This is a genomic window from Streptomyces thermocarboxydovorans (assembly GCF_039524635.1).
Classification (GTDB): Bacteria; Actinomycetota; Actinomycetes; order Streptomycetales; family Streptomycetaceae; genus Streptomyces; species Streptomyces thermocarboxydovorans.
Window position 1 is genome coordinate 57,247 of record NZ_BAAAGU010000011.1, and the last position, 56,724, is coordinate 113,970.

Genomic DNA, 56,724 nt, shown 5'->3' on the forward strand with positions numbered 1-56,724 from the left:
CGATGCCGCGCATAGCACCGATGCGCATGCGACTGCTGGTGCCCCCCATGCCGCCGCATCACAACCCCCGCCGCCACAACCGCCCCCGCCGCAACCCCGGCGATCAGCACCGGCTTGGACGCCTGCGACGCACTGCTCCGCAGCTGCACCCCCATCGCCCCCGCCTTGTCCCGCCAGTCCTCAGCCCGGGCCTTGGCCCGCCCCTTGACGTCCAGCTTCCCGGCCAGCTCCTCCACCGTGTCACCGAGGTCGTGCCGCGTCTGCTCGATCTCCCGCCGCAGCTCGTCCGGCCCCTTGGCCCCCGGCCCGGCCCCAGCGTCCCGAGTCGTCATCGGTGTGCCCTTCCCTTGATCTCCTCGACATCGGCCTTCACGCTGTCCATCGCCCGCTGCGGCTTCGGCGGCGTGGCCCGCCGCAACTGCCCGCGTCCGGCCATGGCCAGCACGCCCGCGATCACGAACAGCAGCGCGGTGACGATCAGCGCCGCCGCCCACACCGGCACGACCAGCGACAGCGCCGCCGCCCCCGTACCGGCCGCCGCGAGCAGCCCCGCGTAAGCGAACGCACCCGCCGCTCCCAGCATCCCGCCACCCATACCGGCACGGCGGCCCTTGTCGGCCAGTTCCGCCTTGGCGAGGGCGACTTCCTGCCGTACCAGCTTCGAGAGCTGCTCGGCAGCCTGCGTCACGAGCTCACCCACGTTGTGCTCGTCGCGCACCGCCCGTTGGTCGATGGTCCCGGTCACGGTGGCCTCCTCTCGGTCGGGAGCACCCCGAGTACCCCCACCGGCCCACCACTACTCCCGGCTACGCCCGCCCCACCCGCAGGCACCACCCAGGGACCACACCCAACCCATCAAAAAGATTCACTTATCAATATCCTCAACGAAACGTAAGTAGACCTTCACAATGCCGCCGCCCGACACTACCCCCATGACCGCGATCCCACCTCGCCCGCACCCCGCGTCCTCTGCGCCATGGTCACCCCTTTCACCCCACCGGAGCCCTCGACCTCCCCGGCGCCCAGCGCCTGGCCGACCACCTCATCACCCGGGGCTGCGACGGCCTCGTCCTCTCCGGTACGACGGGCGAATCCTCCACCACCACGGACGAGGAGAAGGCCGCCCTGATCACGGCGGTCCGCGAGGCGATCGGCACCCGGGGCGTCGTCGTCGCCGGCGTCGGCACCTCCGACACCCGCCACACCATCGAACTGGCCCGCTCCGCCGAGAAGGCCGGCGCCGACGCCCTCCTGGTCGTCGCCCCGTACTACAGCAGGCCCCCGCAGGACGCGATCGAGGCCCACTTCCTAGACATCGCGGACGCCACCGACCTGCCCCTCACCCTCTACGACATCCCGGCCCGTACCGGCACCCGCATCGAGCCCGACACCCTGCTCCGCCTCGCCGAACACCCCCGGATCACAGCGGTCAAGGACTGCTCCTACGACTTCCTCGCGACCCAGAAGGTCCTCGCCCGCACCGACCTCGCCTACTACGCCGGCTGCGACGAACACAACCTGGCCCTCTACGCCGTCGGCGCCACCGGCTGCATCAGCACGCTCGCCAACGTCGTCCCGGCCCACGTGCGCGCCGTCCTCGACGCCTTCGACGCCGGCGACACCACCCGAGCGGCCCGCCTCCAGCAGCAGGCCACCCCGCTCATCGAAGCCATGCTGGCCAAGGGCCTACCCGGCACCGTCACCGCCAAGGCCCTCCTCACCGAACTCTCCCTCCCCGCGGGCCCCGTCCGCCCCCACTCCGCCCGGCCACCCCCGCTACAACCACCGACCTGCTCACCACCTACACCCAGACCCTCACCCCACCCCTCTGAACCCACGGGCGCCGGCCCCCACCCCCCCATGACAAAGGCCCGGGCGGAAGGCATCCACACCTCCCGACCCGGACCTCACTGAGTCCCCTCGACGGCTCAGTCCCAGACGAACCCGTCCCCGATCAGCAGCACATGCTCCAGCACGTCCTCCATCGGGTCATCGACCTGCCCGGTGTTGACCAGCCCGATCCGAGGCCCGTTGTGCGCCTGCCGGTTGGTCTCGTCGGCGTGCGCCGCACCGGCCGGCAGCCAGCACACCAGCACCGTCATGACCGCACCGGCCACCCAGCGCGCCCCACCCCTCGCCCACTCGTACCTCATACCAGGACCCTCGATTCATCGGTTCGACGTCTGATCGGACTCGGCGTCCACCTGTTCATCGCACCGCCCCACCCCGAGGTCACGCGGGACTACCCGTACGTGGATCAACGCTCACGACCGACGAACCACGAACTCACGCAAGTCGCTTGTGCATGACGATGCAGGGGCGCCCCTGCGCCCGGTCGACACGACGGTCGATCTCCTGCCAGCCCAGTGACGTCCAGAAGGCCAGGGCTGGCCAAGGCCGCCACCTCCGACCCGTCCCGGAGGAGGTCGGCTATCTGCTCCTGCTCCATGTCGACACTCCGGGATGAGACTGATGGCCGGCGCTCATACACGAGCGCCCTCCCGGGCCGTCCGCGGACCTGGAAGGGCGCTCGAAGCTCCCGTCGGGAAAACCCGGCGGTGAACGTCAGTTGTGGCTGTGCAGGACCTCGTTCAGGCCGCCCCAGACCGCGTTGTTCGGACGGGCCTCCACCGTGCCGGTGACCGAGTTGCGGCGGAAGAGGATGTTGGAGGCGCCGGAGAGTTCGCGGGCCTTGACGATCTGGCCGTCGGGCAGGGTGACCCGGGTGCCGGCGGTGACGTAGAGGCCCGCCTCGACGACGCACTCGTCGCCCAGGGCGATACCGACGCCCGCCTCGGCACCGACCAGGCAGCGCTCGCCGATGGAGATGATGACGTTGCCGCCGCCGGACAGCGTGCCCATGGTGGAGGCGCCGCCGCCGATGTCGGAGCCGTCGCCCACGACGACACCGGCCGAGATGCGGCCCTCGACCATCGACGTGCCGAGCGTGCCCGCGTTGAAGTTGACGAAGCCCTCGTGCATCACGGTGGTGCCCTCGCCGAGGTGCGCGCCGAGGCGGACACGGTCGGCGTCGGCGATGCGCACGCCCTTGGGGACCACGTAGTCCGTCATGCGCGGGAACTTGTCGATCGAGGTCACCTGGAGGTGCAGGCCCTCGGCGCGGGCGTTCAGGCGCACCTTCTCGATGTCGTCCACCGGGACCGGGCCCAGCGAGGTCCACGCGACGTTGGCGAGGTGGGCGAAGATGCCGTCCAGGTTCTGGCCGTGCGGCTTGACCAGGCGGTGGGACAGCAGGTGCAGGCGCAGGTAGACGTCGTGCGCGTCGACCGGCTTCTCGTCGAGCGAGGAGATGACCGTGCGGACCGCCACGACCTCGACGCCACGCCGGGCGTCCGGGCCGATCGCCGCCGTGGCACCGCCGCCGAGCAGTTCCGCGGCACGCTCGGCGGAGAGCCGCTCGGTGCCGGAGGGGCCGGGCTCGGCGACCAGCTCGGGCGCGGGGAACCAGGTGTCGAGAACGGTGCCGTCGGCGGCGATGGTGGCGAGGCCGGCGGCCACTGCGCCGGTGGTGCTCTGAGCAGTCGTGTCGGTCATGAGGGCAACCTAACGTGACCCCGCCCGCAGGGGCGAACCCGTACGCCTATGTCTCACGTGCCGGGCGGTTCGTCTCGACGGCCGGATGCAGCCTTCGGGGACCTGGCGTCGGCACAGCCCTCTCCCCCGCGCCCCGCTTCCACCGCCCGGCCCACAGCACCGCACCCCCGGCCGCCGCGCCCAGCCCCGCGCACACCGGCCACAGCAGCCAGAGGCGGACGTCCGCGCCGGCACTTCCCCGCCTTCCGCCGACCGTGTCCGTGGCACCACCGCCACGGCCGCGGAGGCGTCGGCGGAGGCGCGCCGGGTGCACAACCTGCTCGGCACCCGCGTTCCCGAGCTGCACCTGACGGACGACGAGGGCGCGTTGCGCGACCCGGTCGGCGCGGACACGCCCTACACGGTCCTGTACTGCTTCCCCGGCGCCTACGCCCGCCCCGAGGCGTACCCGCCCGGCTGGTCGGAGATCCCCGGCGCGCGCGGCTGCACCCTGGAGTCCTGCACCTTCCGCGACCGCCGCGCCGAGTTCGCCGGCGCCGGTGCCACCGTGCACGGGGTGTCCACGCAACGGCCCGACGAGCAGCGGGCGTTCGCCGCGAAGGAGGGGCTGGGCTTCCCGCTGCTGTCCGACGCCGGGCTTGCGTTGATCACCGCGCTGCGGCTGCCGACGTTCCGTGCGGGCGGCGTGACCCGGATCAAGCGGCTGACGCTGGTGGTGGACCGCGAGCGGGTGGTGCGGCATGTGCAGTACCCGGTCACGGACATCGCGGGGAGCGTCGCGACGGCGCTGGAGGAGGTGCGGCGGCTCAGCTCGCCCGCTCGGCGGGCGGAATGAGGCGCCGGAGCATCTCGCGGGCCCAGGACTCGTCGTAGGGGGTGTCCGTGAGCAGGACCTGGAGGCAGATGCCGTCCATCAGGGCGACCAGGGCGCGGGCGGTCACCGGGTCGGTACGGTGGGAGAGGAGGTCGGTGACGCCCTGGCACCACTCGGCGGCGACCGGGCGCAGGGCGGGGCGGCGCAGGGCGGCCAGGTACAGCTCGTATTCGAGTTCCACCCCGGTCCGTTCGCCCGCGAGCCATTCGCCCATCACGGCGGCGAGTCCGGCCGCCAGGTCGGTGCGCGGGTCGCGCAGACCGGCGTGTGCGGCGACCACCTTGGCGAAGCCCTCGTTGGCCTGGCGGAGTGCGGCGACCAGCAGTTCGTCGAGGGTGGCGAAGTGGTACGTGGTGGAGCCCAGCGGGACGTCGGCCTCGGCGGCGACGCTGCGGTGGCTCAGGCCCGCGATGCCCTTCTTCCCGACGACCCGGATCGCCGCGTCGATGATCCGCTGGCGTCGCTCGGGGTCGTAGCGCCGTGCGCGGGGTGCGGCCATCAGTGCGCGCCTCCGAGATTGAGCACCACCACGCCGACGATGATCAGTGCGATGCCGAGGGCCTTGGCGGCGGTGAGTCCCTCGCCCAGGAACACGATGCCGATGGTGGCGATGGCGGCGGTGCCGACGCCCGCCCAGATCGCGTAGGCCGTGCCGACGGCGACCGTCCGCAGGGTCTGGGCGAGCAGGGCGAAGGAGATGACATACCCGAGGAGGGTCAGCAGTGAGGGACCGAGCCTGCTGAAACCGTCGCTGTACTTCAAGGCGGTGGTCGCACCGACCTCGGCGGCGATGGCTCCGGCCAGGAGCAGATATCCCATGTGTACAAGCGTACATAACGGCGCCCGGGAAGGCGGCGGAAACGGCTCAGCAACGCAGGAGCGGCGGTACCCGTCCCCGGGGTACCGCCGCTCCTGAAGAGAACTGACCTGAAGAGAACTGAAAAGAAGCCGAGGCGGCTCAGACGTTGAAGCCGAGCGCCCGCAGCTGCTCGCGGCCGTCGTCGGTGATCTTGTCGGGGCCCCACGGCGGCATCCAGACCCAGTTGATGCGCAGCTCCTTGACCAGGCCCTCCGTGGCGGACTTCGCCTGGTCCTCGATGACATCGGTCAGCGGACAGGCCGCCGAGGTCAGGGTCATGTCGACGGTCGCCACATTGGAGTCGTCGATGTGGATGCCGTAGATGAGGCCGAGGTTGACGACGTCGATGCCCAGCTCGGGGTCGACGACGTCCATCAGGGCCTCACGGAGTTCCTCCTCCGAGGCCGGCTTCATCTCCACGGTCTCGCTCATGCCGTAGTCCTTTCGGCGTCGGCGCCCAGCGCCTGGGCCGTCGCGTCCTTCCACGCCATCCAGCTCAGGAGGGCGCACTTGACCCGGGCGGGGTACTTGGAGACACCGGCGAACGCCACGGCGTCCTCCAGGATGTCCTCCATCGCGTCGTCGGGCTCGATCTTTCCCTTGGACTGCATCAGCTCCAGGAAGGTCTCCTGGATGCGCTGTGCCTCGGCCAGGTCCTTGCCGACCAGGAGCTCGTTCAGCACGGAGGCCGAAGCCTGGCTGATGGAGCAGCCCTGGCCCTCGTACGAGACGTCGCTGATCGTGGTGCCGTCGTACTTCACCCGCAGCGTGATCTCGTCGCCGCACGTCGGGTTGACGTGGTGCACCTCGGCGTCGCCATCCCGAAGACCCCGGCCGTGCGGGTTCTTGTAGTGGTCCAGGATGACGTCCTGGTACATGGAGTCCAGCTTCACGCCTCAGCCCCTCATCCGAAGAAGTTCCGTACGTGCTCCAGGCCGTCGACCAGGGCATCGACCTCGGCCGGCGAGGAGTACAGATAGAACGACGCTCGCGTGGTCGCAGGAATTCCGTAGCGGAGGCAGACCGGGCGGGCGCAGTGGTGGCCGACGCGGACCGCGATGCCCTGCTCGTCGAGGACCTGGCCCACGTCGTGCGGGTGGATGTCGCCGAGGGTGAAGGAGATCGCGGCGCCCCGGTCCTCGGCCGTGGCGGGGCCGATGATGCGCAGGCCGGGAACCTCCGCGAGGCGCTTCACCGCGTACTCGGTGAGGGCCTGCTCATGGGCGAGGATCTTGTCCATGCCGATCGACGTCAGGTAGTCGATCGCGGCGCCGAGACCGACCGCCTGGGCGATCGGGGGCGTGCCCGCCTCGAACTTGTGCGGGGCGGGGGCGTAGGTCGAGGACTGCATGGAGACGGTCTCGATCATCTCGCCGCCGCCGAGGAACGGCGGCAGGTCCTCCAGCAGCTCCTGGCGGCCCCAGAGCACGCCGATGCCGGTCGGGCCGCACATCTTGTGGCCGGTGAAGGCCACGAAGTCGGCCTGCAGCGCCTGCACGTCCAGCGGCATGTGCGGGGCGGCCTGGGAGGCGTCGATGCAGACCAGCGCGCCGACCTCCTGGGCGCGGCGCACGATCGCCTCGACCGGGTTGACCGTGCCCAGGATGTTGGAGACCAGCACGAAGGAGACGATCTTCGTCTTCTCGGTGATGATCTCGTCGATGTCGGTCAGGTCGAGGCGGCCGTCGTCGGTGAGGCCGAACCACTTCAGCTTCGCGCCGGTGCGCTGCGCCAGCAGCTGCCACGGCACGATGTTGGAGTGGTGCTCCATCTCCGTGATGACGATCTCGGTCTCGGAGTCCACCCGGTAGGGTTCGTCGGCCCAGCCGAGCATGTTGGCCACGAGGTTGAGCGACTCGGAGGCGTTCTTGGTGAAGATCACCTCGTCGCGGCTGGGCGCGTTGATGAACGCGGCCACCTTGTCGCGCGCGCCCTCGTACAGCGCCGTGGCCTCCTCGGCGAGGACGTGCACGCCACGATGGACGTTGGCGTTGTGCTGCTCGTAGTACTCGGAGAGCACGTCGAGCACCTGGCGCGGCGTCTGCGAGGTCGCCGCGTTGTCCAGGTACACGAGCTTCTTGCCGTCGTGGACCTGGCGGTCCAGCACGGGGAAGTCCTTACGGATCGCCTCGGTGTCGAGGAGGCCCGGCAGCTGTGTCACGCGGATGCGCCACCCTTCGTGTATGCCTCGTAGCCCTCGGCCTCCAGCTTGTCGGCGAGCTCCGGGCCACCGGACTCGGCGATGCGGCCGTCGGCGAACACGTGGACGTGGTCAGGCTTGATGTAGCGCAGGATGCGCGTGTAGTGCGTGATCAGCAGGGTGCCGACCTCGCCGGTCTCGCGGACGCGGTTGACGCCCTCGGAGACGACCCTCAGCGCGTCGACGTCGAGGCCGGAGTCGGTCTCGTCGAGGATCGCGATCTTCGGCTTGAGCAGCTCGAGCTGGAGGATCTCGTGCCGCTTCTTCTCACCGCCGGAGAAGCCCTCGTTGACGTTGCGCTCGGCGAAGGAGGGGTCCATGTTGAGGCGCTCCATGGTCTCCTTGACCTCCTTCACCCAGGTGCGCAGCTTGGGGGCCTCGCCGCGGATGGCGGTGGCGGAGGTGCGCAGGAAGTTGGAGACGGAGACGCCGGGGACCTCGACCGGGTACTGCATGGCGAGGAACAGGCCGGCGCGGGCCCGCTCGTCGACGGACATCTCCAGGACGTCCTCGCCGTCGAGGGTGACGGTGCCCTGGGTGATCGTGTACTTGGGGTGACCCGCGAGGGAGTAGGCGAGGGTCGACTTGCCCGAGCCGTTGGGGCCCATGATGGCGTGCGTCTCGCCCTGCTTCACGGTGAGGTCGACGCCCTTGAGGATCTCCTTCGTGGCGTTGTCGGCCTCGACGGTGACGTGCAGGTCTCGGATTTCAAGCGTTGCCATGGGTGCCTCAGGACTCCTGGGTGAGGGAGACGAGCACGTCGTCCCCTTCGATCTTTACGGGGTATACGGGGACGGGGCGCGTCGCCGGAAGGGCGTCGGGCTTGCCGGAACGGAGGTCGAATCGCGAGCCGTGCAGCCAGCACTCGATGTGGCAGTCGTCCACCTCGCCCTCCGAGAGGGAGACGTTCGCGTGCGAGCAGATGTCGTAGATCGCGAACACCTCGCCCTCGGTGCGCACGAGGGAGACCGGCGTGCCGTCGAGTTCCACCCGCTTCGGGGTGTCCTCCTCCAGCTCGCTCAGTCCGCAGACTCGTTGGAAGGTCATGCGACCGACGCCTCCAGCTCCTCCTCGATCTTGGCGATCAGGCGCTCCTCGATGTCGGGGACGCCGATCTGCTGCACGAGCTCCGCGAAGAAGCCGCGGACCACCAGACGGCGCGCCTCGTGCTCGGGGATGCCGCGGGCCATCAGGTAGAAGAGCTGTTCGTCGTCGAAGCGGCCGGTGGCGCTGGCGTGCCCGGCGCCGACGATCTCGCCGGTCTCGATCTCCAGGTTGGGGACCGAGTCGACGCGCGCGCCGTCGGTGAGGACGAGGTTGCGGTTCATCTCGTAGGTGTCGGTGCCCTCGGCCTTGGCCTCGATGAGCACGTCACCGATCCACACCGCGTGCGCGCCGTCGCCCTGGAGCGCGCCCTTGTAGGCGACGTTCGACCGGCAGTGCGGGGTGTTGTGGTCGACCAGCAGGCGGTGCTCCTGGTGCTGGCCGGCGTCGGTGAAGTACAGGCCGAACAGCTCGGCCTCGCCGCCGGTGCCCGCGTAGCGCACCCGCGGGTGGAGGCGGACCAGGTCGCCGCCGAAGGTGACGACCACGGACTTGAAGCTGGCGTCGCGGCCGACCAGGGCGTTGTGCTGGGCGGCGTGCACGGCCTTCTCGTCCCAGTCCTGGACGGAGACGACGGTCAGCTTGGCGCCGTCGCCGAGCAGGAAGTCGACGTTGGCGGCGAGCACCGCGTCACCGGTGTGGTCGATGACGACCACGGCCTCGGCGAAGGCGCCCAGCTCGATGACCTGGTGGCCGTAGGCGACGCCGCCCTCGCCGTGCACCGCGATGCGGATCGGCTCGGTGAGCACGGTCTCCTTGGGCACGGTCACGACCGAGGCCTGCTCGAAGGAGCAGTACGCCTGGGCGGCGACGCGGTCCACGGGGGTGCCGGCCCTGCCGATCCGGGGGTCGTCGCGGCCGACGGTCTCGACGGCGACGCCCTCGGGGGCGTCCACGGCGACCTTGACGCCCTCGCCGGTGGCGGTGGCGGTGCCGTCGTGCAGCCCGCGCAGGCGCTCCAGCGGGGTGAACCGCCACTCCTCCTCCCGGCCGTGCGGCACGGGGAAGTCGGCCACGTCGAAGGACGGGGTCGCGCTCATGCGCGTGGCGACGGTCGACTCCGCGGCGACCGCGATCTGGCCCGCGGTGGTGGAGCCCACCGGTGGGGGTCCCCCCGCCGTAGCGGAGCCGGAGGTGGGGGCGTTCTGAGCCTCAGCCATGGCTGTCGTAGTGCTCGCTTTCCGTTGCGTTGCGATCCTCGGCCCGCCCCGGGAGGCGGGCCGCCTGCTGCTCGGATGACTGACGGGTCAGCCGACCGCGCCTTCCATCTGCAGCTCGATCAGCCGGTTGAGCTCCAGGGCGTACTCCATGGGCAGCTCCTTGGCGATCGGCTCGACGAAGCCGCGCACGATCATCGCCATGGCCTCGTCCTCGCTCAGGCCGCGGCTCATCAGGTAGAAGAGCTGGTCCTCGGAGACCTTGGAGACGGTCGCCTCGTGGCCCATGGACACGTCGTCCTCGCGGACGTCCACGTAGGGGTAGGTGTCCGAGCGGGAGATGGTGTCCACGAGCAGCGCGTCGCACAGCACGTTGGACTTGGAGCCCGGGGCTCCCTCGCTGATCTCGATCAGACCGCGGTACGAGGTACGGCCACCGCCGCGCGCCACCGACTTGGAGACGATGTTGGAGGAGGTGTTGGGCGCCATGTGGACCATCTTGGCGCCGGCGTCCTGGTGCTGGCCCTCGCCGGCGAAGGCGATGGACAGCGTCTCGCCCTTGGCGTGCTCGCCCATCAGGTAGACGGCCGGGTACTTCATGGTCACCTTGGAGCCGATGTTGCCGTCGACCCACTCCATGGTCGCGCCCTCGTAGGCGACGGCGCGCTTGGTGACCAGGTTGTAGACGTTGTTCGACCAGTTCTGGATGGTCGTGTACCGGCAGCGGGCGTTCTTCTTGACGATGATCTCGACGACCGCGGAGTGCAGCGAGTCCGACTTGTAGATCGGCGCGGTGCAGCCCTCGACGTAGTGCACATAGGCACCCTCGTCGACGATGATCAGGGTCCGCTCGAACTGGCCCATGTTCTCGGTGTTGATCCGGAAGTAGGCCTGGAGCGGGATCTCCACGTGCACGCCCGGGGGCACGTAGATGAAGGAGCCGCCGGACCACACGGCCGTGTTGAGCGCGGCGAACTTGTTGTCACCGGCCGGGATGACCGTGCCGAAGTACTCCTTGAAGAGCTCCGGGTGCTCCTTCAGCGCGGTGTCCGTGTCCAGGAAGATGACGCCCTGCTCCTCCAGGTCCTCGCGGATCTGGTGGTAGACGACCTCCGACTCGTACTGGGCGGCGACGCCGGCCACCAGGCGCTTCTTCTCGGCCTCGGGGATGCCCAGCTTGTCGTAGGTGTTCTTGATGTCCTCGGGCAGGTCCTCCCAGGACTCCGCCTGCTTCTCCGTGGAGCGCACGAAGTACTTGATGTTGTCGAAGTCGATGCCCGACAGGTCCGAGCCCCAGTTCGGCATCGGCTTCTTCTCGAACAGCCGCAGGCCCTTGAGACGGAGCTTGGTCATCCACTCCGGCTCGTCCTTCTTCGCGGAGATGTCCCGGACGACCTCCTCGTCCAGGCCGCGGCGTGCCGACGCACCGGCGACGTCCCGGTCGGCCCAGCCGTATTCGTACGTGCCCAGGCCCTCCAGCTCAGGGTGGGCAGTCTCCGTGGGGAGAGTCATGCGGGGTTCCTCCCGGCCGTGCTTGCAGATGCGTTCTCAGGGGCGTGTGAAATCTTGGAAGCTTTCGGGACGAACGTCGTGCAGACGCCGTCGCCGTGGGCGATGGTCGCCAGTCGCTGTACGTGCGTACCGAGAAGCTCGGCGAAAAATTCCGTCTCGGCCTCGCAGAGTTGCGGGAACTGCTCGGCCACATGGGCGACCGGGCAGTGGTGCTGGCACAGCTGCTCGCCGACCGGTGCGCTGCGCGCGGTGGCAGCGTACCCGTCCGCGCTGAGCGCCTTGGCCAGGGCTTCGGTGCGCTGCTCGGGCGGCACGGACTCCACCGCCTTGCGGTAGGCGTCCGCCTGGGCGGCGATCCGGGCGCGGGCGAAGGCGGAGATCGCCTCGCTGCCGCCCTCCTTCTCGCCGATCCAGCGCAGGGCGTCGACGGCCAGCTTGTCGTACGACTGGTCGAAGGCGTCCCGGCCGCAGTCGGTGAGGGCGAAGACCTTCGCAGGGCGCCCGCGCGAGCGGGTGCCGTACACGCGCCTCTCGCGCGCCTCCACGACATTGTCGGCGGCCAGCGCGTCCAGGTGCCGGCGGACGGCTGCCTGGGTCAGCCCGAGGCGCCCGGCCAGCTCGGCGACGGTCGACGGCCCGTGGTCCAGGATGGAACGCGCGACCCGGTTGCGGGTGGACCGCTCTCCGGTCGCCAGTTCCTCGTGGGGAGCCTCGCCGACGTTTTTCACAACGCCATTGTTGCGTAATTCCCCGGAGCCCGGCAAGCGCCGCCCGGAGCACCCAGTGGTGCGCTGCATCACTTAGGCATGCCTAATCCGAACTGCGGAAACGATCTTTGATCGATCATGCGCGTCTCCCGGCAGGGGGTCCGGGACGCCATCGGGGTACGACGGCTGCACCTGCTTCCACCTCGCCGAGTACCGCATCCCCTCCCCGTGGTGAGCCTGGGCCGCCCCGGGCCCGCAGGCTGGGAGACCGAAAAGCCACCGGCCCCGGGCGAGGAGTTCCGAACCCCCCGGTCCTGAGCGGGCTCGCGGATCCCTAGACTCCTGAGTCATGCGAAACGAGCCCGTGGTCCAGGTCCAGGCCCTGGTGAAGCGGTACGGCCCCAAGACCGCGGTGGACGGCCTCGACCTGGTGGCCGGAGAGGGTGTGACCGCCGTGCTCGGCCCCAACGGGGCCGGCAAGACGACCACGGTCGAGACCTGCGAGGGGTACCGGCGGCCGGACTCCGGCACGGTGCGCGTCCTGGGCCTCGACCCGGTCCGGCAGTCCGCCGAGCTGCGCCCGCGCATCGGCGTGATGCTCCAGTCCGGCGGCGTCTACTCCGGCGCCCGGGCCGACGAGATGCTGCGGCACGTCGCCCGGCTGCACGCGCATCCGCTGGACGTGGACGCGCTGATCGAGCGGCTCGGGCTCGGCTCGTGCGGACGGACCAGCTACCGGCGGCTCTCCGGCGGGCAGCAGCAGCGGCTCGCGCTGGCGATGGCCGTGGTGGGCCGCCCGGAACTGGTGTTCCTGGACGAGCCGACCGCCGGTCTGGACCCGCAGGCCCGCCGCGCCACCTGGGATCTCGTGCGGGACCTGCGCGCCGACGGCGTCTCCGTGATCCTCACCACCCACTACATGGACGAGGCCGAGCAGCTCGCCGACGACGTCGCCATCATCGACGGCGGACGGGTCATAGCCCAGGGCTCCCCGGAGGAGCTGTGCAAGGGCGGAGCGGAGAACACCCTGCGCTTCACCGGCCGCCCCGGACTCGACGTCGCCTCGCTGCTCAAGGCCCTCCCCCCGGACTCCTCGGCCGCCGAGCTGACCCCTGGCTCCTACCGGGTCGTCGGCAAGGTCGACCCGCAGCTGCTGGCCACGGTGACGTCCTGGTGCGCCCAGCACGGGGTGATGCCGGACAGCATCTCGGTGGAGCGGCACACTCTCGAGGACGTCTTTCTGGAGCTCACCGGCAAGGAGCTGCGTTCGTGACCACGACCACCCCCGGCACCTACGCGCCGAAGCCGGGCGCGGCACCCCTGGGCCGCATGATCGCGGCGCAGGCGGCACTCGAGACGAAGATGCTGCTGCGCAACGGCGAGCAGCTGCTGCTGACCGTGGTCATCCCCACCCTGCTGCTGGTGCTGTTCAGCACCGTCGACATCGTGGACACCGGCGAGGGCGAGGCGGTCGACTTCCTCGCCCCCGGTGTGCTGGCGCTCGCCGTGATGTCGACCGCGTTCACCGGCCAGGCCATCGCCACCGGCTTCGAGCGGCGGTACGGCGTGCTGAAGCGGCTCGCCTCCTCGCCGCTGCCGCGCTGGGGGCTGATGACCGCCAAGACGGCGTCCGTGCTGGTCACCGAGGTGCTGCAGATCGTGCTGCTGACGGTGATCGCACTGATGCTGGGCTGGTCGCCCGAGGGCAGTCCGCTCGCGGTGCTGATGCTGCTGGTGCTGGGCACCGCCGCCTTCTCCGGGCTCGGGCTGCTGATGGCGGGCACGCTGAAGGCGGAGGCGACGCTGGCCGCCGCCAACCTGGTCTTTCTGCTGCTGCTGGTCGGCGGCGGGGTCGTGGTGCCGCTGGACAAGTTCCCGGACGCCGCGGCGGACGTCCTCGGCCTGCTGCCGATCTCGGCGCTGTCGGAGGGCCTGCGGGACGTGCTCCAGCACGGGGCCGGGGTGCCCTGGGCGGACCTCGGCATCCTCGCCGCCTGGGCGGTCGCCGGACTCGCCGCGGCCGGGAAGTTCTTCCGCTGGGAGTAGGGGGCGAGTGCCGGTGACCGCCCCTCGTGAAAGCGTGCACAAGCCGCGCCCTACGATGGGACGCGTGCCAAACGTGACCCGCGCCGACGCCCTCGCGGCCCTGCGCAACCCGCTCGCCTTCATCGCCGCCCGCTGGACCCCGCAGCCCCGGACCGTCCGGCGGGCCGCTCTCGCCGCGCTCGTCATGTCGGTGGTCATCGTGGTCACCGGCGGCGCCGTGCGGCTGACCGGCTCCGGCCTGGGCTGCCCGACCTGGCCCAAGTGCACCGAGGACTCGATCCACAACACGGCCGAGATGGGCATCCACGGCTACATCGAGTTCGGCAACCGGCTGCTGACCTATGTGCTGTGCGCCGCCGTCGGCTGGGCGATCGTCGCCGCGCGGGCCGGGAAGCCGCGCCGGCGGAGCCTGACCCGGCTGGGCTGGGCGCAGTTCTGGATCGTGATGGGCAACGCGGTGCTCGGCGGCATCGTGGTGCTGGTCGGTCTGAACCCGTACACGGTCGCGGCGCACTTCCTGCTCTCCTCGGCGCTGATCGCGGTGGCGACCGTGATGTGGCAGCGCACCCGGGAGGGCGACGAGCCGCCCCGGCCGCTGGTGGGCAAGGCCGTGCAGCAGCTGGTGTGGTGCATGGTCGCCGCCTCCGGGGTGCTGATCGCGGTCGGCACGGTGGTCACGGGCGCCGGCCCGCACGCGGGTGATTCCAGCGAGGTCGAGCGGATGCCGCTGGACTGGGAGACGGTCAGCAAGCTGCACGCCGTGCTGGCGTGGATCGTGGTGACACTGACCTTCGCGCTGTGGTTCGTGCTGAAGGCGGTGGACGCGCCGAAGGGGCCGTCGGCCAGGACGCGGGAGCTGTTCGTGATCCTGCTCGCGCAGGGCGCCATCGGCTATGTGCAGTACTTCACCGAGCTGCCCGAGGTGCTGGTGGGTGCGCACATGTTCGGCTCGTGCGTCATGTGGATCTGGGTGCTGCGGGTGCTGCTGTCGCTGCGGGAGCGGCCCGCGGCGAGGGCCGAGGCGCCCGGCGCCCCGAGCGCCCAGGCGTCGCTCACCAACGCCTGAGCCCCAGCCCCTGAGCCCGGTCGTCGACAGCGCCCGGGCCCGGTCGTCGACAGCGCCCGAGCCCCCTCATGATCAGCACCTGAGCCCCTCACACAGGGGCGGTCACGCCAGCCCGTACACCCGTCGCGCGTTGTGCTCCGCCAGCATCTGGGCCACCCGCTGCGCGTCGGACAGGGACCAGGCGCCCTCCGCGACCCAGCCGCCCAGGACGCGGCCGAGCGCCTCGCGGAACAGCCGGGCGCCCACCACATGCAGCTCGGGCAGCCCCTGCGCGCCGGTCGAGAAAAGGATCTTGCCGAAGGGGGCCAGCTCCAGGCTCTCCGCCAGAACGCTCGCCGCGCGGGCGCCGGTGCGCACCAGGGCGGCGCCGGTGTCGGCGTAGACGTGCGGGAAGACGCCGGCCAGGTGGGCGGCGTGCCGGTGGTACGGGTAGCCGTGCAGCAGCACCAGGTCGGTGCCGAGGCCCGCGGTGGCCCGTACGAAGTCGGTGAGCAGTGCGGGGTCGGCGCGGTCGGTCCGGGCCCCGGGGGCGCCGAGTCCGGCGTGCAGTTGCAGGGGCAGCCCGGTGGCGACGGCGATCCACAGCAGGTGCCGCAGCAGCACCGGGTCGGTCAGCTCGTCGCCGGCGCGGCGTGCGCCCAGCCAGCGTCCGGCCGCGCCGCGCACCTCCCCCGGCCCCGGCGGCTCGGGGGCGAGCGCCAGTCCGTGCCGGACACCGGCGACGGAGGTGAAGGCGACGGCGTGCGCGGCGGCGCCGTGCACCGACTCGGCGAGGTTGGCGAGGAAGGACTCGACGGTGCCGGAGGTGTCGGCGACCTGCTCCGCGAGCTGCTCAAGACGGACGATCTCGTGCGCCTCGGCGTCACCGGCGGCGGCCAGTTCGGCCGGGTCGGTGAGGTCGCCGGGCGGTGAGGTGTCGACGAGGTAGGTGGTGATGCCGCTGCCCCGCAGCAGGCGGCGGCCGGCCTCCAGGACGCCCAGCTCGCGGCGCCGGGCCAGGTAGAGGGCGGGCGGGCAGTGCGGCTCCAGGCCCAGCAGGGGCGGGCACCAGCGGCGCACGGCGAAGCCGGTCTGGGTGTCGAAGAGGGTGGTGCCGGGAGCGGGCGGCCCCTCGGTGCGGCTCAGCTGGGCCTCGAAGGTGCCCAGGCCCAGCTCCGTCTTCAGGACGCCGTGACAGTACTGGTCCACCAAGGACGGCGTTTCGATCATCCCGGCTCCCGGCACGGCGCTGCGGTTGCCGTGTTCAACGAGCGAGGCCGGGTGTGAGTAGCGCGGGAGTTGCGGCGGATGCGCGCCGGGCGCGGTGCGCGCGCACGGCTCGGCCGGTCGCGCGCGCCCGCGCCCGCCGCCGGGGACTTCTGCCGGTCAGCCGCCGATCTGCAGGCCGGCCATGCGCTTCCACTCGTAGCGGCCGGTCTCCACCCGGGCGGCGAACTCGCCGTCGAAGGACTCGTGGACGGTGATGCCGGCCTTCTGCGCCGCCTTCTCGGCGACGTCGTGGGACGGGGCCACCAGGTCGCCCCAGCGGCCGTCCTCGCCGACCAGGACGAGGCGGGCGCCGCGTTCGCCGATGTAGGCGATCTGGCCCTCGGCACCGCCGTGGGCCTTGGCGAAGGTGCTGATCTGCTTGGCGAGCCGGGTCGCCTTCTGCTCGGCCCTGCGGTCCGCCTGCTGCGTGTCTGCCATGGTCAGGATGCTACCGATCAGTAGATCAATAGGCGACGGGCGAGGTCCGTGGCCTTGGCCACTCGCCTCGCCCGGGTGCCTCGCGGCGGTGGGTCAGCGCAGGAAGGGGTCCACCGCCACCGCCACGAAGAGCAGCGAGACGTAGGTGATCGACCAGTGGAACAGGCGCATCTCCTTGAGCTTCGCGCCGGTCACCTCGGCCTTCGCCCGGTTGAGCAGCGCGTGGGCCTCCCACAGCCACCAGCCGCCCGCGGCCAGCGCCACCGCCGTGTAGAACCAGCCGGTGTAGCCGAGCGGCGTCAGCAGCAGGGAGACGGCGACCATGACCCAGCTGTAGAGCACGATCTGCTTGGCGACCGCCTTGTTGGTGGCGATGACCGGCAGCATCGGCACGCCGACCCGGGCGTAGTCGTCCTTCACTTTCATGGACAGCGGCCAGTAGTGCGGCGGCGTCCAGAAGAACATCACCAGGAAGAGGATGACCGGCGCCCAGGACAGGGAGTTGGTGACCGAGGACCAGCCGATCAGCACCGGCATGCAGCCGGCGATGCCGCCCCAGACGATGTTCTGCGCGGTGCGCCGCTTGAGGATCATCGTGTAGACGACGACGTAGAACAGCAGTGCGCCGAGGGCGAGCCAGGCGGACAGCCAGTTGACGGTCAGTCCGAACAGCAGGGTGGAGACGACCGCCAGGGTGATGCCGAAGACCAGGCACTCGCGCGGGCTGACCATGCCGGTGACGAGCGGGCGCTGGGAGGTGCGGTCCATCAGCGCGTCGATGTCACGGTCGATGTACATGTTCAGCGCGTTGGCGCCGCCCGCGGACAGATAGCCGCCGATGCAGGTCAGCAGCACCAGGTCCAGGTCGGGCACGCCCTGCTGCGCCAGGAACATCACCGGGACGGTGGTGATGAGCAGCAGCTCGATGATCCGCGGCTTGGTCAGTGCCACGAAGCCCATGACACGGGCCCCGAACGGCCGCCGTGCAGGGCTCTGGCTCGTCCCCAGCAGTCCCGCTGGACGGGATTCAACGGCCGTCACGCACACCCCTACAGAGACATCCCAGCGAGCCCTGCCGTGTGAACAGGCGGTAAAGGCTCGCGCGTACCACGCCACTCTAGACGTTGCCCGGACCCCGGCATTCGCGGGGGTCCGGTCGTGTTGGCGGACACCCTCCGAGGTGCTTGTTCGAGCTCGATTGAGCGCGCGGGTGAGCGCGCTCGTATTCATCTGCCGAATGCAGGTCCGACCAAGTCAGGAGGCGGATCGCCGGGACGCCCGGCAGTCTGGAATGACCGGAAGAACGCGTGTCCTACGGGGGTAGGCTCGACACCGCCGGTGGGCCGTCATCGGCATACGTACATGTGGAGAGGAGCCCTGACTCAGGGTGAGCACCAAGCCGACCACCACAGACCTCGAGTGGACCGAGTTGGACCAGCGGGCCGTGGACACCGCCCGCGTCCTGGCCGCCGATGCCGTACAGAAGGTCGGTAACGGCCATCCGGGTACGGCGATGAGCCTGGCGCCTGCCGCGTACACCCTCTTCCAGAAGGTGATGCGGCACGACCCGGCGGACGCCGACTGGGTCGGGCGGGACCGTTTCGTGCTGTCCGCCGGTCACTCGTCCCTGACCCTGTACACCCAGCTGTACCTGGCCGGTTTCGGTCTCGAGCTGGACGATCTGAAGTCCTTCCGCACCTGGGGCTCGAAGACGCCGGGTCACCCGGAGTACGGGCACACGGTCGGTGTGGAGACCACGACCGGCCCCCTGGGCCAGGGTGTGGCGAACGCGGTGGGCATGGCGATGGCCGCCCGTTACGAGCGGGGCCTGTTCGACCCGGACGCGCCGGCCGGCGAGTCGCCGTTCGACCACTTCGTGTACTGCATCGCCGGTGACGGCTGCCTGCAGGAGGGCATCAGCGCCGAGGCGTCCTCGCTGGCCGGCCACCAGAAGCTGGGCAACCTGATCCTGTTGTGGGACGACAACCACATCTCGATCGAGGGCGACACCGAGACTGCGGTCTCGGAGGACACCGTCAAGCGCTACGAGGCCTACGGCTGGCATGTGCAGCGCGTGCAGCCGAAGGCCAACGGCGACCTGGACCCGGCGGCGATCTACGCGGCGATCCAGGAGGCGAAGAAGGTCACCGACCGGCCGTCGTTCATCGCCATGCGCTCGATCATCGCCTGGCCGGCCCCGCACGCGCAGAACACCGAGGCCGCGCACGGCTCGGCGCTGGGCGAGGAGGAGGTCGCGGCGACCAAGCGGGTGCTGGGCTTCGCCCCGGAGAAGACCTTCGAGGTGGCCGACGAGGTCATCGAGCACACCCGCAAGGCGCTGGAGCGCGGGCGGCAGGCCAAGGCCGAGTGGGAGAAGTCGTTCCAGGAGTGGCGCAGCAACAACCCGGAGCGGGCGGCGCTGTTCGACCGGATGGCCGCCGGTGAGCTGCCCAAGGGCTGGGAGGACAGCATCCCGGTGTTCGAGCCGGGCAAGGCGGTCGCCACCCGTGCCGCATCCGGCAAGGTGCTGCAGGCGCTGGGCGCGGTGATCCCGGAGCTGTGGGGCGGCTCGGCCGACCTGGCGGGCTCCAACAACACCACGATCGACAAGACCTCGTCGTTCCTGCCGGCGGACAACCCGCTGCCGGAGGCCGACCCGTACGGCCGCACCATCCACTTCGGTATCCGCGAGCACGCCATGGCCGCGGAGATGAACGGCATCGCGCTGCACGGCAACACCCGCATCTACGGCGGCACCTTCCTGGTGTTCTCCGACTACATGCGCAACGCGGTGCGGCTGTCGGCGCTGATGCACCTGCCCGTGACCTACGTGTGGACCCACGACTCGATCGGTCTGGGCGAGGACGGCCCGACCCACCAGCCGGTGGAGCACCTGGCGTCGCTGCGCGCCATCCCGGGCCTGAACATCGTGCGCCCGGCGGACGCCAACGAGACGGCGATCGCCTGGCGGGAGATCCTCAAGCGCTGGACCAAGGAGTTCGGCAAGGGCACCCCGCACGGTCTGGCGCTGACCCGGCAGGGTGTGCCGGTCTACGAGCCGAACGAGGGCGCGGCGCGCGGCGGCTATGTGATGTTCGAGGCCGAGGGCGGCGAGCCGCAGGTGATCCTGATCGCCACCGGCTCCGAGGTGCATGTGGCGGTCGAGGCGCGCGAGCAGCTCCAGGCGGCCGGTGTGCCCACCCGGGTGGTGTCGATGCCGTCGGTGGAGTGGTTCGAGGAGCAGGACCAGGGGTACCGGGACAGCGTTCTGCCGCCGTCCGTGAAGGCGCGGGTCGCGATCGAGGCCGGTGTCGGACTGACCTGGCACAAGTACGTCGGCGACGCGGGGCGCATCGTCTCCCTGGAGCACTTCGGTGCCTCCGCCGACGGAAAGGTGCTGTTCAAGGAGTACGGCTTCACGGCCGAGAACGTGGCCGCGGTGGCCCGGGAATCGATCGCCGCGGCTCAGCGCTGACGCTCATATACGACACGTAGGAGATGCAATTTCCATGACAGACGCACTCAAGCGCCTCTCCGAGGAAGGCGTCGCGATCTGGCTGGACGACCTGTCGCGCAAGCGGATCACGTCCGGCAACCTGGCCGAGCTGATCGACCAGCAGCACGTAGTGGGCGTCACCACCAACCCGACCATCTTCCAGAAGGCGATCTCCGAGGGCGACGGCTACGACCAGCAGCTCGCCGACCTCGCCGCGCGGAAGGTCACCGTCGAGGAAGCCATCCGCATGATCACCACGGCGGACGTCCGGGACGCCGCCGACATCCTGCGCCCGGTGTTCGACGCCACCGGCGGCAAGGACGGCCGGGTCTCCATCGAGGTCGACCCCCGCCTGGCGCACAACACCCGGGCGACGGTCGCCGAGGCCAAGCAGCTGGCCTGGCTGGTGGACCGGCCCAACACCCTCATCAAGATCCCGGCCACCCGCGCCGGCCTGCCGGCCATCACCGAGGTCATCGGCCTCGGCATCAGCGTCAATGTCACGCTGATCTTCTCCCTCGAGCGGTACCGCGAGGTCATGGACGCCTACCTCGCCGGCCTGGAGAAGGCCAAGGCCAAGGGCCTGGACCTGTCGAAGATCCACTCCGTGGCGTCGTTCTTCGTCTCCCGCGTGGACACCGAGATCGACAAGCGCATCGACGCCCTGGGCACCGACGAGGCCAAGGCGCTGCGCGGCAAGGCCGCCGTCGCCAACGCCCGCCTGGCCTACCAGGCGTACGAGGAGGTCTTCTCCTCCGAGCGCTGGACCGCCCTGGAGCGCGCGGGCGCCAACGCCCAGCGCCCGCTGTGGGCCTCCACCGGTGTGAAGGACAAGGCGTACCGGCCGACCATGTACGTGGACGAGCTGGTCGCGCCCAACACGGTGAACACCATGCCGGAGGCGACCCTGTTCGCCACCGAGGAGCGGGGCCACATCACCGGCAACACCATCGCCGGCACCTACGAGCAGGCCCGCGCCGCCCTCGACGCGATCGAGCGGCTCGGCATCTCCTACGACGAGGTGGTGCAGGTGCTCGAGGACGAGGGTGTCGACAAGTTCGAGGCCTCCTGGAACGACCTGCTGAAGTCGACCGAGGCGGAGCTGGAGCGCCTCGCCCCCTCGGAGGGCTGAGACCTTGTCACCGCTTTCAGGTCCCGGAGCGAACCCGCTGCGTGACCCGGCGGACCGACGGCTCCCGCGTATCGCGGGGCCGTCGGGCCTGGTCATCTTCGGCGTCACGGGCGACCTGTCCCGCAAGAAGCTGATGCCGGCCGTGTACGACCTGGCCAACCGGGGGCTGCTGCCGCCGGGCTTCTCGCTGGTGGGCTTCGCCCGCCGCGAGTGGCAGCACGAGGACTTCGCCCAGGAGGTCCACGACGCGGTCAAGGAGCACGCCCGCACCCCCTTCCGTGAGGAGGTCTGGCAGCAGCTCATCCAGGGCATGCGCTTCGTGCAGGGCACCTTCGACGACGACGAGGCCTTCGAGCGGCTGCGCGAGACCATCGAGGAGCTGGACAAGGCCCAGGGCACGGGCGGCAACTTCGCCTTCTACCTGTCGGTGCCGCCGCGTTCCTTCCCCGTCGTCATCCAGCAGCTGAAGAAGCACGGCCTCGCCGACCAGACGAACGGCTCCTGGCGGCGCGCGGTCATCGAGAAGCCCTTCGGCCACGATCTGAAGTCGGCCGAGGAGCTCAACGCGATCGTGCACGAGGTGTTCGAACCGGAGCAGGTCTTCCGCATCGACCACTACCTGGGCAAGGAGACCGTCCAGAACATCCTGGCGCTGCGCTTCGCCAACCAGATGTTCGAACCGATCTGGAACCGGTCCTATGTGGATCATGTCCAGATCACCATGGCCGAGGACATCGGCATCGGCGGCCGGGCCGGCTACTACGACGGCATCGGCGCCGCCCGCGACGTCATCCAGAACCACCTGCTCCAGCTGCTGGCGCTGACCGCGATGGAGGAGCCCGCCTCCTTCGACGCGGACGCGCTCGCCGCGGAGAAGACCAAGGTGCTGGGTGCCGTGCGGCTGCCGAAGGACCTGGGCCGGGACACCGTGCGCGGTCAGTACTCGGCGGGCTGGCAGGGCGGCACCAAGGTGCGCGGCTATCTGGAGGAGGACGGCATCGACCCGGGCTCCAAGACCGACACCTACGCCGCGATCAAGCTGGGCATCGACAACCGCCGCTGGGCGGGCGTCCCCTTCTATCTGCGCACCGGCAAGCGGCTGGGCCGCCGGGTCACCGAGATCGCGGTGGTCTTCCAGCGGGCGCCGCACTCGCCCTTCGACACCACGGCCACCGAGGAGCTCGGGCAGAACGCCATCGTGATCCGCGTCCAGCCGGACGAGGGGGTCACCGTGCGGTTCGGTTCGAAGGTGCCGGGCACGTCGATGGAGATCCGGGACGTGTCGATGGACTTCGCCTACGGCGAGTCGTTCACCGAGTCGAGCCCGGAGGCGTACGAGCGGCTGATCCTGGACGTCCTGCTCGGCGACTCGAACCTCTTCCCGCGCACCGAGGAGGTCGAGCTGTCCTGGAAGATCCTCGACCCGATCGAGGAGTACTGGGACCGCCATGGCAAGCCCGCCCAGTACCCGGCCGGTACGTGGGGGCCCGCCGAGGCGGACGAAATGCTCGAGCGAGACGGACGGAGCTGGCGCCGGCCATGAAGATAGACCTCACGGACACCACGGCCAGCAAGATCAACAAGGCGCTGGTGCAGGGCCGCCGCGCCATCGGCACCCCGGCCGTCGGCATGGTGCTGACGCTGGTCATCGTGACGGACGAGGAGAACGCCTACGACGCGCTGAAGGCGGCGAGCGACGCCTCGCACGAGCATCCCTCGCGCACCCTGGTGGTGATCAAGCGCGTCTCCCGCTCGCCGCGCGACCGCACCCAGTCCCGGCTGGACGCCGAGGTGCGGGTGGGCGCGGACGCGGGCACCGGCGAGACGGTGGTGCTGCGGCTGTACGGCGAGGTGATCGACCACGCCCAGTCGGTGGTGCTGCCGCTGCTGCTGCCGGACGCGCCGGTGGTGGTGTGGTGGCCGGTGAACGCGCCGCTGAACCCGGCCGCCGATCCGCTGGGTGCGCTGGCCCAGCGCCGGGTGACCGACACCTACGCCTGCGAGCAGCCGATGCGGGAGCTCGCGGCCCGCGCGGACGCCTACACCCCCGGTGACACGGACCTGGCATGGACCCGGATCACTCCCTGGCGTTCGATGCTGGCCGCCGCCCTGGACCAGGTGAACTGCAAGGTGCTGGGCGTCGAGGTGGAGGGCGAGGAGTTCAACCCGAGCTGCGAGCTGCTGGCGATGTGGCTGGCGGACCGGCTGGACGTGCCGGTGAAGCGGTCCCTGTCCGGCGGGCCCGGGCTGACCGCGGTCCGGATGGACACCGACTGCGGGCCGATCGTGCTCGACCGGGCGGACGGCGCGCTGGCGACGCTGTCCATCCAGGGTCAGCCCAAGCGGGCGGTGGCGCTCAAGCGCCGGGACACCGCGGAGCTGATCGCGGAGGAGCTGCGGCGGCTCGACCCGGACGACACGTATGCCTCGGCGCTGCGCTACGGCGTGGAGCGCCTGAAGACGGCCGGGGACGACTCGCCCTCTCTCTCGGGCGCCGAGCCGCCCAAAGGAGAAGGGGCAGGAGAAGCGGCAGGAGAAAGGGCAGGAGAAGGGACCGGTCAAGGCGGACGGGAAGCGGACGCCGCACCCGTCGAGACGGCTGCGAAAGCTCCCGCGGCCGAGGCGACGGACGAGGCGCCGGTGAAGAAGGCGGCGGCGAAATGAGTCAGGCACCGCAGCTGGTCGTGCACCGCGACAAGGAGCTGATGGCGCAGGCCGCGGCGGCACGGCTGATCACCCGGATCGTCGACGCGCAGAGCTCACGGGGTTCGGCGTCGGTGGTGCTGACCGGCGGGCGCAACGGCAACGGCCTGCTGGCCGAGCTGGCGGCGGCGCCCGCCCGGGACGCGATCGACTGGGGCCGGCTCGATCTGTGGTGGGGCGACGAGCGGTTCCTGCCGGAGGGCGACCCGGAGCGCAACGTCACACAGGCGCGTGAGGCGTTGCTCGACTCGGTGCCGCTGGATCCGAAGCGGGTACATGCGATGCCGGCGTCGGACGGGCCGTACGGCAACGATGTGGACGCGGCGGCGGCCGCGTACGCGGAGGAGCTGGCGCGGGCGGCGGGCCCGGAGAACCACGGTCCCGTCCCCACCTTCGACGTCCTGATGCTGGGCGTCGGCCCGGACACGCACGTGGCCTCCCTCTTCCCCGAGCTCCCCGCGGTCCGCGAGACCGAGCGCACGGTGGTCGGCGTCCACGGCGCCCCGAAACCACCCCCCACCCGCATCTCCCTCACCCTCCCGGCGATCCGGTCCGCCCGCGAGGTCTGGCTCCTCGCCGCAGGCGAGGACAAGGCCCAGGCCGCGGCCATCGCCCTCTCCGGCGCGGGTGAGATCCAGGCCCCGGCAGCAGGCGCCCGCGGCAAGACCCGCACCCTGTGGCTCCTGGACGCGGCGGCGGCATCCCAGTTGCCGAGATCCCTGTACCCCCCGGCGTCACCGTAAGGGTTCTCGCCCCCTCCGCCCCTACCCGTTCCCGTCCCCCGGGGGCTCCGCCCCCGGACCCCCGCTTCGGCCTTCAACGGGCCTCGTCCTCAAGCGCCGGACAGGCTGTCAAAGCCCGTCCGGCGTTTGTGCGTTGGGGCCGAACGGGTCTGGAGAGGTCAGCCCGCCCGGTGTCAGAGATACCGCGGTTGGCCTCGCGCGCTGGGGAAACTCAGGGGTGGGCAGAGCCTGCGGATCTGGACTGAACGGGCAGGAGCCCGGTCCTCCGGCGTTGGGGTGGCCGAGAGGACCGGGCGGTGCCCCCGGGGACCGGAGGGGTGGACGGGGAAGTTGGTCCCTCCGGTGGTGGAGAGGCCAGGGGGGCGGGGCGGGGAGTTGGTCCCTCCGGCCCGTTGAAGGGTGGGAGTCCGGGGGCGGAGCCCCCGGGGGACGGGGATGGGTAGGGGCGGAGGGGGCGAAGAAGCCCAGCGCGAGCCCTACTTGACGGAGCCTGCCATCACCCCCTGGACGAAGTGGCGTTGGAAGGCGAAGAAGACGACGACCGGGATCACCAGGGAGAGGAACGCGCCCGGGGCCAGGACGTCGATGTTGCTGCCGAACTGGCGGATCTGGGACTGGAGCGCCACGGTCAGCGGCTGCGACGAGCTGTCGGCGAACAGCAGCGCCACCAGCATGTCGTTCCACACCCACAGGAACTGGAAGATGGCGAGGCTGGCGATCGCCGGCCGGCCCACCGGAAGCACCAGCCGGGTGAAGATGCGCCACTCGCTGCCGCCGTCCATCCGCGCGGCCTCCAGCATCTCCTTGGGGATCTCCGCGAAGTAGTTCCGCAGCAGGAACACCGCGAAGGGCAGGCCGTACGCCACGTGGAACAGCACCACGCCGGGGATCGTCCCGAACAGGCCGAGCTGCCCGAACAGCTTGGCGACCGGCAGCAGACCGATCTGCACCGGGACCACCAGCAGCGCGACCACCACCAGGAAGACGGAGTCGCGGCCGGGGAAGTCCAGCCAGGCGAAGGCGTATCCGGCGAGCGCCGCGATGACCACCACCAGCACGGTGGCCGGCACCGAGATCAGCACGGTGTTCCAGAACGCCTGGGTCATGCCGGAGTTGTCCAGCAGCGCCGAGTAGTTGTCGAAGGACAGCTGCCCCGGGGCGGTGAACACCGTCCACCAGCCACCCTTCGCGGTGTCCTCCGCGGAGCGCAGCGAGGAGAGGAACAGCCCGGCCAGCGGGGTCATCCAGACCAGGCCGATCACGACCAGGAACGCCTGCACCACCGCGCTGCTCAGTCCGCGCCGGATCGTCTTCATCGCTGACTCCTTCGGAAACGGCGGACGTTGAAGACCATGGCCGGGATCACCAGGAGCAGCAGCAGCACGCCGAGGGCGCTGCCGAGTCCCTGGTTGTTGCCACCGCCGAACGACACCAGCCACATCTGGGTGGCGAGCACGGTCGCGTCCTCCTGCACGGGGCCGGGGGCGATGATGTAGACGAGGTCGAAGACCTTCATCACATTGATCACCAGGGTGACGAAGACGACCGTGAGCACCGGCGCGAGCAGCGGTACAGTGATCTTGCGGAAGATCTGCCACTCGTTGGCACCGTCCATCCGGGCCGCCTCCAGGGCGTCACGCGGCAGGGTGGACAGGCCCGCGCCGATCAGGACCATGGCGAAGCCGGTCCAGATCCACAGGTAGGCGCCGATGATCGCCGGGGTGACAAGGGTGGGCCCCAGCCAGGAGATGCCGTCGTAGGGCTCCTCGAAGTTGTCCTTGGGCAGCTTGAGGGTGTACGAGCCGTCCTTCAGGCCGGTGAAGCGGAAGGAGCCGTCGGCGGCGGTGGTGGTGCTGGCAACGGTCTTGCCGCCCTGGACCGCCTCGACCTTCATCCCGGGCAGGCCGCTCTCGCGGGAGTCGACCACTCCGGGCTTGCCTCCCCCGCCGGGCGTGAAGTCGAGGTACACCACGCCGCGCACCTCGTCGGCGCCGGCCTCCCGGGCGGCCGCCTCCTTGGCGGGCTTGGCGTCGCCGGGCAGGTCCTTGGGGGCGACGCCGACCAGGCCGAGCGCGGTGGCGGAGCCGGGCGAGACCTGGGAGCCGGTGACGTAGGAGCCGTCCTTCTGCTGGTTCAGGCCCTGCCCGTCACGGGCGCGTGCCGTCGGGTACTCGGCGCCCTCGTCGAAGGCGTCGTGGATCGACACGGCCGCCGCGTTGAGGACGCCCTTGTCGGGGTCCTCGTCGTAGGCGAGCCGGAAGATGATGCCGGCGGCCAGGAAGGACACCGCCATCGGCATGAACAGCAGCAGCTTGAAGGCGGTGGCCCAGCGGATCTTCTCCACCAGCACGGCCAGGACGAGGCCGAGACCGGTGAGCAGGGTGGGCGCGACCACGACCCAGATGGCGGTGTTGCGGATGGCCTTCAGGGTGGTCGGGTCGCGGAACATCTCGGCGTAGTTCTCGCCGCCCACAAACGTGTCGCCGGAGGCGTCGAAGAGGCTGCGGCCGATGGAGAACAGCACCGGATAGACGACCAGCGCGCCCAGCAGGAGCAGCGCCGGCAGCGCGAACAACAGGGCGATCACCCGGCCCCGGCGGCGCGAGCGCCGAGCGCGTGCGCCGTCGGGGCGGGCGGGCGACGAGCGCCTCGCCTCTTTCACCACGGTGGTGGTCATGGTCAGTTCCCGTAGGCCTTCGCCGCGGCGGCCTCGAGCTCGGCCGCGGTCTTCTTCGGGTCGGCCGGGTTGCGCAGGAAGTCCTGGAGGATCTTCCACTCGCCGGCGCCCTTGGTGCCGCCGAAGGCGGCGGGGGCCTGGTCGGACATGTCGAAGCGGACCGTGTCACCGGCCTCGACCAGGGACTTGGCGGTGGCGCGGGTGACGTCGTCGCCGTAGGAGGAGAGGTCGAGCTTCTTGTTCGGGGAGAGGAAGCCGCCCGCCTCGGCCCACACGGCTGCGGCCTCGGGGCTGGCCAGGTACTCGACGAGCGCCATGCCGGCCTTGGAGTTCTTGCCGTCCTTCAGGACGACGGCCGCGTCGCCGCCGCTGACCACGGGCGCCTGGCCCTTGCCGACCGGCGGGAAGGGGAAGAAGTTGGCGTCGGTGCCGATGGTCTTGCCGAACTGGTCCTTGGCGACACCGGCGACGAAGTCGCCCTCGTAGACCATGGCGGCGTCGGGCTTCGGACCGAAGACCTTCTCCACGGAGCCGGGGAAGTCGGTGTTCAGCGCCTCCTTCTGCCCGCCCGCGATGAGCTGCTTGTCCTTGAACAGCTTGCCGAGCGTGTCGAGCGCCTCGACCACGGTCGGGTCGGTCCACTTGATCTCGTGGGCGGCGAGGGCGTCGTACTTCTCGGGGCCGGCCTGGGAGAGGTAGATGTTCTCGAACCAGTCGGTGAGCGTCCAGCCGTCCTGACCGGCGACGGAGAACGCGGCGAGACCGGAGTCGGAGATCGTCCGGCCGTTCTTCAGCATCTCGTCGTAGGTCTTGGGCGCCTCGACGCCGGCCTGCTCGAGAGCCTCGGGGCTGTACCAGACGGTCGACTTGTGGGCGGCCTTGAAGTACAGGCCGTACAGGGTGCCGTCGACGGTGCCGTAGTCCTGCCAGACCTTGGCGAAGTTGGCGCCCACCGCGGACTTGACCTTTTCGTCCAGCGGCTTGAGCCAGCCCTTCTCGGCGAACTGCTTGAGCACGCCGACCTGCGGGACCATCACGACGTCGGGGGCGTTGCCACCCTCGATCTTGCTGCCGACGACGGTGGAGACGTTGTCGCCGGTGGAGACGAACTGCGTCTTGGCGCCGGTCTTCTCGGAGAAGGCGTCCAGCACCTTCTGGAAGTTCTTCTGCTCGCTGCCGGACCAGACACCGGCCACGGTGACGGTCTGGCCGTTCAGGGACTTGTCGCCGCCGCCGGCCGAGACCGGGTCGTCGCCACCGCAGGCGGTGGCGGTCAGGGCGATGACAAGCGCCGTGCATCCGGTGATCAGGGTGGTGCGTCGGGTACGTCGCATCTTCGTTGATGTCCCTTCGGGATACGGGGTGCGGCTCGGCTCAGGAGTCGCTGATCCACCAGGCGGCGGTGGAGCCGGGAAGCACCCCGGCCGGGCACGGTCCGCTGGCGAGCAGCGGGGTGCCGGAGACCGGGGCGGGTACGGGGGCGGTGCCGAAGTTGACGGCGCACACCAGGTCGCCGCCGCGGACGAAGGCGAGCACGCCGGGCTGGGTGTCCAGCCACTGCAGAGTGCCCTCGCCCAGCTGCGGGAGCGCGGCGCGCAGTTGCAGGCCGTCGCGGTAGAGGTGCCAGAAGGACTGGGTGTCGGCGAGTGCGCGGTCGGTGGCGTACTCGGCGAAGTACTCGGGCTGGGGCAGCCACGGCTTGACGCCTCCGGCACCGGAGGTGAAGCCGAACGGGGAGGCCTGCCCGGACCAGGGCAGCGGCACCCGGCAGCCGTCGCGGATACGGGCCCTGCTGCCGGTGCGGCGGAAGATCGGGTCGGTGAGCACGTCGTCGGGCAGGTCGACGACCTCGGGCAGACCCAGTTCCTCGCCCTGGTAGATGTAGGCGGCTCCGGGCAGCGCCAGCATCAGCAGCGCGGCGGCGCGGGCGCGGGCGGCGCCGAGCCCGCTGCCCTGGGGGGTGGGCTCGCCGTAGCGGGTGACGGTGCGGACCTGGTCGTGGTTGTTGAGGACCCAGGTGACGGTGGAGCCGGTGCCGGCGATGTCCTCCATCGCCTCGGATATGACCTTGCGGAAGGCGTCGGCGTCCCAGGGGGCGCCCAGCAGGTCGAAGAAGAACGCCTGGTGCAGCTCGTCGGGGCGGACGTACATCGCGTGCTCGCGGGCGCTGGGCACGGACACCTCGCCGACCAGCAGGCGCTCGCGGCCGTCGCGGGCGGTGTACTCCTCGCACACCGCGCGCCAGTGCCGCCACACGTCGTGCACCTCGGGCTGGTTCCAGGCGAGCGGGTTGACCGAGTCGCGGGTGCGGGCGTCGGCCTCCGGGTCCGGCGAGTCGGGCAGGTCCGGGTGCTTGAACAGTCCGGCGGCCACGTCGATGCGGAAGCCGTCGACGCCCCGGTCCAGCCAGAACCGCAGGGTGCGGTCGAACTCGGCGGCGACCTCGGGGTTGCGCCAGTTCCAGTCGGGCTGCTCGGGCGTGAACATGTGCAGGTACCACTGGCCGGGGCTGCCGTCCGCCTCGGTGACCCGGCTCCAGGCGGGGCCGCCGAACATGGCGTGCCAGTTGTTGGGCGGCTCGCTGCCGTCGGGGCCCCGGCCGTCGGCGAAGTGGAAGCGGGCGCGCTCGGGGCTGCCGGGCGGGCTGGCGAGGGCCTCACGGAACCAGGGGTGCTCGCTGGAGCAGTGGTTGGGGACGATGTCCAGCAGCACCTTGATGCCCAGGCGCCGGGCCTGGGTGACCAGCAGGTCGAACTCGGCGAGGTCGCCGAAGACCGGGTCGACGTCGCAGTAGTCGGCCACGTCGTAGCCGTGGTCGTGCTGGGGCGAGGGATAGAAGGGGCTCAGCCAGATCCCGTCCACGCCGAGCTTCTTCAGATAGGGCAGGCCGGCCCTGACTCCGGCGAGATCGCCGATGCCGTCTCCGGTGCTGTCCAGGAAGCTGCGTACGTACACCTGGTAGATCACTGCGTCGCGCCACCACTGGCGGCTGTCGATGCGCTTGAGACTCACCCCGTCGAACCCGTCTGTGCGTGCTAGCGGTTATACATGCATGTTAAATAGGCGTGTCGCGAGGGTGTCAATGAACGTACCGAAGCTACCGGGGAGTTGATTCGAGTAAACAGGAACAATCCGGGCATCTCGCGGACGATCGAGATGCGCGCGTTACTTAACAAGTAACTAGGGAGCGGGAGGCGCCAGGAAGGTGTCAGCGCGAGGAGACGGCGGCGAGCTCGCCGGCCAGCCGCCGCACGGCGGCCTCGGTGGTCTGCCGCCCGGTCATCGCGTCGTGCACGACCGCCTGCACCACCAGGCTCACCTGGTCGTAGTGCGGGCTCTTGGGGCGCGGCGCGGCGGCGAGCACGCTCTCGCGCAGGGTCGGCAGATAGGGGAAGCGCCGGATCAGCTCCGGGTCCTCGTACAGCGCGGCCCGTACCGGCGGCAGCGCACCGCGCGTGAGGACCTGGCGCTGGACCGGCTCACTGGTGAGGTACGCGATCAGCCGCGCGGCGGTGTCGGGGTGCCGGGCATGGGTGCCGACGGCCAGATTGGAGCCGCCGAGCACACTGGTGCCGGGCCCGTCCGGTCCGGGCAGCGGGACGGCGCCGACATTGCCGGCCACCCGGGAGCCGGGCGCGGAGGCGGCGACATAGGCGTAGGGCCAGTTGCGCAGGAAGAGCAGCCGGCCGTCCTGGAAGGCCTGCTTGGACTCCTCCTCCTTGTAGGTGAGCGCTTCGCGCGGGATCCAGCCCTCACGCACGCCGCGCGCCAGGAAGCCGATGCCCTCGCGGGCGGCCCGGGAGTCGACGGTGACCCGCTCGCCCTCGTCGCCGAGGATGCTGCCGCCCGCCGAGTAGACCGCCTCGGCCGCGTTCACGGTCAGCCCCTCGTAGGGCAGGAACTGCCCGGCGTAGCCGTCGAGGCCGTACTTCGGCGCGAGTTTCTTCGCGGTGCTCTCCAGCTCGGCCCAGGTGCGCGGCGGCGCGACGCCCTCCTTGGCGAGGATGTCCGTCCGGTACAGCAGCAGCCCGGCGTTGGTGACATAGGGGACGGCGTACAGCTTGTCGTCGTAGGTCGCGGTGTCCACGACCGGGCGCAGGAAGGTGTCCAGCGGGAAGCGGTCGCGCGGCAGCGGGCGGATCCACCCGGCGGCGGCGAACTCCGACGTCCAGCTGACGTCGATGTTGAGCACGTCGAAGCGGCCGGCCTCGCCGCGCCGCAGATCGGTGATCATCTGAGCCCGGGTCTCGTCGGCGGAGTCGGGCAGTTCGACGAGGGTGACCCGCTCGCCGGGGTGGGCGCGGTTCCAGCCCTCGAGCAGCGGGCCGAGATAGCCGGTGAGGTCACCCGCGGTGGCCAGGGTGAGCGGTCCGCGGCCGCCCCCGGCAGGCTCCTCGGCGCTCGCTCCGGCGGAGACGTAACCGGTCAGGACCACGACCAGCACAAGAAGGCCCCTACCCGCGGCACGGATCCACCGCATAGGTTCCTCCCTGTACACCGGCCCCCGGGCGCCCTCGTCCGGGAGTCAGAGGCCATGTATACCTGTTAGGTATGCGCGATACTAGGGCCTGCGGCACATTGACCAGACGCGAGGAGGAGAGCTCGAGTGCGGCTGCCCCTCCTGGCGCTGCTCGCCCGCGGTCCGGCGCACGGCTACGAGCTGAAGCAGGACCTTGAGCAACTGCTGGGCTCGGCGTACCCTCAGCCGAACGTCGGCCAGATCTACGTGACCCTCGGCCGCCTCGAGAAGTCGGGACTGATCGAGGGCGAGGACGTCGAGCAGTCCAGCCGGCCCAACAAGAAGGTCTACCACCTCACCGACGCCGGGCGCGAGGCGCTGCGCGCCTGGTACGAGGAGACGGCGGACGAACCACGGGTGCGGGACGAATTCTTCATGAAGCTGGCGCTCGCCCCGCAGACCGGACTCGCCGACCAGATCGCCCTGATCAACAAGCAGCGCCGCCAGTACCTCAACACCATGCGGGCGCTGTCCAAGCTCGCCGCCGCCGAAGACCGGGACAATCGCATCGCCCATCTGCTGATCGAGGGCGCGATGCTGCACCTGCAGGCCGACCTCGACTGGCTGGAACGGTGCCAGGAAGAGCTGGAGGACCTGGAGTGAGCGAGAGCACCGCTCCCGTGCTGCGCGCCGAAGGCCTGGTCAAGACCCACTACGGCGAGGGCGCCCCGGCGCACGCGGTGCGCGGCGTCGATCTGAGCGTGGCGCGGGGCGAGTTCGTGGCGATCACCGGTCCGTCCGGCGCAGGAAAGTCGACCCTGCTGCATCTCCTCGGCGGTCTCCAGCGGCCCGACAAGGGCAGCATCTGGCTGGACGGCGAGTGCACCGACGACTACGACGAGGCCCGCTGGGCGGTGGAGCGCCGCAGGCGCATCGGGATCGTCTTCCAGTTCTTCAACCTGGTCTCCGACCTGTCCGTCGCGGACAACGTGGAGCTGCCCGCCCTGCTCGCCGGGGTGCCGCCGAAGCAGGCCCGCGCCGAGCGGGAGGCGCTGCTGGACGAGCTGGGCCTGACCGGCAAGGAGCGCAGCATCCCGGGCGAGCTGTCCGGCGGTGAGCAGCAGCGGGTCGCACTGGCCCGCGCCCTGGTCAACCACCCCCCGCTGCTGCTGGCCGACGAGCCGGCGGGCAGCCTGGACAGCCGGGGCACCCGCGAGGTGATGCGGCTGCTGTCCCGCTTCCACCAGCGCGGGCAGACCATCGTCCTGGTCACCCACGACGCCCGGCTGGCCAGCGCCGCGGACCGGGTGATCAGCTTCTTCGACGGACGGATCGTCGACGACGCGGCGCTCGACGGCGGGCCGGCGAGCGGCAAGGGCATCTCCGGGGTGCTGGAGCTGAAGGACTGACATGCGGACGTTTTCCCAGGTGTACGACCTCCGCGCGCCGAAGGGGTGAGGCCGGTGCGAGCCACCCTGCGCTGGGCGCACTCCGATCTGCGCACGCACCGCGGCGAGGCGCTGTTCCTCGTCCTCGCCACCGCCGGCATCGTGGTCTCGCTGCTGCTGGCCGCCGCCCTGTTCGGCTACGCCACCAACCCCTGGCAGCGCGTGTTCGCCCAGGCGCACGGCGCGCACGTCACGCTGCACACCACCGGCACCGCCGACGCCGCGAAGCTCGCCCGGCTGGACGGCGTGGACGACGTCGCGGGCCCCTACCCGACCTCCTCGCTGACCGTCGCCTCGCGCGGCAGCCGGGCCTCGGTCGAACTGCGCGGCACGCCCGAGCGGCCCGACGTGGGACGCCCGCTGATCACCTCCGGGAAGTGGCTGGACGCGGCGACGCCCGACGGCGTGGTGCTGGAGAGCCGGCTCGCCCGCGCCCTGCTCGCCGCGCCCGGCGACACCCTGACCGTCCCCGGCACGGCCCGCACGCTCACCGTGATCGGCATCGCCGACAGCGCCGAGCCCCGTTACCGTCCGGGCGAGCAGCCGGGCCTGGTGTGGGCGCTGCCGTCGGCCGTGGCCGAACCGGCCGGGCAGGTGATCGGGCTGCGGCTGACCGACCCGGCCGACACCGAGTACACCGTGCAGCGGGCCGTGACCGTGCTGGGCGCCGGGGCGATCGGCGAGGTCGCCACCTGGCAGCAGGCCCGCGCCGAGGCACAGAACGACAACCGGCTGCTCGGTCAGGTGCTCGGCCTGTTCGGGCTGGGCGCGCTGGTCGCCGCCGGATTCGCCGTGCACGGGGCGATCGGCACCCGCATCCGGGGGCATCTGCGGGACATCGCCATCCTCAAGGCGATCGGCTTCACGCCCGGCCAGGTCGTCCGGGTCTTCCTGATGCAGCACCTCGGCTACGCCCTGCTGGGCGCCGTGGCCGGCGCGGTGCTGATGGAGGCGCTGGGCAGCGGGATACCGGGGCGGCTCGGGGACGCGGTCGCCGTGTGGCAGGGGCTGCCCGGGCAGACCGTGACGCTGTTCGCGGTGCCCGTGGCGGCGGTGCTGTTCATCGGCGCGACCACCGGGCTCGCCGCCTGGCGGGCCGGACGCGTGCCCCCGGTGCCGGTCCCCCGCCCCGCGGCGCCCCCGGCCGGACGGCTGACCGGCGTGGCCCGGCGGGCGCTGGGCATGCGGGTGCCGCCGGCGCTGGTGCTCGGCTGGCGCAAGGCGTTCACCCGCCGCCCGCGCTCCCTCGGGACGGTGGCCCGGCTGGCGCTGCCGCTGCTGCTGATCGTGGTGGCGATGAGCGCCTGGACCAGCCTCGACCGCTTCCACAGCGAACCGGAACGCATGGGCCTGCCCACCGCGCTCAGTGTGCGCGCGGACGCGACGCTGGGCGAGAAGGAGACCCGGGCCCTGCTGGAGAACGACCCGCAGGTGGCCGCCGCCTACCCGGGCACGGAGGTCGCCGCCCTGGTCCCCGGCCAGACCGCCACCATCGCCCTGCGGGGTCTGGGCACCGGGCAGGAGCCGTACCCCTTCACGCTGGCCGAGGGGCGCACCGCCCGCGGGCCCGACGAGGCGGTGGCCGGGCAGGGTCTGCTCGACCTGCTGCACGTCCAGGTCGGCGACTGGGTGCGGATGACGGTCGGCGACCGGCCGCAGATCCTGCACATCGTCGGCCGCAGCATCGAGCCGGAGAACGCCGGCCGGGTCATCTCCACCTCCCTCGACACCCTCCGCGCCAACGACCCCACCCTCCGGCCGACCCTCTACCAGGTGCGCCTGGAGCCGGGCGCCGACCCGCAGGCCGTCGCCGACCGGCTGACGTCTGGGGGGCTCGGCCATCTCGACGTGCACACCGTGACCAACCCGGCCGACGGGCTCTCCCCGCTGCGCGCCGTCGTCCTCGGCCTGATCGCCGTGCTGGCCCTGATCGGGCTGATCGAGCTGCTCACCGCGATCGGCGGGATGGTGCGGGAGGGCGAGCGGGATCTGCTGGCGCTGAAGGCCATCGGCCTGTCACCGCGCCAGATCACCGCGATGACGGTGACGGCCGTGGCGTGCACGGCGATGGCCGCCGTGCTCGCCGCCATGATCCTCGGGCTGCCGCTGGCGCGCTGGCTGATCGACGCCCAGGGCAGATCGAGCGGCATCGGGGCGGGGATCGCCCAGGGGCCGCCCGCGCTGTTCCTGCTGGGGCTCACCGTGGCCGCCGTGCTGGGCGCGGCCGCACTGGCCGCCCTCCCGGCCGCCCGGGCGGCCCGCCGCCGCCTCGCGGACACACTGAGCGCGGTCGCCTGAGCCGGCCCTTGGCCGGCGGGCGCCGCGCCGCGGCTGCTAGGGCCTTTCGTTTGGATCAGCCTGCGGGAATCGCCGGCGCCTTGTCAGCACCGGCGAGCGGGGTCTGGTGCGTGCAGCTGCAAGGCGGAGGAGGGCGCCGATGCGGAGCATCGGCAACGCGTGCGGCCCGGTGCGCCTTCAGCGCGTTCCGCACCCCGAGCGGACCGCCGATCCAACCACCACGCGTACGTACCACCTCAGCTCCCCCGAGCGTCCGCCGTGCCGGCCTGCCGTTGATCGCCGGGGAGTCTACGGGAAAGCGGACGGCGTGCTGCCGCCCGCTTCACCGCAGCGTGCTCAGGAACGGCCGCGCAGCTCCCGGTAGGTGCCGACGAGCGCCTTGGTGGAGGCGTCCAGGCCGGGCACGTCCGCCCCCTCGGTGAGGGCGGGCTCGATGCGCTTGGCGAGGACCTTGCCCAGCTCCACGCCCCACTGGTCGAAGGAGTCGATGTTCCACACCGCGCCCTGCACGAACACCTTGTGCTCGTAGAGCGCGACCAGCTGCCCCAGCACCGAGGGGGTCAGCTCCTTGGCGAGGATGGTGGTCGTGGGGTGGTTGCCGCGGAAGGTCTTGTGCGCCACCAGCTCCTCGGGCACCCCCTCGGCGCGCACCTCCTCGGGCGTCTTGCCGAAGGCCAGCGCCTGCGTCTGCGCGAAGAAGTTCGCCATCAGCAGGTCGTGCTGCGCGGCCAGTTCGTCGCCGAGCTCGGCGACCGGCCGGGCGAAGCCGATGAAGTCCGCCGGGATCAGCTTGGTGCCCTGGTGGATCAACTGGTAGTACGCGTGCTGTCCGTTGGTGCCCGGCGTGCCCCACACCACCGGACCGGTCTGCCAGGCGACGGGCCGGCCGTCGCGGTCCACGGACTTGCCGTTGGACTCCATGTCGAGCTGCTGCAGGTACGCGGTGAACTTCGACAGGTAGTGCGAGTACGGCAGCACGGCGTGCGACTGGGCGTCGAAGAAGTTGTTGTACCAGATGCCCAGCAGCCCCAGCAGCAGCGGTGCGTTGGCCTCCGCTGGCGCGGTGCGGAAGTGCTCGTCGACCAGCCGGAAGCCGTCCAGCATCTCCCGGAACCGCTCCGGCCCGATCGCGATCATCAGCGACAGGCCGATGGCCGAGTCGTAGGAGTAGCGGCCTCCGACCCAGTCCCAGAACTCGAACATGTTCGCCGTGTCGATGCCGAAGGCCGCCACCTTCTCCGCGTTGGTCGACAGGGCGACGAAGTGCTTGGCGACCGCGCTCTCGTCGCCGCCCAGGCCGTTGAGCAGCCAGGAGCGGGCCGAGGTGGCGTTGGTGACCGTCTCGATCGTGGTGAAGGTCTTGGAGGCGATGATGAACAGCGTCTCGGCCGGGTCCAGGTCCCGCAGCGCCTCGTGCAGATCCGCCCCGTCCACGTTGGAGACGAAGCGGAACGTCAGATCCCGGGCGGTGTAGGCGCGCAGTGCCTCGTAGGCCATCGCCGGGCCGAGGTCCGAGCCGCCGATGCCGACGTTGACCACATTGCGGATCCGCTTGCCGGTGTGGCCCGTCCACTCGCCGGAGCGGATGCGCCGGGAGAAGTCGGCCATCTTGTCGAGCACCGCGTGCACACCCGGCACGACGTTCTCGCCGTCGACCTCCACCACCGCGTCCCGCGGCGCCCGCAGCGCGGTGTGCAGCACCGCCCGCCGCTCGGTGGTGTTGATCTTCTCGCCGCGGAACATCGCGTCCCGCAGTCCGAACACATCCGTCGCCGCCGCCAGGTCCCGCAGCAACGCCAGCGTCCGGTCGGTGACCAGGTGCTTCGAGTAGTCGATGTACAGGTCACCCACACGGAGGACGTAGGAGGTGCCGCGGCCGGGGTCGGCGGCGAACAGCTCGCGCAGCTCCACCTCCCCGAGCTCCTCACGGTGCTTGACCAGGGCGCTCCACTCGGGCATCTGATTGAGCCCGGTACGGCCGTCTGCGTTCATCTCGGACTTCAGCCTTCTTCCTCGCTCTGTGCTGCGTACCTTGCCCCGCTGCCGGTCCCAACCTAATTGATCAGCGGTGGACGTGAGCTGTCGTGGCGCCGTCGTCCGGCGCACCAACAGGTACGTCGGGGCGGCGCACAGGTATCAGCGCGGCGGTGGCGAGGGCGAAGAAGCCTGCCGCGAGCAGCGCCGGGGTGCCCGCCCCCCAGGCCGCGGCGAGGGCCCCGCCGAGCAGCGCGCCCAGCGGTGTCCCGGCGACCCCGAGCGTCCGGTGCGCGGAGGAGACCCGGCCGAGCATCCCGGCGGGGCTGCGCTCCTGCAGCAGGGTGGTGGTGTTGACGTTCCAGACCATGCCCATGAAGCCGAAGACGGCGAGGGACACGAGGAGCGCGCCCAGGTGGCGCACGCCGCCCATGGCGAGCAGTGCGGCGGTCTGCACGCTCCCGGCGAGCAGCACCGACCGGGCCCGTCCGAGCCGGGCGACCAGCCGTCCGCTCGCCGCTCCCCCGGCGAGACTGCCGACCGTGTACGCCGTCAGGGCCGCCGCATAGCCGGTCTCCCCCGCGCCCAGCCAGCCGGTCACCAGGATCACCAGCGTGGCGATGAGAGCGCCGATGCCGATATTGCACAGCGCGGTCGCGGTGCACAGCGCGCGCAGCACCCGGTCCCGGACCAGGGTGCGCAGCCCCTCGGCGATCTCCCGGCGCAGGGTGCTGCCGGGCGGTCCCGGGGCGCGCTCGGCGGCGGGCCGCCCCAGCGAGGCGATCAGGGCGGCGGCCAGCAGATACGTGGCGGCGTCGACGGCGTAGGGTGCGGCGGCCCCGGCGGTCAGCAGCAGCGGGACGGCGGGCCCGCCGAGCAGTCCACCTGCCAGGCGCTGGCCGGTCATCAGGCGGGCGTTGGCGCTGCCGAGGGCGCCCGGGGGCACCAAGGAGGGCAGCAGGGCGGTGGCGGCGTTGTCGAAGAGGGTCTGCAGGGTGGTCAGGATGAACGCCAGGGCGATGAGCAGCCCGATGGAGGCGTGGCCGAGCGCCACGGCCACGGCGAAGGCGGCGACCAGCAGTCCGCGCAGCAGGTCCACCGCCCACATGGCCCGCCGCTGGTCCACCCGGTCGGCGACCGCGCCGCCGAGCAGGCCGAACACGATCCAGGGCAGATGGCCGCAGGCGGTGACGGAGGCGATGAGCAGCGGATCGTCGGTGAGGGAGACGGCGAGCAGAGGCAGCGCGGCGGTGCGCAGCGCGTCGCCGAAGCTGGAGAGCACGGCCGCGCTCCACAGCCGCCCGAATCCGCCGCGCCATGCGGGCGCACGGGTGCCCGCGGTTTCGGCTGTCGCCACAACTCCCCCTCACGGTCGGTCGATTCGCAACCGTAGAGGGCACCACTGACAATCGCCGCGCGAACGGCCGGCCAGGGCCGGAAACGACAGCGACCAGGCAGGTGTCGCTGCCCGGTCGGTCGTCAAAAACTAGATCTCGCCCCGCAGTTTGGCGAGGGCCTCGGCGAGGATGGCCTCGCCGTCCGCGTCGCTGCGCCGCTCCCGCACATACGCGAGGTGGGTCTTGTAGGGCTCGGTGCGCGGGGGGTCCGGCGGATTGTCGCGGTCCTGACCGGCCGGAAAGCCACAGCGGGGGCAGTCCCAGGTTTCGGGCACCTGCGCGTCGCTGGCGAAGCTCGGCTGTGTCTCGTGCCCGTTGGAGCACCAGAAGGAGACGCGCAGCCGCGGCGCGGACTCGCCGCGCTCGGCCTCGCCCATCGGCCCCGCCCCGACCCGGCTTCCCCGGATCGCGTTGCCACTTGCCACGGTCGTAACTCCCTGCGTGATGGTGCCGCGAAGCGAGTCGGCGTTCCGCTTCGCTGCGAGCGCCTCAGTCTACGGAAGGCCCAACGCACGTCCAGTGATTGGAGTTACAAGGGCCCCGCTCAAAGACGCAAGCCCCATGATAGGCCGCGCGGTGCTGCGCGTACCGAACATGGGGCATTACGCACGGAATGCGGAGGGGATCCGCCCCGTTGCGGGCGGAATGTACCTCTGCTCGTTCAGTCGAGCTTCATCATGACGCCGAGCGTCACGATGCACGCGAACCACAGCAGACCGACCACGACGGTGATCCGGTCGAGGTTGCGCTCGGCGACCGAGGAGCCGCCGACGGAGGACTGCATGCCACCACCGAACATGTCGGAGAGGCCGCCGCCCTTCCCCTTGTGCATCAGCACCAGCAGCATCAGCAGCAGGCTGAAGACGATCAGGGCGATCGAGAACCCCAAAACCACGGCTGGACCAACTTCCTCGGATTCGGATGGACGACGGGGCCCAGCAGGTTCTGCTGGACCCCGCAAGGGTACGACGGATCCCCGCTACCGCATACTCACTGGTCGCGGAAGCGGACGATCTTGACGAACTCGTCGGCGTCCAGGGAGGCGCCGCCGACCAGGGCGCCGTCGATGTCGGGCTGGGCCATGATCTCGGCGACATTGCCGGCCTTGACGGAGCCGCCGTACTGGATGCGGACCTTGTCGGCCACCTCCTGGCCGTACAGCTCGGCGAGCTTGCCGCGGATGGCGGCGCAGACCTCCTGGGCGTCCTCGGCGCCGCAGACCTTGCCGGTGCCGATGGCCCAGACGGGCTCGTAGGCGATCACCACCGTCTCGGCCTGCTCGGCCGGGACGTCCTTCAGGCCGCCCTCGACCTGGGCGAGGGTGTGGGAGACGTGGTTGCCTGCCTCGCGGACCTGGAGCTCCTCGCCGACGCACAGGATCGGGGCGATGCCGTGCTTGAGGGCGGCCTTGACCTTGGCGTTCACCAGCTCGTCGGTCTCGCCGTGGTACTGCCGGCGCTCGGAGTGCCCGACCACGACATAGCTGCACTTCAGCTTGGCCAGCATCGGGCCGGAGATCTCCCCGGTGTAGGCGCCGCCGTCGTGGGCGGAGATGTCCTGGGCGCCGTACTTGATCTTCAGCTTGTCGCCGTCGACGAGGGTCTGGACCGAGCGCAGGTCGGTGAAGGGCGGCAGGACGACGACCTCGACGGCCTCGTAGTCCTTGTCGGCCAGGGCGAAGGCGAGCTTCTGGACGTGCGCGATGGCCTCGAGGTGGTTGAGGTTCATCTTCCAGTTGCCCGCCATCAGCGGCGTGCGCGTGCTCATAAAGGGTCAGTCCTCCAGTGCGGCGAGGCCGGGGAGCGTCTTGCCCTCGAGGTATTCGAGGGAGGCGCCGCCTCCGGTCGAGATGTGGCCGAATGCCTGCTCGTCGAAGCCCAGGGTACGGACCGCCGCGGCGGAGTCGCCGCCGCCGACCACGGTGAAGCCCGGGGAGTCGATGAGGGCCTGGGCGACCGCCTTGGTGCCCTCGGCGTAGTCGGGGTGCTCGAAGACGCCCATGGGGCCGTTCCAGAAGACGGTGGCCGCGTCGGCGAGCTTCGAGGCGTAGAGCTTGCGGGTCTCCGGACCGATGTCCAGGCCCTCCTGGTCGGCCGGGATGGCGTCCGCGGCGACGGCTGTGGGGTTGGCGGGCGCCTTGGTCTTCAGGTCCGGGAACTCGGGCGCGACCAGCGCGTCGACCGGCAGGACCAGCTCCACGCCCTGCTTCTCGGCGCGCTCCAGGTACTCGGTGACCGCCGGGATCTGGTCCTCCTGGAGCAGCGACCTGCCGACCTCGTAGCCCTTGGCCTTGAGGAAGGTGTACGCCATGCCGCCGCCGATGAGCAGGCGGTCGGCCTTGCCGAGCAGCTGGTCGATGACGGCGAGCTTGTCGGAGACCTTGGCGCCGCCGAGGGCGACCACGTAGGGGCGCTTGACGTCCTCGGTGAGCTTCTTCAGGACGCCGACCTCGGTGGCGATGAGGTAGCCGGCGTAGTGCGGGAGCCGCTTGGGCAGGTCGAAGACCGAGGCGTGCTTGCGGTGCACGGCGCCGAAGCCGTCACCGACGTACACGTCGGCCAGGGCGGCGAGCCGGTCGGCGAAGGCGGCGCGCTCGGCGTCGTCCTTGCTGGTCTCGCCGGCGTTGAAGCGCAGGTTCTCCAGGACCGCGACCTTGCCGTCGGTGAGGCCGGAGACGGTCGAGGTGGCGGAGTCGCCGACGGTGTCGGCGGCGAACGCCACCTCGGCGCCGAGGAGTTCACCGAGGCGGGTGGCGGCGGGGGCGAGCGAGAAGGCGGGGTCGGGGGCGCCCTTGGGGCGGCCCAGGTGGGAGGCGACGACCACGCGGGCGCCGGCCTCGGCAAGGGCTTTGACGGTGGGCAGCACCGCGCGGATGCGGCCGTCGTCGGTGATGGTGGTGCCGTCCAGCGGCACATTGAGGTCGGCGCGGACGAAGACCCGCTTGCCCGCGACCCCTTCGGAGAGGAGTTCGTCGATCGTCTTCATGAGAGGGCTCCCTGGCTAGAGCTCGTGTTCGCTCGTGATCGCTCGTGATCGAAAGAGGGCGACTGCTCCGATACGTGCGTCAGGGCCCGGACGGCGCTGAGTGCGCCGGCCGAGCCCTGCAACTCATATCAGGCTGCCCGCGGGGGGATCAGAGCTGGTTGCCGACGAAGACCGTCAGGTCCACGAGGCGGTTGGAGTAACCCCACTCGTTGTCGTACCAGCCGATGACCTTCACGTTCTTCCCCTCCTGGACCATGGTCAGGGAGGAGTCGAAGGTGCAGGACGCCGGGGCGTTGACGATGTCGGAGGAGACGATCGGGTCCTCGGTGTACTCCAGGTAGCCCTTCAGCTCGCCCTCGGCGGCCTTCTGGAAGGCGGCGTTGACCTCTTCCTTGGTCACCTCGCGGGAGAGCTCGACCACCAGGTCCGTCACCGAGCCGGTCGGGACCGGGACGCGCATGGCCATGCCGTCCAGCTTGCCCTTGAGCTGCGGCAGCACCAGGGCGGTGGCCTTGGCGGCGCCGGTGGTGGTCGGGATGATGTTCTCCGCGGCGGCCCGGGCGCGGCGCAGGTCCTTGTGCGGGAAGTCCAGGATGCGCTGGTCGTTGGTGTAGGCATGCACCGTGGTCATCAGACCCTTGACGATGCCGAAGTTCTCGTCGAGGACCTTCGCCATCGGCGCCACACAGTTGGTGGTGCAGGAGGCGTTGGAGATGACGTGGTGGTTCGCCGGGTCGTACTGCTCGTGGTTGACGCCCATGACGAGGGTGATGTCCTCGTTCTTCGCCGGGGCGGAGATGATGACCTTCTTGGCGCCGCCGGCGATGTGCTTCTCGGCGTCTTCCTTCTTGGTGAAGATGCCGGTCGACTCGATGACGATGTCGACACCCAGCTCGCCCCAGGGGATGTCGGCGGGGTTGCGCTCGGAGAGCACCTTGATCGTCTTGCCGTCGACGGTGATCGTGTCGGCGGTGTGGGAGACCTCCTGCTTGAGGCGGCCCAGGATGGTGTCGTACTTCAGCAGGTGTGCGGTGGTCGCGGTGTCACCCAGGTCGTTGACAGCCACGATCTCGATGTCGGCGCCCTGTTCCAGCAGTGCGCGGAAGTAGTTGCGACCGATGCGGCCAAACCCGTTGATGCCTACGCGGATCGTCACGAACCGATCTCCTCGTTGGTACGCCGGCTCAGTGCCGGCGAGCTGTTTTGGGATGTCCCCGACCACCCCCGACCCTACCGCTCCGGGGGCCCGGCCGTGACATCGAGTTGCCCCATACCCGGCACGCCGATCCTTACCCGTCAGTAGGGTACGGATCGCCCAGGTCCGAGTGGTTCTTGTCACTGCCGGGTACCCGGATTGGCCGGATACAGGGGTTCCGGCTCGCGCCTTTCATCTGTCGCCGGGGGCGCTCATCTGTCCACGCTCACCGCGCCGGACACGGCGGGAGTCCACCGGTCCGGCGCGGTGCGGCTCATTGGTTCACCGGCCAGACAATTCACCGGTTCACCGGTTCACCGGGTTCACCCGGCTCACCGGTCGAGCGCGGCGAGCGCCTTGCGGATCAGGGCCGCCCGGTCGGCGGCCGAGGCGAGGTGCTCCAGGCCGAAGCCCAGGAGCACGGTGTCCCGGGTGGTGATGGCCGCGTGGGTCCGGAACAGCTCCCCGGTGCGCGTCCAGTCCTTCGGCACCGGCGGGCTGCCCGGGGGCGGGCCGGTGACCTCCCAGGGCCCGAAGGAGGTCTCGAAGCCCTCGGTCTCGCGCACCTCGCCGCCCACGACCAGGGAGGCCTCGTCGGCGAGGACGCCGTGGCCGCCGCTGCCCGGGTCGGTGACATAGCTGACCGACACCTCGACCGTCTTCCCGGCGTAGGCGCTCAGGTCGAAGTTCACCTGCTGCCAGCCGCCGGAGGAGCCGGTCAGGCTGTTCCAGGCGCCGGTGGTGCCTCTCGCGGTGCATTCGCCGTCCGCCACGGTCAGGTAGTGCTCCAGCCAGGGGTGCTCACCGACGTAGAAGCCGCCTCCGCACTCGGTCGGCACGGTGGTGCGGGTCGCGCCGCCCGCGTCCGGCAGCGTCGTCCAGTCACCGGCGCCCGCGGTGTGCGCCTCGACGATGACGTTGTCGTAGCCCGGCTCGGTGTCCCACAGCAGCTGGGTGCGCAGGGTGGGCCGGTCGGCCGCGCTGACACCGGTGAGGTCGACGGTTCTGGTGAGGCGTTTGTAGCCGTCGTCGGTGTGGACGGCGGCGGCCATCGTGGAGCCCGCGTACGGGCCGTACGGGTTGATCGTGCCCGGGTAGTCGCCCGCGCCCCTGCCGGCGAACTGCGGGTACCGGTCGGCGGGCAGCTCGTCGGAGGTGAGGCCGTAGGTGCCGGCCTTGTCCAGCGGGTTGCCCGGCGCGTCGCCGAGCGGGCCGCTGAAGCCGCCGAGCTTCCCGGACCCGGCGAACGAGGTGACGCCGGAGGTGGAACTGCGGGTGTAGGCGCCCAGGTAGTACTGGCTGAAGTCGTCGGACAGGGTGCCCTCGCCGAGGTCGACGGAGCCGCCGGCCTGCTCGCCCGCCTCGATCAGCCGTCCGCCCTCGTTGAGGAAGGCCCGCAGCTGGAGCTGGGTCGCCACGCCCGGCACGGCGGCGCCGGTGTAGTGGACCACGGTGCGGAAGTGGCTCAGCACGCCGAGCGCGTCGGGCGCGCCCCGCTCGGCGACGTCCCAGAGGGCCGCCCTCCTGCCGTTGGCGCGGAGCGCGTCGATGTAGCGCTGGGCGTGGGTGGCCTTCGCGCCTTCCTCGGCGACCACCAGGACGTCGGCGCGGGGGCGTTCGGCCACGGTGAAGGTGAAGCGCTCGCTGGCGACGTCCCGGCCGCCCCGGGTCTCGCCGGTGAACCACACCTGCACCCGGTCACCGGGGCGGATGCCCTTCACCATCGCGCGGTACTCGTCGAAGTGCAGGTCGTCCTCGCCGCCGTACCGCTCGCCGCCCCTCCAGGCCCTGAGGCCGGCGTCCCGGGTGCGGCCGCCGTCGATGCGGTACTTCAGCTCCTTGTCGCGCACGGCCCTGCGGACGACGACGGAGACCTCCTGCTCGCCGTCGCGCGTGTAGGAGGTGCCGAAGGCGGCCGGGGTGAAGTCGGCCGCCTTCAGGCCGACCGCGGAGTCCGGCCGGTCGGGGTGCGCGGCGCTCTCGGCCACCGAGAGGGCGAACGGGACGTTCTTGGCGAACTCCTGCTGGATCAGCTTCTCGTCGTCCGGGAAGGTGAAGATCGAACGGCAGTCGCCGGGCTTCCAGGCGTCGTCCGGGTCGTATTCGGAGGCCGTCTGACAGGTCGACATCTCCGGGGTGAACATCGCCATCCCGTTGACGTTCGCCGCGTGCCCGTCGGCCTCGCCGTTGGTGGTGTACAGCTCGGAGGAGAGCTGCGGGAGGTAGCCGGGGATCGCGGAGTTGCCCGGTGTCCCGGCGAGCGCCTTGTACATGACGTCGTCGGGGGTGGGGGTGGCGACCTGCCAGCCGACGCCGTAGAGGAGGAGTTCGGCGGCGGAGTGGTAGTTGATGCCGTAGGTGAAGCCGATGCGCTTCTGCAGCGCGTCGATCGCCTTGGTCTCGGGCTCGGAGCCGGGGCTCGCGCCGCGGTAGGTCTGGCTGGTGGGGTTGGGTGACGAACCCTCGTCGTCGTAGCCCCACTTGTAGGGGAAGTTGCGGTTGAGGTCGACGCCGTCCCCGGTGCCGATGGTGCCGTCGCCGTTGACGTCGCGGAGGTTCTTGCGCCACAGGCGGTTGGCGTCGTCGGCGAAGGTGTAGTCGTAGCCGTCGGGATTGGCCGACAGGACGAACCACAGCTCGGTGGTGTCGACGATCTTCTTGATGCGCTTGTCCGTCCGGTACTTGTCCAGGTAGTGGTGCATCAGCCGCCGGGTCATCTCCGGGGTGATCCACTCGCGCGCGTGCTGGTTGGACATGTAGAGGACGGCGGGCTTGGAGCCGTCCCGCGTGGTGCGGGCTCTCTTGGTGAGCTTCAGGGCGAGGATGTCCTGGCCCCTGACCGTCTTGCCGATGGAGACGACCTTGGTGAGGTCGCGGTGCCTCTGCGCGGTGCGGAGGATCTCCTCCTTCAGGCCGCCCTTGCCGCTGTACGGGCGGAACACGCCGTCGGCGGCGTCCTCGACGCGGTCGGCCGCGCGGGCCGAGAGCCGGTGCTCGGTGAGCCGGACACCTTGTTTCTCGAGCTTCTCGGCCTGTCCGGTGGTGAGATGGACCTCGACGGTGGCGGTGCCCCGGTCGGGGACCTGCTCACCGAGTTCGTGGCCGTCCTGGCCCGCGGCCAGCAGCAGCGGTACCTGCTCGCTGGTGACGACGGCCCGGAAGACCCGGACCTCGTCCTGGTCGCCGGCCGGTGGGCCGGCGGGTCGTGCCTGGGCGGCCGGTGCGAAGCCGGCGCCGCCGATGAGGAGCGCGCCGGCAGCGAGGATCGATCCCGCTCTTCGTCTCATGAACCCCCCTAGGGTGGGTCCGCCACAGCAGCGAACGGTTGCCAGGCTCATGACACTTGAAGATCGAGTCAAGGGTGCCGGTCCGACACGCGACAGCCGGCGCCGTTCACCCGATCGGGCGACGGCACCGGCTGTTTGACGGAAGGTCAGCCGCAGGGGGCGAGCCGACGGACGTCAGCCGACGCGCTGAGCAAGCCGACGGACGTCAGCCGATGTGCTGAGCGAGCCGGCCGGCGTCAGCCGACGAGGTTCTCGGTCAGCTCCTCGGTGAGATTGGCCTCCGTGCCCGGGATGCCGAGGTCGGCGGCGCGCTTGTCGGCCATGGCGAGCAGCCGGCGGATGCGTCCGGCGACGGCGTCCTTGGTGAGCGGCGGGTCGGCGAGCGCGCCCAGCTCCTCCAGGGAGGCCTGCTTGTGCTCCATGCGCAGCCGGCCGGCCGCCGCGAGGTGCTCGGGGACGTCGTCGCCGAGGATCTCCAGCGCGCGCTGCACCCGGGCCCCGGCGGCGACGGCCGCGCGGGCGGAGCGCCGCAGGTTGGCGTCGTCGAAGTTGGCGAGGCGGTTGGCCGTGGCCCGCACCTCGCGGCGCATCCGGCGCTCCTCCCAGGCCAGCACCGACTCGTGCGCGCCGAGCCGCGTCAGCAGCGCGCCGATCGCATCACCGTCACGGACGACGACGCGGTCCACACCGCGCACCTCGCGCGCCTTGGCGGCGATCGACAGCCGGCGGGCGGCCCCGACCAGCGCGAGCGCCGCCTCCGGGCCGGGGCAGGTCACCTCCAGGGAGGAGGAGCGGCCCGGCTCGGTGAGCGAGCCGTGCGCCAGGAAGGCCCCGCGCCAGGCGGCCTCGGCGTCACAGGTGGCCCCCGAGACCACCTGCGGGGGCAGCCCCCGGATCGGGCGGCCCCGGCCGTCGACCAGGCCGGTCTGGCGGGCCAGCTGGTCGCCGCCCGCCACCACGCGGACCACGTAGCGCGAGCCGCGGCGCAGCCCGCCGGGGGCCATCACGATCAGCTCGGAGCTGTGGCCGAAGATCTCCAGGATGTCCCGCTTGAGGCGGCGGGCCGCCATGGCGGTGTCCAGCTCCGCCTCGATCACGATGCGCCCGCTCACCAGGTGGAGGCCGCCGGCGAACCGCAGAATGGCGGAGACCTCCGCCTTCCTGCAGCAGGTCCGGGTGACGGGAAGCCGGGAGATCTCGTCCTTCACCGCTGCCGTCATCGCCATGGGCCGATCCTTCCATGCATCCGAAAAATACGGTCGTACGCGGCGGCCAGCAGCTCCGGGTCGTGCCGGGGGCTTCCGTCGGGCCGGGCCACCGGCGCCAGCTCGACCGCGGCGCCGAACCGCTTGGCGGCATCGGTGAGCGAGTCGCGGTCGGGCACAGCGGCCTCGTCGGCCAGCACCACGTCCAGGGCGAGTTTAGGGGCGTGTCGTCCCAAAACCTCCAAATGACGCTGCGGGGAGAAGCCCTCGGTTTCTCCGGGCTGCGGAGCGAGGTTCAGGGAAAGTACCCGCCGGGCCTTGGTCTCGATCAGGGCGTCCCGCAGCCCGGGCACCAGAAGGTGCGGGATGACCGAGGAGAACCACGAACCCGGTCCGAGGACCACCCAGTCGGCGTCGAGGACCGCCTCGACGGCCTCGGGCACGGCCGGCGGGTCGTTCGGCACCAGGTGCACGGACTGCACCTCGCCGGGGGTGAGGGCGACCGTGGCCTGCCCGCGCACCGTCTCCACCTCGTCCGGGCGCTCCGGGTCGTGCCCCTTGACCAGGGCCTGCAGCTCCAGCGGGACCGCGGACATGGGCAGCACCCGCCCGTGCGCGCCGAGCAGCCGGCCCACCAGGTCCAGGGCCTTGACGTGGTCGCCGAGCTGCTCCCACAGGGCGACGATCAGCAGATTGCCCACCGCGTGGTCGTGCAGGTCGCCCTGGGACTGGAAGCGGTGCTGGATGACCTGGGCCCAGGTCTGGCCCCACTCGTCGTCGCCGCACAGCGCGGCCAGCGCCTTGCGCAGGTCGCCGGGCGGCAGCACCCCCAGCTCGTCGCGCAGGCGGCCGCTGGAGCCGCCGTCGTCGGCGACGGTGACCACGGCGGTGAGGTCGCCGGTGATCCGGCGCAGCGCGGCGAGCGAGGCGGACAGGCCCATTCCGCCGCCGAGGGCGACCACCTTGGGCTGGGTGCCGCGGCGGCGCGGGCGGGCACCGCGGGTCTCGACCGGACGGCCCGCGCGCCCCTCGGGGACCGCCCTGCGCAGCCGGCTCAGCCGGGGAGTACGTCGTGTCATTCGCGTCCCATGTCCCGGTGGACGACCACCGTCTCCACGCCCTCGGCGGCGAGCCGCGCGGCGAGTTTCTCCGACATTGCGACCGAACGGTGCTTGCCGCCGGTGCACCCGACCGCGATGGTCACATAGCGCTTGCCCTCACGGCGGTAGCCGGCGGCGACCAGCCGCAGCAGCTCCGCGTAGCGGTCGAGGAACTCCTTGGCGCCGGGCTGGTTGAAGACGTACGACGCCACCTCCTCGTTGAGGCCGGTGTAGGGGCGCAGCTCCGGGACCCAGTGCGGGTTGGGCAGGAAGCGCATGTCCACGACCAGGTCGGCGTCGACCGGCAGGCCGTACTTGAAGCCGAAGGACATCACGGTGGCCCGCAGCTCGGGCTCCTCCTCGCCGGCGAACTGGGCGTCCATCTTGGCGCGCAGCTCGTGCACATTGAGGCTGGAGGTGTCGATCACCAGATCGGCGTCGCCGCGCAGCTCGCGCAGCAGCTCCCGCTCGGCGGCGATGCCGTCGACGATGCGGCCGTCGCCCTGCAGGGGGTGCGGGCGGCGCACCGACTCGAAGCGGCGCACCAGGGCGTCGTCGGAGGACTCCAGGAAGACGATCCGCCGGGTGACACCGCGGGCGTCGAGGTCGGCGAGGGACTCGCGGAGGTTGTCGAAGAAGCGCCGGCCTCGGACGTCGACGACCACGGCGATCCGGGCCACATTGCCCTGGGAGCGGGCGCCGAGCTCGACCATGGTGGGGATCAGCGCGGGCGGCAGGTTGTCGACGACGAACCAGCCGAGGTCCTCCAGACACTTCGCGGCCGTCGAGCGGCCGGCCCCGGACATGCCGGAGATGATCACCAGCTCGGGGATGGCCGCCTCAGCGGCCGGCCCGGCCTTGTCGTTGCCCGTCTTCACCTGTGCTCCGTCGTCGTGGCCTGCGTCCCGGCGGGTGACGCCGGGGCCGGGTGGCTGCTGGGCCCGGTCCGCTCCGGACCCTGTCTCGTGCTCGCTCATCTCTCCTGCCCCCGTCGTTCGTCCGGGGCTCCCGCAGACACGGGTTCCCCGGGAGAACCCGCGGCCTGTCCGGGTTCTTCCATGTCATCGTCATCCATGATCTCGCCCGTGGCCGTGTTCACGGCGGGCGCGGAGGGTGCCGCCCCGGCGAGGGCCGCGACGATCGTCTCGGCGGTCTTGCGGCCTATGCCCGGAACCTCACAGATCTGATCGATTGTCGCCGACCGCAGCCGCTTCACCGAACCGAAGTGCTTGATCAGCGCCTGCTTGCGGGCCTCGCCGAGGCCGGGCACGTCGTCCAGCGGGCCGGCCCGGAGGCGCTTGGCGCGCTTGCTGCGCTGATAGGTGATGGCGAAGCGGTGGGCCTCGTCCCGCACCCGCTGGAGCAGATACAGGCCCTCGCTGGTGCGCGGAAGCACCACCGGGTCGTCCTCGCCCGGCAGCCACACCTCCTCCAGGCGCTTGGCGAGGCCGCACACGGCTATGTCGTCGATGCCGAGCTCGTCCAGGGCCCGCTGGGCGGCCGCGACCTGCGGGGCGCCGCCGTCGACCACCACGAGCTGGGGCGGGTAGGCGAACCGCTTGGGGCGGCCGTCGTCCTCGGTGAGCGTGCTCACCGGCGGCTCCGGGAGGCCGTCCTGGGGCGCGCCGTCCCCGCCGTTCCCCCCTTCGGTCCACTCCCCCGTGCGCTCCTTCTCGGCGAGGTAGCGCCGGAAGCGGCGGGTGATCACCTCGTGCATGGACCGGACGTCGTCCTGCCCGGCGAAGCCCTTGATCTGGAAGCGGCGGTACTCGCTCTTGCGGGCCAGCCCGTCCTCGAAGACCACCATGGACGCCACCACGTCGTCGCCCTGGAGGTGCGAGACGTCGTAGCACTCGATGCGCAGCGGGGCGCTGTCCAGGCCGAGCGCCTCGGCGATCTCCTCCAGCGCGCGGGAGCGGGTGGTCAGGTCGGAGGCGCGCTTGGTCTTGTGCAGCGCCAGCGCCTGCTGGGCGTTGCGCTGCACCGTCTCCATCAGCGCCTTCTTGTCGCCGCGCTGCGGCACGCGCAGGGACACGTTCGCGCCGCGCCGGCCGGTGAGCCACTCCTGGACGGGCTCCACCGGGTCGGGCAGGGCGGGGACCAGGACCTCCCGGGGGACGGCGTCGCCGGTCTCCTCGCCGTAGAGCTGCTGCAGGGCGTGCTCGACCAGGGCGCCGGTGGTGATCTCCTCCACCTTGTCGGTGACCCAGCCGCGCTGGCCGCGCACCCGTCCGCCGCGCACATGGAAGATCTGGACGGCCGCCTCCAGCTCGTCCTCGGCGACCGCGATCAGGTCGGCGTCGGTCGCGTCGGCGAGCACGACCGCGTTCTTCTCCATGGCCTTCTTCAGCGCCCCGATGTCGTCGCGCAGCCGGGCCGCCCGTTCGTACTCCATCGCCTCGGCCGCCTCGGCCATCTGCCGCTCCAGCCGCCGGATGTAGGTGCCCGTGCGGCCGGCCATGAAGTCGCAGAACTCCTCGGCCAGTTCACGGTGCTCCTCGGCGGAGATCCGGCCGACGCAGGGCGCCGAGCACTTGCCGATGTAGCCGAGCAGACAGGGACGGCCGGTGCGGGCGGCGTTCTTGAACACCCCGGCGGAGCAGGTGCGCACCGGGAACACCCGCAGCAGCAGGTCCACGGTGTCGCGGATCGCCCACGCGTGCGCGTAGGGGCCGAAGTACCGCACGCCCTTCTTCTTGTGACCGCGCATCACCTGCACGCGCGGGAACTCCTCGTTCATCGTCACCGCGAGGTACGGATAGCTCTTGTCGTCGCGGTACTTGACGTTGAAGCGGGGGTCGTACGCCTTGATCCAGGAGTACTCCAGCTGGAGCGCCTCGACCTCCGTGGAGACCACCGTCCACTCCACGGACGCGGCCGTCGTCACCATCGTGCGGGTGCGCGGGTGCAGCCCGGCGAGGTCCTGGAAGTAGTTCGCCAGGCGCTGCCGCAGGCTCTTCGCCTTTCCGACGTAGATCACCCGGCCGTGCTCGTCACGGAACCGGTAGACCCCCGGCGAGTCGGGGATCTCACCCGGCTTGGGGCGGTAGCTGGAGGGGTCGGCCATGCATCACACCCTACTGGCGGGGGCCGACACTCAGGCGGGCCTGTGGACAGCCGACCCCAAGGTGCCGCGGCGTGCCGGGCGGGGCTGTGGACGACCGCCTTGCGGGGCGCCCTCACAGGCACCCTCACCGGGCGCCCTCACGGCGATGACGTGCCCGAAGCCTCTTCGGAAGGTTATGAGCGGCGGTGAGCGGGAAGGTGGGGGGTCCGTCCGTCGGTGAGCGCCGGACGGAGACGAGGCGGAGGGCGATCGGATGCGACGCACGCGGATCGAGAAGCCACGACGGCAGGCCGGAGCGCGCCGGTACCAGGACGAGACGCCCGCCCGCGGCTCGGCGCAGCAGACCTGTGGACTGCGGGCTTCGCTCGATCCGCGCGACCCCGACGTCGTGCGCGCCAAGCGTCTCCTCGCGCGGGAGAGCGAGCCGGAGAACGGGCAGGGCGGCCGGCCGTAGCCCGGCAGGGCAGAAGTCCACGGCGGCCGGTGCTCACGGCAGCCCGCGCAGGTGTTGTCGCGGCCAGGTCAACACGCTTCAATGCGGGGGAGCTCGGGGACCTGAACGGCCGCGTACGGATGTGAAGACTCCGGCGCGTGCCCACGGGACGGCCCGGGGTGCCCCGCGCGCACGGTCTGACCAGCCGTTGTGGACTTCACAGAAAGGCCCCTGCATGCCGCACGCCACATCGCACGCGGACATCGCCTCCGTGGAACTGGACTCCGCCCTGCGCGGCGGCCCCTTCCATGTCGCCCTGCGGGCCGCGATCGCCGCACGCGGGCTGCCGTTGCAGCGCGTACAGCACCATCTCTCGCGCCACGGCGTGAAGGTGGGCGTCACCAGCCTGAGCTACTGGCAGCAGGGGGCCCGGCGCCCGCAGCGCCCGGAGTCGCTGCGCGCGGTGCGGGCGCTGGAGGAGATACTGCAGCTGCCCGAGGAGTCCCTGATCCGGCTGCTGGACGACTCCGGCGGCACCCCGGCGGGCCGGCGCCCGGCGGGCCGCTCGTACCGGTACCTCGTCGAGGCCGCCGGCGCGGCCGAGGAGCTGCTGGCGGACCTGGGCGTCCCGCGGGACAGCGGCCTGCACACCCTGAACCACTACGAGCGCGTCCGGATCGGGGCGCGCCGCGAGCTGGCCGAGCGCGAGTCGCACCACATCGTGCGTGCGCACCGCGACGGCGTGGACCGCTTCGTGGCCGTCCACCACGGCGACCCGGGCTGCGCACCGGAGCGGATGACCGTGCGCGCCCTGGAGAACTGCCTGGTCGGCCGGGTGCGGCGGCACCCGGAGAGCGGTGTGCTCGCCGCCGAGCTGCTCTTCGGGCTCCGCCTGCGGGCCGGGGACACCTTCCTCTTCCGCTACGCCGTCGAGGACGGCACGGCCGGTGTCTCGCACGAGTACGTGCACCGGCCCGACGCGCACGGCGGCCAGTACGCCCTGCAGGTGTGCTTCGACGCCGGGGCGCTTCCGGTGCGCTGCCACCGGTTCACCCAGCACTCGGCGGCCGCCCCGCGCGCGGGCCGGCAGGAGCTCGCGCTGAACGGCCGGCACCACTCGGTGCACCTGGTCGAGCCGCGCGTGCGGTCGGGGTACGTGGGGATCGCCTGGGACTGGGAGTGACCGTCCCGGCACCGGACGGGCCGGAGGCGCTGACGGGCCGGCGTCGGGTGGCGGGCGACGGGTCCACGTCGGGTGGCGGGCGACGGGTCGGCGTCGGGGGGGCGGGCACGGAACGGGCGCCGGCGGGCGGCATACGGGCAGGGCCACGGGCCCGGCTTCGGCTTCCGGCACCGGCCTCGGCTTCCGGCCCCGGCCTCCCGGGTCGCCCCCGGCCCCGGCCTCCTGGGGTCGAGTCCGCTCAGGCTTCCGGCTTGGCGACGATCGTGCCGTTCTCGACCTCCACGGCGAGCCTGGTCAGCGGGGCCACGGCCGGTTCGCGCAGCACCTTGCCGCTGGTGGCGTCGAACTCGCTGCCGTGACAGGGGCAGATCAGCCTGGTGCCCTCGAGCTTGTTGATGGGGCACCGCGCGTGGGTGCAGATGGTGCTGTACGCCGCGAGTGTGCCGTCCTCGCCCCGGCTGACCACCACGTTGTGGTCCCGGTACAGCTTCGCGCCGCCCCGGGCGACCTCCTTCTCGGCGCCCAGCTCGACCGGTCCGGTCGGCACTGCGGGCTTGCTCTCGCCGCCGGCGCAGGCGGTGAGGCCGAGTCCGGCCATGGGGGTGAGGGCGACGCCTCGCAGGACGGTTCGGCGGCTCGCGGTGGGTCGGCCGGGCATGGATTCTCCAGGGTCGGGGGTCGGACATCGGGACGATACCGGGCGCTGATCAGGGGGTGTGCGGGCAGGTGGCACCACGGGCGGGCCTGCCTATCCTTGAGCACCCTCTCGTACGTCCGGGAAAGGAACTCCTCGTGATCGTCGTAGCCGGTGAGGCCCTGATCGATCTGGTCCCGCAGGGGACGGGAGCGCTCGCGTCGCTCACCCCGGCGCTCGGCGGCGGGCCCTTCAACACCGCGGTGGCCCTGGGCCGCCTGGGCACCCGGACCGCCTTCTGCTCCCGGATCTCCCGCGACGCCTTCGGCGAGGCCCTGCTGGACCGGCTGCGTACCACCGGGGTGGACGTCTCGGCGGTGCAGCGCGGCGACGAGCCGACGACGCTGGCCGTCGCCACGGTCGGCGCGGACGGCTCGGCCGCGTACTCCTTCTATGTGGAGGGCACCGCGGACCGGCTGTTCACGGTGCCCGACGCGCTGCCGCCCGGCACGCGGGCGGTGTCGTTCGGGACCTGCTCGCTGGTGCTGGAGCCGGGGGCGTCCGCGTACGAGCAGCTGATGCGCGAGGCGTCGGCGCAGGGGGTGTTCACGACGCTGGACCCCAACATCCGGCCGGGGCTGATCGCCGACGCGGACGCCTACCGGGCGCGGTTCCGCGGCTGGCTGCCGTCGGTGTCGCTGGTGAAGCTGTCCGCGGAGGACGCCGTGTGGCTGGGCGGGGATCCGCGGGAGTGGCTGGCGGCCGGTCCGTCGGCGGTGGTGATCACGCGCGGCGGCGAGGGGCTGACCGCGTACACCCGCGACGGGGGCGAGTACTCCGTGCCCGGTGAGCGGGTCACGGTGGTGGACACCATCGGCGCGGGCGACACCGTGAACGCGGCGCTGCTGCACGGACTGGCGGTGCGGGACGCTCTCAGCGCGGAGAAGCTGGCCGCTCTCGGGGAGGAGGGCTGGCGGGAGCTGCTCGGCTTCGCGGCCCGCGCGGCGGCGATCACCTGCTCGCGCGCGGGGGCGGAACCGCCGTACGCGCACGAGATGGGCGACGCCTGAGGCGCCACTCCCCCTCCCCCAGCGAGCGGCCGACCATGCGCCGCGCCCCACGGATCCGGGATCCATGGGGCGCGGTCGGTGATCGGTGCCGGGCCGGTCAGCCCTTGGTCGCGCGCGTGCTCTTCTTCGCGGCGGTCTTGGTCGCCTTGGCGGTCTTCGTCGCCTTGGTCGTCCTGCTCGCCTTCGCCGTGCTGTCGACCTTCTTGGTGGCGGTCTTCCGCGTCGTGGCCTTCGCGGCGACCGTCTTCTTCGCCGCGGCCTTGCGCGGGGCGCTCACCTGGGTGGCGTCGCTGATCCGGTCCGCGCCGAGGATCTCCCGCAGGAACTTGCCGGTGTGGCTGGCCGGGACCGCGGCGACCTGCTCGGGCGTGCCCTCGGCGACCACGAGACCGCCGCCGGCGCCGCCCTCGGGGCCCATGTCGACGATCCAGTCGGCGGTCTTGATCACGTCGAGGTTGTGCTCGATGACGATGACCGTGTTGCCCTTGTCGACCAGGCCGGACAGCACCTTCAGCAGCTTGCTGATGTCCTCGAAGTGCAGTCCGGTGGTCGGCTCGTCCAGCACGTAGACCGTGCGGCCGGTGGAGCGCTTCTGCAGCTCGCTGGCGAGCTTCACGCGCTGGGCCTCACCGCCGGACAGGGTGGTGGCGGACTGGCCGAGCCGGACATAGCCCAGGCCGACGTCGTTGAGCGTCTTGAGGTGACGCGAGATCGCCGGGACCGCCTCGAAGAAGTGCATGGCCTCTTCGATCGGCATGTTGAGCACGTCCGCGATGGACTTGCCCTTGTAGTGGACCTCCAGGGTCTCCCGGTTGTAGCGGGCGCCGTGGCAGACCTCGCACGGGACGTAGACGTCCGGGAGGAAGTTCATCTCGATCTTGATGGTGCCGTCGCCCGCGCAGTTCTCGCAGCGGCCGCCCTTGACGTTGAAGGAGAAGCGTCCGGGCTGGTAGCCGCGGACCTTCGCCTCGGTGGTCTCGGCGAACAGCTTGCGGATGTGGTCGAAGACGCCGGTGTAGGTGGCCGGGTTGGAGCGCGGGGTGCGGCCGATGGGCGACTGGTCGACGTGGACGACCTTGTCGACGAGGTCGTCGCCCTCCACCCGGGTGTGCCGGCCGGGGACGGAGCGGGCGCCGTTCAGCTCGCGGGCCAGGTGCGTGTAGAGGATGTCGTTGACCAACGTGGACTTGCCGGAGCCGGAGACACCGGTGACGGCGGTGAACACGCCCAGCGGGAACGAGACGTCGATGTCCTTGAGGTTGTTCTCGCGGGCGCCGTGCACCGTGAGCCGGCGCGTCGGGTCGACGGGGCGCCGGATCTCGGGCAGCGGGATGGACTTCTTGCCGGACAGGTACTGCCCGGTCTGCGACTCGGCGTTGGCCAGCAGCTCCTTGAGGGAGCCGCTGTGCACCACCTTGCCGCCGTGCTCACCGGCGCCCGGGCCGATGTCGACGATCCAGTCGGCGGTCTTG

Annotated in this window: 50 protein-coding genes and 4 pseudogenes (2 of these 54 cut by a window edge); 17 read left to right on the forward strand and 37 right to left on the reverse strand. The window is 71.2% G+C overall.

Features of this window, described 5'->3' with window-relative positions; all coding sequences use genetic code 11:
- Both ABD198_RS07275 and ABD198_RS07280 read right to left on the reverse strand, forming a co-directional pair.
- Window positions 1-332: the 5' portion of a DUF3618 domain-containing protein gene (locus tag ABD198_RS07275; protein ID WP_343998629.1), read on the reverse strand. Its footprint begins 4 nt before the window's first position; only the first 332 of its 336 coding nucleotides appear in the window; the start codon lies at window positions 330-332; the stop codon falls past the left edge of the window.
- Window positions 329-745: a phage holin family protein gene (locus tag ABD198_RS07280; RefSeq protein ID WP_343998631.1), complete on the reverse strand. Its 417-nt coding sequence runs from the start codon at window positions 743-745 to the stop codon at window positions 329-331. The genes ABD198_RS07275 and ABD198_RS07280 overlap by 4 nt, the downstream gene beginning before the upstream one ends.
- Window positions 746-976: 231 nt before the next feature.
- On the opposite strand from ABD198_RS07280, the pseudogene dapA reads away from it, so the two are divergent.
- Window positions 977-1,832 (forward strand): annotated as a pseudogene (gene dapA, locus ABD198_RS07285) (4-hydroxy-tetrahydrodipicolinate synthase).
- 96 nt (window positions 1,833-1,928) lie between these two features.
- Here the strand turns inward: dapA and ABD198_RS07290 are convergent.
- Window positions 1,929-2,153 carry a hypothetical protein gene (locus ABD198_RS07290; RefSeq protein WP_343998634.1) on the reverse strand — a complete coding sequence of 75 codons (225 nt, stop codon included), beginning with the start codon at window positions 2,151-2,153 and terminating at the stop codon, window positions 1,929-1,931.
- Window positions 2,154-2,565: 412 nt separating this feature from the next.
- Window positions 2,566-3,555 carry a 2,3,4,5-tetrahydropyridine-2,6-dicarboxylate N-succinyltransferase gene (gene dapD / locus ABD198_RS07300; protein WP_167991416.1) on the reverse strand — a complete coding sequence of 330 codons (990 nt, stop codon included), beginning with the start codon at window positions 3,553-3,555 and terminating at the stop codon, window positions 2,566-2,568.
- A gap of 265 nt (window positions 3,556-3,820) precedes the next feature.
- On the opposite strand from dapD, the pseudogene ABD198_RS07305 reads away from it, so the two are divergent.
- Window positions 3,821-4,390, forward strand: a pseudogene (locus ABD198_RS07305) (peroxiredoxin); the annotation flags it as partial.
- On the opposite strand, the gene ABD198_RS07310 reads toward ABD198_RS07305, so the two are convergent.
- The 10 genes from ABD198_RS07310 to ABD198_RS07355 form a co-directional block, all read right to left on the reverse strand.
- Window positions 4,362-4,928, reverse strand: coding sequence for a TetR/AcrR family transcriptional regulator (locus tag ABD198_RS07310; protein WP_343998637.1), 567 nt, complete (start codon window positions 4,926-4,928; stop codon window positions 4,362-4,364). The pseudogene ABD198_RS07305 and the gene ABD198_RS07310 overlap by 29 nt on opposite strands.
- Window positions 4,928-5,248, reverse strand: coding sequence for a DMT family transporter (locus ABD198_RS07315; protein WP_343998639.1), 321 nt, complete (start codon window positions 5,246-5,248; stop codon window positions 4,928-4,930). The genes ABD198_RS07310 and ABD198_RS07315 overlap by 1 nt, the downstream gene beginning before the upstream one ends.
- 139 nt (window positions 5,249-5,387) lie before the next feature.
- Complete coding sequence (locus tag ABD198_RS07320) at window positions 5,388-5,720, reverse strand: metal-sulfur cluster assembly factor (protein ID WP_167991421.1); 333 nt, start codon at window positions 5,718-5,720, stop codon at window positions 5,388-5,390.
- A complete protein-coding gene (sufU, locus tag ABD198_RS07325; protein WP_167991422.1) occupies window positions 5,717-6,181 on the reverse strand; it encodes a Fe-S cluster assembly sulfur transfer protein SufU in 465 nt (154 codons plus the stop codon). The genes ABD198_RS07320 and sufU overlap by 4 nt, the downstream gene beginning before the upstream one ends.
- 11 nt (window positions 6,182-6,192) lie before the next feature.
- Window positions 6,193-7,449 carry a cysteine desulfurase gene (locus ABD198_RS07330; protein ID WP_343998643.1) on the reverse strand — a complete coding sequence of 419 codons (1,257 nt, stop codon included), beginning with the start codon at window positions 7,447-7,449 and terminating at the stop codon, window positions 6,193-6,195.
- A complete protein-coding gene (gene sufC / locus ABD198_RS07335) occupies window positions 7,446-8,210 on the reverse strand; it encodes a Fe-S cluster assembly ATPase SufC (protein ID WP_343998645.1) in 765 nt (254 codons plus the stop codon). The genes ABD198_RS07330 and sufC overlap by 4 nt, the downstream gene beginning before the upstream one ends.
- A 7-nt stretch (window positions 8,211-8,217) precedes the next feature.
- Window positions 8,218-8,535, reverse strand: a complete 318-nt coding sequence (locus ABD198_RS07340; RefSeq protein WP_167991427.1) for a non-heme iron oxygenase ferredoxin subunit — start codon at window positions 8,533-8,535, stop codon at window positions 8,218-8,220.
- Window positions 8,532-9,752 (reverse strand): Fe-S cluster assembly protein SufD, encoded by a 1,221-nt coding sequence (sufD, locus tag ABD198_RS07345; RefSeq protein WP_343998646.1) that lies wholly within the window; start codon window positions 9,750-9,752, stop codon window positions 8,532-8,534. The genes ABD198_RS07340 and sufD overlap by 4 nt, the downstream gene beginning before the upstream one ends.
- Before the next feature lie 87 nt (window positions 9,753-9,839).
- Window positions 9,840-11,261 (reverse strand): Fe-S cluster assembly protein SufB, encoded by a 1,422-nt coding sequence (gene sufB, locus ABD198_RS07350; protein ID WP_343998648.1) that lies wholly within the window; start codon window positions 11,259-11,261, stop codon window positions 9,840-9,842.
- Window positions 11,258-11,989 (reverse strand): helix-turn-helix transcriptional regulator, encoded by a 732-nt coding sequence (locus ABD198_RS07355; protein WP_343998650.1) that lies wholly within the window; start codon window positions 11,987-11,989, stop codon window positions 11,258-11,260. Before ABD198_RS07355 ends, sufB begins: the two co-directional genes overlap by 4 nt.
- Window positions 11,990-12,140: 151 nt before the next feature.
- Here ABD198_RS07355 and ABD198_RS07360 point away from each other — a divergent pair.
- A pseudogene (locus ABD198_RS07360) lies at window positions 12,141-12,235 on the forward strand (AAC(3) family N-acetyltransferase); the annotation flags it as partial.
- Between the two features lie 66 nt (window positions 12,236-12,301).
- Here ABD198_RS07360 and ABD198_RS30685 read toward each other — a convergent pair.
- Window positions 12,302-12,457, reverse strand: a pseudogene (locus ABD198_RS30685) (hypothetical protein); the annotation flags it as partial.
- On the opposite strand from ABD198_RS30685, the gene ABD198_RS07365 reads away from it, so the two are divergent.
- Genes ABD198_RS07365 through ABD198_RS07375 form a run of 3 tightly spaced genes read left to right on the forward strand, consistent with a single transcriptional unit; the run spans window position 12,381 to window position 15,080 of the window.
- On the forward strand, window positions 12,381-13,241 hold the full coding sequence (locus ABD198_RS07365; RefSeq protein ID WP_425580430.1) for an ABC transporter ATP-binding protein: 861 nt from the start codon (window positions 12,381-12,383) through the stop codon (window positions 13,239-13,241). The pseudogene ABD198_RS30685 and the gene ABD198_RS07365 sit on opposite strands and share 77 nt — an antisense overlap.
- A 56-nt stretch (window positions 13,242-13,297) precedes the next feature.
- Window positions 13,298-14,014, forward strand: a complete 717-nt coding sequence (locus ABD198_RS07370; protein WP_343998729.1) for an ABC transporter permease — start codon at window positions 13,298-13,300, stop codon at window positions 14,012-14,014.
- A 55-nt stretch (window positions 14,015-14,069) separates the two neighbouring features.
- On the forward strand, window positions 14,070-15,080 hold the full coding sequence (locus tag ABD198_RS07375; RefSeq protein ID WP_343998655.1) for a COX15/CtaA family protein: 1,011 nt from the start codon (window positions 14,070-14,072) through the stop codon (window positions 15,078-15,080).
- Between the two features lie 102 nt (window positions 15,081-15,182).
- Here the strand turns inward: ABD198_RS07375 and ABD198_RS07380 are convergent, their stop codons facing one another.
- The 3 genes from ABD198_RS07380 to ABD198_RS07390 form a co-directional block, all read right to left on the reverse strand.
- A complete protein-coding gene (locus ABD198_RS07380; protein WP_343998657.1) occupies window positions 15,183-16,289 on the reverse strand; it encodes an amidohydrolase family protein in 1,107 nt (368 codons plus the stop codon).
- Window positions 16,290-16,445: 156 nt separating this feature from the next.
- Complete coding sequence (locus ABD198_RS07385; RefSeq protein WP_343998659.1) at window positions 16,446-16,766, reverse strand: hypothetical protein; 321 nt, start codon at window positions 16,764-16,766, stop codon at window positions 16,446-16,448.
- Window positions 16,767-16,859: 93 nt separating this feature from the next.
- Window positions 16,860-17,813 carry a heme o synthase gene (locus ABD198_RS07390; protein WP_343998661.1) on the reverse strand — a complete coding sequence of 318 codons (954 nt, stop codon included), beginning with the start codon at window positions 17,811-17,813 and terminating at the stop codon, window positions 16,860-16,862.
- A 340-nt stretch (window positions 17,814-18,153) separates the two neighbouring features.
- Between ABD198_RS07390 and tkt the strand changes: the two genes are divergently transcribed.
- From tkt to pgl, 5 genes are read left to right on the forward strand one after another with little or no spacing between them, the layout of a single operon-like run.
- Window positions 18,154-20,241, forward strand: coding sequence for a transketolase (gene tkt, locus ABD198_RS07395; RefSeq protein WP_343998662.1), 2,088 nt, complete (start codon window positions 18,154-18,156; stop codon window positions 20,239-20,241).
- A gap of 34 nt (window positions 20,242-20,275) precedes the next feature.
- Window positions 20,276-21,394: a transaldolase gene (gene tal, locus ABD198_RS07400; RefSeq protein WP_343998663.1), complete on the forward strand. Its 1,119-nt coding sequence runs from the start codon at window positions 20,276-20,278 to the stop codon at window positions 21,392-21,394.
- A gap of 4 nt (window positions 21,395-21,398) precedes the next feature.
- A complete protein-coding gene (gene zwf, locus ABD198_RS07405; protein WP_343998665.1) occupies window positions 21,399-22,937 on the forward strand; it encodes a glucose-6-phosphate dehydrogenase in 1,539 nt (512 codons plus the stop codon).
- Complete coding sequence (opcA, locus tag ABD198_RS07410; RefSeq protein WP_343998667.1) at window positions 22,934-24,058, forward strand: glucose-6-phosphate dehydrogenase assembly protein OpcA; 1,125 nt, start codon at window positions 22,934-22,936, stop codon at window positions 24,056-24,058. Before zwf ends, opcA begins: the two co-directional genes overlap by 4 nt.
- A complete protein-coding gene (gene pgl, locus ABD198_RS07415) occupies window positions 24,055-24,840 on the forward strand; it encodes a 6-phosphogluconolactonase (RefSeq protein WP_343998669.1) in 786 nt (261 codons plus the stop codon). The genes opcA and pgl overlap by 4 nt, the downstream gene beginning before the upstream one ends.
- A gap of 476 nt (window positions 24,841-25,316) precedes the next feature.
- On the opposite strand, the gene ABD198_RS07420 is transcribed toward pgl, so the two are convergent.
- From ABD198_RS07420 to ABD198_RS07440, 5 genes are all read right to left on the reverse strand, one after another.
- Window positions 25,317-26,156: a carbohydrate ABC transporter permease gene (locus ABD198_RS07420; protein ID WP_343998671.1), complete on the reverse strand. Its 840-nt coding sequence runs from the start codon at window positions 26,154-26,156 to the stop codon at window positions 25,317-25,319.
- Window positions 26,153-27,517, reverse strand: a complete 1,365-nt coding sequence (locus tag ABD198_RS07425; RefSeq protein WP_343998673.1) for an ABC transporter permease subunit — start codon at window positions 27,515-27,517, stop codon at window positions 26,153-26,155. The genes ABD198_RS07420 and ABD198_RS07425 overlap by 4 nt, the downstream gene beginning before the upstream one ends.
- Before the next feature lie 2 nt (window positions 27,518-27,519).
- A complete protein-coding gene (locus ABD198_RS07430; protein ID WP_343998675.1) occupies window positions 27,520-28,851 on the reverse strand; it encodes an ABC transporter substrate-binding protein in 1,332 nt (443 codons plus the stop codon).
- 40 nt (window positions 28,852-28,891) lie between these two features.
- Complete coding sequence (locus tag ABD198_RS07435) at window positions 28,892-30,529, reverse strand: glycoside hydrolase family 13 protein (RefSeq protein WP_425580432.1); 1,638 nt, start codon at window positions 30,527-30,529, stop codon at window positions 28,892-28,894.
- A gap of 196 nt (window positions 30,530-30,725) precedes the next feature.
- Window positions 30,726-31,997, reverse strand: a complete 1,272-nt coding sequence (locus ABD198_RS07440) for an ABC transporter substrate-binding protein (RefSeq protein WP_343998677.1) — start codon at window positions 31,995-31,997, stop codon at window positions 30,726-30,728.
- Window positions 31,998-32,123: 126 nt separating this feature from the next.
- Here ABD198_RS07440 and ABD198_RS07445 point away from each other — a divergent pair, with 126 nt between their 5' ends.
- The 3 genes from ABD198_RS07445 to ABD198_RS07455 are packed head-to-tail and all read left to right on the forward strand — an operon-like array spanning window position 32,124 to window position 35,722.
- Window positions 32,124-32,639 carry a PadR family transcriptional regulator gene (locus ABD198_RS07445; protein WP_343998679.1) on the forward strand — a complete coding sequence of 172 codons (516 nt, stop codon included), beginning with the start codon at window positions 32,124-32,126 and terminating at the stop codon, window positions 32,637-32,639.
- Window positions 32,636-33,385 carry an ABC transporter ATP-binding protein gene (locus tag ABD198_RS07450; RefSeq protein WP_343998681.1) on the forward strand — a complete coding sequence of 250 codons (750 nt, stop codon included), beginning with the start codon at window positions 32,636-32,638 and terminating at the stop codon, window positions 33,383-33,385. The genes ABD198_RS07445 and ABD198_RS07450 overlap by 4 nt, the downstream gene beginning before the upstream one ends.
- 54 nt (window positions 33,386-33,439) lie before the next feature.
- Entirely contained in the window at window positions 33,440-35,722 is a 2,283-nt protein-coding gene (locus tag ABD198_RS07455; protein WP_343998683.1) for an ABC transporter permease, read from the forward strand.
- Between the two features lie 336 nt (window positions 35,723-36,058).
- Here ABD198_RS07455 and pgi read toward each other — a convergent pair whose 3' ends face one another.
- From pgi to uvrC, 12 genes are all read right to left on the reverse strand, one after another.
- Window positions 36,059-37,714, reverse strand: a complete 1,656-nt coding sequence (gene pgi, locus ABD198_RS07460) for a glucose-6-phosphate isomerase (protein ID WP_343998684.1) — start codon at window positions 37,712-37,714, stop codon at window positions 36,059-36,061.
- A 70-nt stretch (window positions 37,715-37,784) separates the two neighbouring features.
- On the reverse strand, window positions 37,785-39,053 hold the full coding sequence (locus tag ABD198_RS07465; protein ID WP_343998686.1) for an MFS transporter: 1,269 nt from the start codon (window positions 39,051-39,053) through the stop codon (window positions 37,785-37,787).
- 129 nt (window positions 39,054-39,182) lie between these two features.
- Window positions 39,183-39,518, reverse strand: coding sequence for an RNA polymerase-binding protein RbpA (locus tag ABD198_RS07470; protein ID WP_119105043.1), 336 nt, complete (start codon window positions 39,516-39,518; stop codon window positions 39,183-39,185).
- 236 nt (window positions 39,519-39,754) lie between these two features.
- A complete protein-coding gene (gene secG / locus ABD198_RS07475; protein WP_167991465.1) occupies window positions 39,755-39,988 on the reverse strand; it encodes a preprotein translocase subunit SecG in 234 nt (77 codons plus the stop codon).
- 95 nt (window positions 39,989-40,083) lie between these two features.
- A complete protein-coding gene (tpiA, locus tag ABD198_RS07480; protein WP_343998692.1) occupies window positions 40,084-40,860 on the reverse strand; it encodes a triose-phosphate isomerase in 777 nt (258 codons plus the stop codon).
- A 6-nt stretch (window positions 40,861-40,866) separates the two neighbouring features.
- Window positions 40,867-42,078, reverse strand: coding sequence for a phosphoglycerate kinase (locus ABD198_RS07485; RefSeq protein WP_343998694.1), 1,212 nt, complete (start codon window positions 42,076-42,078; stop codon window positions 40,867-40,869).
- A gap of 148 nt (window positions 42,079-42,226) precedes the next feature.
- Window positions 42,227-43,234, reverse strand: coding sequence for a type I glyceraldehyde-3-phosphate dehydrogenase (gap, locus tag ABD198_RS07490; protein WP_343998696.1), 1,008 nt, complete (start codon window positions 43,232-43,234; stop codon window positions 42,227-42,229).
- 371 nt (window positions 43,235-43,605) lie between these two features.
- Window positions 43,606-46,560 (reverse strand): M14 family metallopeptidase, encoded by a 2,955-nt coding sequence (locus tag ABD198_RS07495; protein WP_343998698.1) that lies wholly within the window; start codon window positions 46,558-46,560, stop codon window positions 43,606-43,608.
- A 236-nt stretch (window positions 46,561-46,796) separates the two neighbouring features.
- Window positions 46,797-47,786 (reverse strand): DNA-binding protein WhiA, encoded by a 990-nt coding sequence (whiA, locus tag ABD198_RS07500; protein WP_343998700.1) that lies wholly within the window; start codon window positions 47,784-47,786, stop codon window positions 46,797-46,799.
- Window positions 47,777-48,844, reverse strand: a complete 1,068-nt coding sequence (locus tag ABD198_RS07505; protein WP_343998701.1) for a gluconeogenesis factor YvcK family protein — start codon at window positions 48,842-48,844, stop codon at window positions 47,777-47,779. Before ABD198_RS07505 ends, whiA begins: the two co-directional genes overlap by 10 nt.
- Complete coding sequence (gene rapZ / locus ABD198_RS07510; protein WP_343998703.1) at window positions 48,841-49,842, reverse strand: RNase adapter RapZ; 1,002 nt, start codon at window positions 49,840-49,842, stop codon at window positions 48,841-48,843. The genes ABD198_RS07505 and rapZ overlap by 4 nt, the downstream gene beginning before the upstream one ends.
- Entirely contained in the window at window positions 49,839-51,932 is a 2,094-nt protein-coding gene (uvrC, locus tag ABD198_RS07515) for an excinuclease ABC subunit UvrC (protein ID WP_343998706.1), read from the reverse strand. The genes rapZ and uvrC overlap by 4 nt, the downstream gene beginning before the upstream one ends.
- A 253-nt stretch (window positions 51,933-52,185) precedes the next feature.
- Here uvrC and ABD198_RS07520 point away from each other — a divergent pair, with 253 nt between their 5' ends.
- Both ABD198_RS07520 and ABD198_RS07525 read left to right on the forward strand, forming a co-directional pair.
- A complete protein-coding gene (locus ABD198_RS07520; RefSeq protein ID WP_343998708.1) occupies window positions 52,186-52,386 on the forward strand; it encodes a hypothetical protein in 201 nt (66 codons plus the stop codon).
- Window positions 52,387-52,600: 214 nt separating this feature from the next.
- Complete coding sequence (locus ABD198_RS07525) at window positions 52,601-53,548, forward strand: hypothetical protein (protein ID WP_343998710.1); 948 nt, start codon at window positions 52,601-52,603, stop codon at window positions 53,546-53,548.
- 238 nt (window positions 53,549-53,786) lie between these two features.
- Here the strand turns inward: ABD198_RS07525 and ABD198_RS07530 are convergent, their stop codons facing one another.
- A complete protein-coding gene (locus ABD198_RS07530; RefSeq protein WP_343998712.1) occupies window positions 53,787-54,206 on the reverse strand; it encodes a Rieske (2Fe-2S) protein in 420 nt (139 codons plus the stop codon).
- A gap of 134 nt (window positions 54,207-54,340) precedes the next feature.
- Here ABD198_RS07530 and ABD198_RS07535 point away from each other — a divergent pair, with 134 nt between their 5' ends.
- Window positions 54,341-55,252, forward strand: coding sequence for a carbohydrate kinase family protein (locus ABD198_RS07535; protein WP_343998714.1), 912 nt, complete (start codon window positions 54,341-54,343; stop codon window positions 55,250-55,252).
- Window positions 55,253-55,349: 97 nt separating this feature from the next.
- Here the strand turns inward: ABD198_RS07535 and uvrA are convergent, their stop codons facing one another.
- A protein-coding gene (uvrA, locus tag ABD198_RS07540) for an excinuclease ABC subunit UvrA (protein ID WP_343998716.1) crosses the window boundary here: on the reverse strand, window positions 55,350-56,724 show its 3' end. The gene runs 1,667 nt beyond the window's last position; 1,375 of the gene's 3,042 nt are visible here — the last part of the coding sequence; its start codon lies beyond the right edge, outside the window; it ends in the stop codon at window positions 55,350-55,352.

What these genes read in the sequence shown, in the direction of transcription:
- ABD198_RS07290 (WP_343998634.1), bottom strand. Translation starts at nt 2,153, where the DNA reads ATGAGGTACGAGTGGGCGAGGGGTGGGGCGCGCTGGGTGGCCGGTGCG.
- dapD (WP_167991416.1), bottom strand. Translation starts at nt 3,555, where the DNA reads ATGACCGACACGACTGCTCAGAGCACCACCGGCGCAGTGGCCGCCGGC.
- ABD198_RS07310 (WP_343998637.1), bottom strand. Translation starts at nt 4,928, where the DNA reads ATGGCCGCACCCCGCGCACGGCGCTACGACCCCGAGCGACGCCAGCGG.
- ABD198_RS07315 (WP_343998639.1), bottom strand. Translation starts at nt 5,248, where the DNA reads ATGGGATATCTGCTCCTGGCCGGAGCCATCGCCGCCGAGGTCGGTGCG.
- ABD198_RS07320 (WP_167991421.1), bottom strand. Translation starts at nt 5,720, where the DNA reads ATGAGCGAGACCGTGGAGATGAAGCCGGCCTCGGAGGAGGAACTCCGT.
- sufC (WP_343998645.1), bottom strand. Translation starts at nt 8,210, where the DNA reads ATGGCAACGCTTGAAATCCGAGACCTGCACGTCACCGTCGAGGCCGAC.
- ABD198_RS07340 (WP_167991427.1), bottom strand. Translation starts at nt 8,535, where the DNA reads ATGACCTTCCAACGAGTCTGCGGACTGAGCGAGCTGGAGGAGGACACC.
- sufD (WP_343998646.1), bottom strand. Translation starts at nt 9,752, where the DNA reads ATGGCTGAGGCTCAGAACGCCCCCACCTCCGGCTCCGCTACGGCGGGG.
- sufB (WP_343998648.1), bottom strand. Translation starts at nt 11,261, where the DNA reads ATGACTCTCCCCACGGAGACTGCCCACCCTGAGCTGGAGGGCCTGGGC.
- ABD198_RS07370 (WP_343998729.1), top strand. Translation starts at nt 13,298, where the DNA reads ATGATCGCGGCGCAGGCGGCACTCGAGACGAAGATGCTGCTGCGCAAC.
- ABD198_RS07375 (WP_343998655.1), top strand. Translation starts at nt 14,070, where the DNA reads ATGGGACGCGTGCCAAACGTGACCCGCGCCGACGCCCTCGCGGCCCTG.
- ABD198_RS07380 (WP_343998657.1), bottom strand. Translation starts at nt 16,289, where the DNA reads ATGATCGAAACGCCGTCCTTGGTGGACCAGTACTGTCACGGCGTCCTG.
- ABD198_RS07385 (WP_343998659.1), bottom strand. Translation starts at nt 16,766, where the DNA reads ATGGCAGACACGCAGCAGGCGGACCGCAGGGCCGAGCAGAAGGCGACC.
- tal (WP_343998663.1), top strand. Translation starts at nt 20,276, where the DNA reads ATGACAGACGCACTCAAGCGCCTCTCCGAGGAAGGCGTCGCGATCTGG.
- opcA (WP_343998667.1), top strand. Translation starts at nt 22,934, where the DNA reads ATGAAGATAGACCTCACGGACACCACGGCCAGCAAGATCAACAAGGCG.
- pgl (WP_343998669.1), top strand. Translation starts at nt 24,055, where the DNA reads ATGAGTCAGGCACCGCAGCTGGTCGTGCACCGCGACAAGGAGCTGATG.
- ABD198_RS07420 (WP_343998671.1), bottom strand. Translation starts at nt 26,156, where the DNA reads ATGAAGACGATCCGGCGCGGACTGAGCAGCGCGGTGGTGCAGGCGTTC.
- ABD198_RS07425 (WP_343998673.1), bottom strand. Translation starts at nt 27,517, where the DNA reads ATGACCACCACCGTGGTGAAAGAGGCGAGGCGCTCGTCGCCCGCCCGC.
- ABD198_RS07430 (WP_343998675.1), bottom strand. Translation starts at nt 28,851, where the DNA reads ATGCGACGTACCCGACGCACCACCCTGATCACCGGATGCACGGCGCTT.
- ABD198_RS07440 (WP_343998677.1), bottom strand. Translation starts at nt 31,997, where the DNA reads ATGCGGTGGATCCGTGCCGCGGGTAGGGGCCTTCTTGTGCTGGTCGTG.
- pgi (WP_343998684.1), bottom strand. Translation starts at nt 37,714, where the DNA reads ATGAACGCAGACGGCCGTACCGGGCTCAATCAGATGCCCGAGTGGAGC.
- tpiA (WP_343998692.1), bottom strand. Translation starts at nt 40,860, where the DNA reads ATGAGCACGCGCACGCCGCTGATGGCGGGCAACTGGAAGATGAACCTC.
- ABD198_RS07485 (WP_343998694.1), bottom strand. Translation starts at nt 42,078, where the DNA reads ATGAAGACGATCGACGAACTCCTCTCCGAAGGGGTCGCGGGCAAGCGG.
- ABD198_RS07495 (WP_343998698.1), bottom strand. Translation starts at nt 46,560, where the DNA reads ATGAGACGAAGAGCGGGATCGATCCTCGCTGCCGGCGCGCTCCTCATC.
- whiA (WP_343998700.1), bottom strand. Translation starts at nt 47,786, where the DNA reads ATGGCGATGACGGCAGCGGTGAAGGACGAGATCTCCCGGCTTCCCGTC.
- ABD198_RS07505 (WP_343998701.1), bottom strand. Translation starts at nt 48,844, where the DNA reads ATGACACGACGTACTCCCCGGCTGAGCCGGCTGCGCAGGGCGGTCCCC.
- rapZ (WP_343998703.1), bottom strand. Translation starts at nt 49,842, where the DNA reads ATGAGCGAGCACGAGACAGGGTCCGGAGCGGACCGGGCCCAGCAGCCA.
- uvrC (WP_343998706.1), bottom strand. Translation starts at nt 51,932, where the DNA reads ATGGCCGACCCCTCCAGCTACCGCCCCAAGCCGGGTGAGATCCCCGAC.
- ABD198_RS07520 (WP_343998708.1), top strand. Translation starts at nt 52,186, where the DNA reads ATGCGACGCACGCGGATCGAGAAGCCACGACGGCAGGCCGGAGCGCGC.
- ABD198_RS07525 (WP_343998710.1), top strand. Translation starts at nt 52,601, where the DNA reads ATGCCGCACGCCACATCGCACGCGGACATCGCCTCCGTGGAACTGGAC.
- ABD198_RS07530 (WP_343998712.1), bottom strand. Translation starts at nt 54,206, where the DNA reads ATGCCCGGCCGACCCACCGCGAGCCGCCGAACCGTCCTGCGAGGCGTC.